This window comes from Dyella sp. 01N36 (assembly GCF_056399745.1).
Genome location: NZ_JBFTRY010000009.1, coordinates 1 through 57,671, shown reverse-complemented (window position 1 = coordinate 57,671; position 57,671 = coordinate 1). Strand labels below are relative to the sequence as shown.

The 57,671-nt window shown below is 62.7% G+C and carries 51 protein-coding genes (1 of these 51 running past the window's edge); 36 read left to right on the top strand and 15 right to left on the bottom strand.

Annotated elements, in window-relative coordinates; translation table 11 throughout:
* Positions 1 to 1,086 carry the beginning of a peptidase domain-containing ABC transporter gene (locus AC1DMG_RS04015; protein ID WP_477180027.1) on the bottom strand. Its footprint begins 1,134 nt before the window's first position, so the window shows 1,086 of its 2,220 coding nt (coding positions 1-1,086); the start codon lies at positions 1,084 to 1,086; its stop codon lies off the left edge, out of view.
* Positions 1,083 to 2,369, bottom strand: a complete 1,287-nt coding sequence (locus AC1DMG_RS04010) for an HlyD family secretion protein (protein ID WP_441605031.1) — start codon at positions 2,367 to 2,369, stop codon at positions 1,083 to 1,085. Before AC1DMG_RS04010 ends, AC1DMG_RS04015 begins: the two co-directional genes overlap by 4 nt.
* Positions 2,370 to 2,623: 254 nt before the next feature.
* Between AC1DMG_RS04010 and AC1DMG_RS04005 the strand changes: the two genes are divergently transcribed.
* Positions 2,624 to 3,109 carry a hypothetical protein gene (locus tag AC1DMG_RS04005; protein WP_441605030.1) on the top strand — a complete coding sequence of 162 codons (486 nt, stop codon included), beginning with the start codon at positions 2,624 to 2,626 and terminating at the stop codon, positions 3,107 to 3,109.
* 217 nt (positions 3,110 to 3,326) lie between these two features.
* On the opposite strand, the gene AC1DMG_RS04000 is transcribed toward AC1DMG_RS04005, so the two are convergent.
* Positions 3,327 to 3,428: a hypothetical protein gene (locus tag AC1DMG_RS04000; protein ID WP_441605029.1), complete on the bottom strand. Its 102-nt coding sequence runs from the start codon at positions 3,426 to 3,428 to the stop codon at positions 3,327 to 3,329.
* 12 nt (positions 3,429 to 3,440) lie between these two features.
* On the opposite strand from AC1DMG_RS04000, the gene AC1DMG_RS03995 reads away from it, so the two are divergent.
* Entirely contained in the window at positions 3,441 to 4,289 is an 849-nt protein-coding gene (locus tag AC1DMG_RS03995; RefSeq protein WP_441605028.1) for a YbbN family protein, read from the top strand.
* 39 nt (positions 4,290 to 4,328) lie between these two features.
* Here the strand turns inward: AC1DMG_RS03995 and AC1DMG_RS03990 are convergent, their stop codons facing one another.
* From AC1DMG_RS03990 to AC1DMG_RS03970, 5 genes are all read right to left on the bottom strand, one after another.
* Positions 4,329 to 4,613 carry a HigA family addiction module antitoxin gene (locus AC1DMG_RS03990; protein ID WP_441605027.1) on the bottom strand — a complete coding sequence of 95 codons (285 nt, stop codon included), beginning with the start codon at positions 4,611 to 4,613 and terminating at the stop codon, positions 4,329 to 4,331.
* A gap of 401 nt (positions 4,614 to 5,014) precedes the next feature.
* Positions 5,015 to 5,851 carry a hypothetical protein gene (locus AC1DMG_RS03985; protein ID WP_441605026.1) on the bottom strand — a complete coding sequence of 279 codons (837 nt, stop codon included), beginning with the start codon at positions 5,849 to 5,851 and terminating at the stop codon, positions 5,015 to 5,017.
* Between the two features lie 110 nt (positions 5,852 to 5,961).
* Entirely contained in the window at positions 5,962 to 6,789 is an 828-nt protein-coding gene (locus tag AC1DMG_RS03980; protein ID WP_441605025.1) for a restriction endonuclease, read from the bottom strand.
* A gap of 174 nt (positions 6,790 to 6,963) precedes the next feature.
* A complete protein-coding gene (locus AC1DMG_RS03975) occupies positions 6,964 to 8,280 on the bottom strand; it encodes a lysozyme inhibitor LprI family protein (RefSeq protein WP_441605024.1) in 1,317 nt (438 codons plus the stop codon).
* A 177-nt stretch (positions 8,281 to 8,457) separates the two neighbouring features.
* Positions 8,458 to 9,147, bottom strand: coding sequence for a hypothetical protein (locus AC1DMG_RS03970; RefSeq protein ID WP_441605023.1), 690 nt, complete (start codon positions 9,145 to 9,147; stop codon positions 8,458 to 8,460).
* Between the two features lie 131 nt (positions 9,148 to 9,278).
* Here AC1DMG_RS03970 and AC1DMG_RS03965 point away from each other — a divergent pair, with 131 nt between their 5' ends.
* From AC1DMG_RS03965 to AC1DMG_RS03955, 3 genes are all read left to right on the top strand, one after another.
* Positions 9,279 to 9,809, top strand: coding sequence for a DUF6630 family protein (locus tag AC1DMG_RS03965; protein ID WP_441605022.1), 531 nt, complete (start codon positions 9,279 to 9,281; stop codon positions 9,807 to 9,809).
* 569 nt (positions 9,810 to 10,378) lie between these two features.
* Positions 10,379 to 11,863, top strand: coding sequence for a hemopexin repeat-containing protein (locus AC1DMG_RS03960; protein ID WP_441605021.1), 1,485 nt, complete (start codon positions 10,379 to 10,381; stop codon positions 11,861 to 11,863).
* A 74-nt stretch (positions 11,864 to 11,937) separates the two neighbouring features.
* Positions 11,938 to 12,453 carry a hypothetical protein gene (locus tag AC1DMG_RS03955; protein ID WP_441605020.1) on the top strand — a complete coding sequence of 172 codons (516 nt, stop codon included), beginning with the start codon at positions 11,938 to 11,940 and terminating at the stop codon, positions 12,451 to 12,453.
* Here AC1DMG_RS03955 and AC1DMG_RS03950 read toward each other — a convergent pair.
* Complete coding sequence (locus AC1DMG_RS03950; RefSeq protein ID WP_441605019.1) at positions 12,440 to 13,027, bottom strand: TetR/AcrR family transcriptional regulator; 588 nt, start codon at positions 13,025 to 13,027, stop codon at positions 12,440 to 12,442. The two genes, AC1DMG_RS03955 and AC1DMG_RS03950, sit on opposite strands and share 14 nt — an antisense overlap.
* A gap of 112 nt (positions 13,028 to 13,139) precedes the next feature.
* On the opposite strand from AC1DMG_RS03950, the gene AC1DMG_RS03945 reads away from it, so the two are divergent.
* The 4 genes from AC1DMG_RS03945 to rsgA all read left to right on the top strand — a co-directional run bounded on the left by AC1DMG_RS03945 (position 13,140) and on the right by rsgA (position 16,230).
* Positions 13,140 to 13,784: a glutathione S-transferase family protein gene (locus AC1DMG_RS03945; RefSeq protein WP_441605018.1), complete on the top strand. Its 645-nt coding sequence runs from the start codon at positions 13,140 to 13,142 to the stop codon at positions 13,782 to 13,784.
* Between the two features lie 50 nt (positions 13,785 to 13,834).
* Positions 13,835 to 14,188, top strand: coding sequence for a YciI family protein (locus AC1DMG_RS03940; RefSeq protein WP_441605017.1), 354 nt, complete (start codon positions 13,835 to 13,837; stop codon positions 14,186 to 14,188).
* 84 nt (positions 14,189 to 14,272) lie between these two features.
* A complete protein-coding gene (locus AC1DMG_RS03935; protein WP_441605016.1) occupies positions 14,273 to 14,791 on the top strand; it encodes a PH domain-containing protein in 519 nt (172 codons plus the stop codon).
* A gap of 389 nt (positions 14,792 to 15,180) precedes the next feature.
* Positions 15,181 to 16,230: a ribosome small subunit-dependent GTPase A gene (rsgA, locus tag AC1DMG_RS03930; protein WP_441605015.1), complete on the top strand. Its 1,050-nt coding sequence runs from the start codon at positions 15,181 to 15,183 to the stop codon at positions 16,228 to 16,230.
* 285 nt (positions 16,231 to 16,515) lie between these two features.
* Here the strand turns inward: rsgA and AC1DMG_RS03925 are convergent, their stop codons facing one another.
* Positions 16,516 to 17,358: an endonuclease/exonuclease/phosphatase family protein gene (locus AC1DMG_RS03925; RefSeq protein ID WP_441605014.1), complete on the bottom strand. Its 843-nt coding sequence runs from the start codon at positions 17,356 to 17,358 to the stop codon at positions 16,516 to 16,518.
* 126 nt (positions 17,359 to 17,484) lie between these two features.
* Between AC1DMG_RS03925 and AC1DMG_RS03920 the strand changes: the two genes are divergently transcribed.
* From AC1DMG_RS03920 to AC1DMG_RS03905, 4 genes are all read left to right on the top strand, one after another.
* Positions 17,485 to 17,880: a GFA family protein gene (locus AC1DMG_RS03920; RefSeq protein WP_441605013.1), complete on the top strand. Its 396-nt coding sequence runs from the start codon at positions 17,485 to 17,487 to the stop codon at positions 17,878 to 17,880.
* A gap of 134 nt (positions 17,881 to 18,014) precedes the next feature.
* A complete protein-coding gene (locus tag AC1DMG_RS03915) occupies positions 18,015 to 19,670 on the top strand; it encodes a methyl-accepting chemotaxis protein (RefSeq protein ID WP_441605012.1) in 1,656 nt (551 codons plus the stop codon).
* 95 nt (positions 19,671 to 19,765) lie between these two features.
* Entirely contained in the window at positions 19,766 to 20,014 is a 249-nt protein-coding gene (locus AC1DMG_RS03910) for a hypothetical protein (RefSeq protein ID WP_441605011.1), read from the top strand.
* 250 nt (positions 20,015 to 20,264) lie between these two features.
* A complete protein-coding gene (locus tag AC1DMG_RS03905; RefSeq protein ID WP_477180191.1) occupies positions 20,265 to 20,882 on the top strand; it encodes an OmpA family protein in 618 nt (205 codons plus the stop codon).
* A gap of 88 nt (positions 20,883 to 20,970) precedes the next feature.
* Here the strand turns inward: AC1DMG_RS03905 and AC1DMG_RS03900 are convergent, their stop codons facing one another.
* Entirely contained in the window at positions 20,971 to 21,747 is a 777-nt protein-coding gene (locus tag AC1DMG_RS03900; protein ID WP_441605009.1) for a hypothetical protein, read from the bottom strand.
* Positions 21,748 to 22,212: 465 nt separating this feature from the next.
* On the opposite strand from AC1DMG_RS03900, the gene AC1DMG_RS03895 reads away from it, so the two are divergent.
* Entirely contained in the window at positions 22,213 to 22,473 is a 261-nt protein-coding gene (locus AC1DMG_RS03895; RefSeq protein WP_441605008.1) for a GlsB/YeaQ/YmgE family stress response membrane protein, read from the top strand.
* Positions 22,474 to 22,551: 78 nt separating this feature from the next.
* Here AC1DMG_RS03895 and rho read toward each other — a convergent pair whose 3' ends face one another.
* Together rho and trxA are read right to left on the bottom strand one after the other, a co-directional pair.
* On the bottom strand, positions 22,552 to 24,312 hold the full coding sequence (rho, locus tag AC1DMG_RS03890; protein ID WP_477180190.1) for a transcription termination factor Rho: 1,761 nt from the start codon (positions 24,310 to 24,312) through the stop codon (positions 22,552 to 22,554).
* A 192-nt stretch (positions 24,313 to 24,504) separates the two neighbouring features.
* Positions 24,505 to 24,855: a thioredoxin TrxA gene (gene trxA / locus AC1DMG_RS03885; protein ID WP_121883921.1), complete on the bottom strand. Its 351-nt coding sequence runs from the start codon at positions 24,853 to 24,855 to the stop codon at positions 24,505 to 24,507.
* 492 nt (positions 24,856 to 25,347) lie between these two features.
* Here trxA and AC1DMG_RS03880 point away from each other — a divergent pair, with 492 nt between their 5' ends.
* From AC1DMG_RS03880 to ssb, 14 genes are all read left to right on the top strand, one after another.
* A complete protein-coding gene (locus tag AC1DMG_RS03880) occupies positions 25,348 to 27,069 on the top strand; it encodes a DEAD/DEAH box helicase (protein WP_441605006.1) in 1,722 nt (573 codons plus the stop codon).
* A 118-nt stretch (positions 27,070 to 27,187) separates the two neighbouring features.
* The gene (ftsE, locus tag AC1DMG_RS03875) at positions 27,188 to 27,865 is read left to right on the top strand and encodes a cell division ATP-binding protein FtsE (RefSeq protein ID WP_441605005.1); all 678 of its coding nucleotides are present in this window, start codon (positions 27,188 to 27,190) and stop codon (positions 27,863 to 27,865) included.
* A complete protein-coding gene (ftsX, locus tag AC1DMG_RS03870) occupies positions 27,862 to 28,848 on the top strand; it encodes a permease-like cell division protein FtsX (protein WP_441605004.1) in 987 nt (328 codons plus the stop codon). Before ftsE ends, ftsX begins: the two co-directional genes overlap by 4 nt.
* Positions 28,849 to 28,987: 139 nt before the next feature.
* Entirely contained in the window at positions 28,988 to 29,830 is an 843-nt protein-coding gene (locus AC1DMG_RS03865) for a response regulator (protein WP_441605003.1), read from the top strand.
* On the top strand, positions 29,827 to 30,528 hold the full coding sequence (ung, locus tag AC1DMG_RS03860; protein WP_441605002.1) for a uracil-DNA glycosylase: 702 nt from the start codon (positions 29,827 to 29,829) through the stop codon (positions 30,526 to 30,528). Before AC1DMG_RS03865 ends, ung begins: the two co-directional genes overlap by 4 nt.
* A gap of 184 nt (positions 30,529 to 30,712) precedes the next feature.
* Positions 30,713 to 31,570: an RNA polymerase sigma factor RpoH gene (gene rpoH / locus AC1DMG_RS03855; protein WP_477180189.1), complete on the top strand. Its 858-nt coding sequence runs from the start codon at positions 30,713 to 30,715 to the stop codon at positions 31,568 to 31,570.
* A 111-nt stretch (positions 31,571 to 31,681) separates the two neighbouring features.
* Complete coding sequence (locus AC1DMG_RS03850; RefSeq protein WP_441605001.1) at positions 31,682 to 32,380, top strand: response regulator transcription factor; 699 nt, start codon at positions 31,682 to 31,684, stop codon at positions 32,378 to 32,380.
* Complete coding sequence (locus tag AC1DMG_RS03845) at positions 32,377 to 33,810, top strand: sensor histidine kinase (protein ID WP_441605000.1); 1,434 nt, start codon at positions 32,377 to 32,379, stop codon at positions 33,808 to 33,810. Before AC1DMG_RS03850 ends, AC1DMG_RS03845 begins: the two co-directional genes overlap by 4 nt.
* A gap of 157 nt (positions 33,811 to 33,967) precedes the next feature.
* Complete coding sequence (locus AC1DMG_RS03840; protein ID WP_477180188.1) at positions 33,968 to 37,177, top strand: efflux RND transporter permease subunit; 3,210 nt, start codon at positions 33,968 to 33,970, stop codon at positions 37,175 to 37,177.
* The gene (locus tag AC1DMG_RS03835; RefSeq protein WP_441604998.1) at positions 37,170 to 38,366 is read left to right on the top strand and encodes an efflux RND transporter periplasmic adaptor subunit; all 1,197 of its coding nucleotides are present in this window, start codon (positions 37,170 to 37,172) and stop codon (positions 38,364 to 38,366) included. Before AC1DMG_RS03840 ends, AC1DMG_RS03835 begins: the two co-directional genes overlap by 8 nt.
* Complete coding sequence (locus AC1DMG_RS03830) at positions 38,353 to 39,831, top strand: efflux transporter outer membrane subunit (RefSeq protein WP_441604997.1); 1,479 nt, start codon at positions 38,353 to 38,355, stop codon at positions 39,829 to 39,831. The genes AC1DMG_RS03835 and AC1DMG_RS03830 overlap by 14 nt, the downstream gene beginning before the upstream one ends.
* 582 nt (positions 39,832 to 40,413) lie before the next feature.
* A complete protein-coding gene (locus AC1DMG_RS03825) occupies positions 40,414 to 43,080 on the top strand; it encodes an ATP-binding protein (RefSeq protein ID WP_477176677.1) in 2,667 nt (888 codons plus the stop codon).
* Positions 43,077 to 43,769, top strand: coding sequence for a response regulator (locus AC1DMG_RS03820; protein WP_477176678.1), 693 nt, complete (start codon positions 43,077 to 43,079; stop codon positions 43,767 to 43,769). Before AC1DMG_RS03825 ends, AC1DMG_RS03820 begins: the two co-directional genes overlap by 4 nt.
* A gap of 232 nt (positions 43,770 to 44,001) precedes the next feature.
* Positions 44,002 to 44,577, top strand: a complete 576-nt coding sequence (gene ssb, locus AC1DMG_RS03815; protein ID WP_477176679.1) for a single-stranded DNA-binding protein — start codon at positions 44,002 to 44,004, stop codon at positions 44,575 to 44,577.
* 152 nt (positions 44,578 to 44,729) lie between these two features.
* On the opposite strand, the gene AC1DMG_RS03810 is transcribed toward ssb, so the two are convergent.
* Entirely contained in the window at positions 44,730 to 45,554 is an 825-nt protein-coding gene (locus tag AC1DMG_RS03810; protein ID WP_477176680.1) for a fumarylacetoacetate hydrolase family protein, read from the bottom strand.
* Between the two features lie 176 nt (positions 45,555 to 45,730).
* On the opposite strand from AC1DMG_RS03810, the gene cynR reads away from it, so the two are divergent.
* Complete coding sequence (gene cynR / locus AC1DMG_RS03805; RefSeq protein ID WP_477176681.1) at positions 45,731 to 46,618, top strand: transcriptional regulator CynR; 888 nt, start codon at positions 45,731 to 45,733, stop codon at positions 46,616 to 46,618.
* 164 nt (positions 46,619 to 46,782) lie between these two features.
* Positions 46,783 to 47,334 carry a cytochrome b gene (locus AC1DMG_RS03800; protein WP_477176682.1) on the top strand — a complete coding sequence of 184 codons (552 nt, stop codon included), beginning with the start codon at positions 46,783 to 46,785 and terminating at the stop codon, positions 47,332 to 47,334.
* Between the two features lie 362 nt (positions 47,335 to 47,696).
* Here the strand turns inward: AC1DMG_RS03800 and AC1DMG_RS03795 are convergent, their stop codons facing one another.
* Positions 47,697 to 48,221 (bottom strand): gluconokinase, encoded by a 525-nt coding sequence (locus tag AC1DMG_RS03795; RefSeq protein ID WP_477176683.1) that lies wholly within the window; start codon positions 48,219 to 48,221, stop codon positions 47,697 to 47,699.
* A gap of 195 nt (positions 48,222 to 48,416) precedes the next feature.
* On the opposite strand from AC1DMG_RS03795, the gene AC1DMG_RS03790 reads away from it, so the two are divergent.
* From AC1DMG_RS03790 to AC1DMG_RS03765, 6 genes are all read left to right on the top strand, one after another.
* The gene (locus AC1DMG_RS03790) at positions 48,417 to 48,932 is read left to right on the top strand and encodes an RNA polymerase sigma factor (RefSeq protein WP_441605266.1); all 516 of its coding nucleotides are present in this window, start codon (positions 48,417 to 48,419) and stop codon (positions 48,930 to 48,932) included.
* Positions 48,925 to 50,040 (top strand): FecR family protein, encoded by a 1,116-nt coding sequence (locus AC1DMG_RS03785; RefSeq protein WP_477176684.1) that lies wholly within the window; start codon positions 48,925 to 48,927, stop codon positions 50,038 to 50,040. Before AC1DMG_RS03790 ends, AC1DMG_RS03785 begins: the two co-directional genes overlap by 8 nt.
* Positions 50,041 to 50,169: 129 nt before the next feature.
* Entirely contained in the window at positions 50,170 to 52,968 is a 2,799-nt protein-coding gene (locus AC1DMG_RS03780) for a TonB-dependent receptor (RefSeq protein WP_477176685.1), read from the top strand.
* A gap of 73 nt (positions 52,969 to 53,041) precedes the next feature.
* Positions 53,042 to 54,571 carry a CehA/McbA family metallohydrolase gene (locus AC1DMG_RS03775; protein WP_477176686.1) on the top strand — a complete coding sequence of 510 codons (1,530 nt, stop codon included), beginning with the start codon at positions 53,042 to 53,044 and terminating at the stop codon, positions 54,569 to 54,571.
* A gap of 127 nt (positions 54,572 to 54,698) precedes the next feature.
* On the top strand, positions 54,699 to 56,135 hold the full coding sequence (locus AC1DMG_RS03770) for a DUF1254 domain-containing protein (RefSeq protein ID WP_477176687.1): 1,437 nt from the start codon (positions 54,699 to 54,701) through the stop codon (positions 56,133 to 56,135).
* 353 nt (positions 56,136 to 56,488) lie between these two features.
* On the top strand, positions 56,489 to 57,526 hold the full coding sequence (locus tag AC1DMG_RS03765; protein WP_477180187.1) for an HAD family hydrolase: 1,038 nt from the start codon (positions 56,489 to 56,491) through the stop codon (positions 57,524 to 57,526).
* The last annotated feature ends 145 nt before the right edge of the window (positions 57,527 to 57,671 follow it).

The following is a 57,671-nucleotide window of genomic DNA, read 5'->3' as shown; positions in this document are numbered from 1 at the left end:
CTGCTCGAGGTTCTTTTCGCGATAAAACCGATAAGTAAGCGCGCGAAATAGGCCGTACAACGCCAAGCCGGCAACGGTGAGCGCCGTCAACAGTGGGCTATACAGCAACAACATCACCAGCGTGAGCGACGCCATGATTCCGTCCAGCACTACCTCCACTGCGCGTGTCGTCAGAGTTTGCTGAATCACCCCGATGGCGCCAAAGCGGGACACCACATCGCCCAGATGGCGTTTCAAGAAGTACGCTTGCGGAAGGCGCAATAGATGCTGAAAAACGTTGGCTGTCCATTGAAGGTTGAATCGCGTACTCAGACACACCACTGTCCAGCTACGTACCGCCGATAGCCCGACTTGCCACACCAGAAGCACCAAGAAGCTCACGGAAAGAAACATCAAAAGGTCGTGATCACCATCGGCGATCACGTTATCCACTGTGATTTGCATGAACTGCGGTCCGAGTAAGCCGAACAGCTCCAACGCCAGTGCCAAGGCGAATACTGTCAGCAACGCGCCTTTCAATCCCGACACGCTGCCCGTCAGGGCACGTAGCGACATCTCCGTGGCCGGCGCCTTGCGCTCAAACGTAGGGCACGGAAAAAGCTCGATGGCTACACCCGTGAAATGCTTGCTCAGTTCGTCATAGCTCAGCCGGCGCTCGCCCGCCGCTGGATCATGAATCACGGCGTCGCGCGCGGTTGCTTTGTGCAACACCACAAAATGATTCAAATCCCAGTGCAAGATGCATGGCACTGACAATTGCCGCATTTCGTCTAGTTCTAGCCGCACTGGATTGCCATTCAAACCCAGCCCATGTGCTACTGCCAACAACTGCGTCAGCGTCATACCTTTGAGCGATGTAGCGAAGCGCCGCCGCAGTGTCTGCAGGCTGTGATGCTGGCCATGGTACGCCGCGATCATGGCGACACATGCGAGCCCGCATTCGGCCGCCTCGGTTTGCCGAATCATCGGCAGCCGCCGCCGCCAACTTAGTAAGGGGCCTGCTACGGCGTCGTCGACCGGTGACGCCACCGGGCTGCGCGCAGCCAGGATGACCTCCTTGTTATCGGTGGCCACTGCTCGCGTCATGCGTGACCACCCGAAGAGCGGCGACCGAGTCCATAAAGCGGCTCAAAGATCCATTCAACCATGCGGCGCTCTTCGAGCAGCAAATCTGCTTCCACCGCCATGCCGGGCCTCAAGCTTTCCGGCTGGTCGTACACGTCAATGTGTTGGGCAGGCAATGCCACATCGACGCGATAAAGCGATTCTTGCGCGGAGGCTTGACCGAGCACCGCGGCTAGTTCCGCGGGCGTCAGGGCACTACGTGAGACGGCCGTCACGGTGCCGCGCTGCGCCCCAAACTTTTGGTAAGGGTAGGCGGTGTAGCGGAGCACGACGGACGTGCCAGTATGTACAAAGCCAATTGCCTTGCTTGGCACCCACAATTGCGCCTGCAACACCGAGTCCTTCGGCACCAGCGACACTACGGCTTGGCCTGGCGTGATCGTCTGTCCCGGCTTGACCAGTACAGCAGATACGACACCGTCGGCGGGCGCGCGTAACACTGAGGTGCGCTCGGATTCGTTCTGTGCGAGCGACTGATTGACTTGCGCCAATTGGCGATGCAGGTCGTTGAGCTTGGCGGCTGTCGTGAGCGGCAGTTCGTTCAACTGGTTACGCGCGCTATCTCTTTGTTGCTGTAGCTCCACACGCTGGCGCATAAACGCCTGCGCTTGTTGTTCTGCATTGGCCTTTTGGTTGCGCTGCTGCTGCACCTCAATGACCGACACATAGCCCTTGTTGCCGAGGCCCTCGAAGCGGGACAGAAGGGCCGATAGCTCGGCTACTTGGCGCCGTTCCACCGCAATCTGTGCATTCACCTGGACCAATTGACGGTCAAAGGTGATGATCTGCTTACGCAATTCGCTGGCCTGCACGCCCGCCAGCTTCTGCGCGCCGTCGATGTCCGCTTGTAAGCGTTCCTGTTGCTGACGCAACTGCGCGCTAATGTCCGCCGCCGTATCGTCAAAGGTGGCGCTGCTGCGCTCAGTACTGATGGTGGCCAGCGCATCCCCCGCGCGTACTGTCGCGCCTTCGGTAGCATGTACCGTTGCGAGGTTACCGAGGACTCGCGCCGAGACGGTGAGGAGGCCCGCCTGGGGCGTCAGGTTGCCAACAACGCGCTCGCGCCGCGTGTAGTGTCCCACTCCAAGCCACACGCACAGACTGGCGGCAAAGCACACCCCAAGAGCGGCCCATACGCGGTGTGATAGTGGCGTGGCGAGACGAATAGCGCCGACGGTCGCGGGTGCCCGCGCCTGCAAAACCTCTCGCCGAAACAACGCGTGCTCAGCCAAATGTGGATCCATCCGTAGAAAGGTCTTGCCTTCGACGCTAAATCTATTCCGCGGGTACGATCAATGAGACCTATCTCAAAGTTGCCGCGATATCTCGCTTAAGGACGCTCCGCATAGTTGGCTTAGAATTTATTTCGGCAGCCAGGGCTTGGCTATCGGACGAGTCCTAACAAGGATCAAAACGGAGTCAGGTTCACTTCGCGCCGCTTTGGGAGTAAGCGTGACTCCATTTCCACTACTGTGACTGCGATGGAGACGACCTGCGAATGAGTTCATCAATCCTTCTTGCCGTGGCACTTGCAGCAGGATTCCCTGATGCGAGTTCGTCGCCTTCATTTCCAGCGACACCGCAGCTGACCTGCGAAATAGGCACCCGGAACTGGTGCTTCATCAGGATCGGCGCTGTCATCAGCATGAAGGACGCCGGTGCTGATCGGATTTGGACGGTGGAACAGAAAGGCGAGATGGCAGATGGGCCTCTAGTGATTGTCGAGAACAAATTGTGTTCCGAGAAATCAACCGCCAGCTTGAGGCTGCTGGGAAGCTCCACGCAAACCTATGATGGCCGTCCTTACGTATCGACAAGGTACCAGGTGACGTCTCAAGGCTGCGTGCTGGAGTTTCGCTGGCCTCAACAGTCGAAGCATCAAGGGGTCTATCGCGAGGTCATGCGATACGGGGTCTTTGTGGGCGATATGGAGGTAAACCCCGAGCGTTTGACTCAGTTGTATAAGGTTGAAGCCGTTGAGTGAGGGTGTCCGTCAAACTCGGGTCAGCTCAGGCTCACTACTCTCGCGTACAGAAATGACCCTGACTCTGAAGATCGACTTTGCCGCGGTTATCAACCTACTCACGAAGGGACCAATCGCTACATCTCAATCGGTGTTATGCGAATGGTTGGTTTAAATCCCCAGTGGTATCCCGTACGACTCCGGCGCTAGCCGTTGAGCCGCAGGCCGGAATATTTCGCTAGTGGTCTTTCCAGCATTGATCACACTGGAGATGGCAATGAAGATGCGCGCAAATTTCGTGCTCGTGTTTGTCGGTGTCCTCCTTTTCGCGAGTGGCCATGCGGGCCAGGGCTTGCCCAAGGCCGCCGCCATCGATCAGCGCTACGACCGATTCCACAACGCAGAGGCCGCGCTGGATGCATTACCGTCGGCCACCCGTCCGGCAGCCATCGTTGAACTCTATTCGACGAACATCGCGGACCAGCAGGAATCGGCAATCCTGCAGGAGCTGACCGAGGACTCGGTTGATCTGCTGTTCCGTGCCGCCTCCGACACGGCGTTCTACACGTTCGACCAGCGCTACGTTCGGGACATGCAGGCCGATCTCGATCGGCTGCGTGCGCTGCATGCTGATGGGGTGCGTCACTACCAGGACTTGTACGTGGCGCTGATAAGCGTGCGTGATTTCGACGCTGCTCATGCGGTGCTTGCCAGCTGGCCGACGGCGAGCAGCGATCCTGCTCCCACCGTCGTTGGTGCGCTGGCCGACGGCCGGGGACCATCTGCCTTGATCCTGACCGACGACGGCTTGTCGGCAAGTCTGCAGCCCATCCGGTTGAGCGGCGCAGTCGATATCGTGGTGATCGGACACCCGCAGTGCCACTTCTCCCGCGATGCGGTGGCGGCCATCGAAGCCGATCCCCGTCTGAAGGCCATTTTCGCCAGCCACGCCCGTTGGCTGATGCCCCAGGACGGCCGCATGCAACCTCGCCACGTCGCCGCCTGGAACGCCATGCATCCGCTTGCCCGCATGAACTACATCTATCGGCAAAGCGATTGGAAGGCCATCGACACGTGGTCAACGCCGACCTTCTACTTCTTCAGGGACGGGAGACAGGTGGGCAAGCTGGTCGGGTGGGGACCCGGCGACGAAAGCGAGCGGGCGTTGCGCAAGGAGCTGGAAAAGCTGGGGCTGCAGTGACCGACAAGGCGGTTTGGCCCGTGCGTGACGCCAGGGCGTTCAAGTCGTAGAAAGATGAATACGCCGAATCTTTGGGCGCTTCTTTTGGCTGGCCTTCCACAGGTCGTATCGCACCTGCATCTCCGCCCGCATCATGGCGCTGGTGCCCAGAGCATCTTCCAGGCGCAGCGCCATGTCGGCGGAAATGCCGTTGGTACCATTGAGAATGCGGGAAAGCGCGACACGGGTGACACCAAGCTTTTGTGCGGCGCTGGTGACGGTGATATCGCCCGGATACTCCCGTAGCACCTCGCCGGGATGCGCCGGGTTGTGCATGCGGTTCATCGGGTTACTCCCAATGCCAGACCCTGATTCAGCCAGAGAGGCAGCCCCAAAAAAGGAAATGGGCGGCGCAAACGCGACCGCCCATCAGTCCAGCCAGTCCCGTCGCTCGACGGGCCGTTGGTGCTCCGCCAGTAGGGCGGTCGCATGCTTGGCCGGGTTGTCCTGACAACTCGGGAGCAGGTTCAGATTAAGCGACCGATTGTTGCGCCACCATCAGAAGAGTCTTAGTAAGTCGTAAAAACACGACGCATATCGAACGAAATATCGTTTGGCGTGCACTTTCAGAAGATTCGCTGCCGGCTGCCGCGTAATCGAGTGCTTTGCGGCGGTTGAACGTACGCGGCTGTACGTTTCTTACCGCATCAAACCCGTTCGAACGTCCGCCCCGCACCCTTATCCAGTTATGCCTTGCCCGCTGGCTGGCGCGCAATCGTCGGATCGACCAGATCGATCGTCCGATTGGGTGCGAATCCAAAGACAGCCTCGAACTCCGCGCTGGTCAGCAACGCCGCCGCGCGCTGAAAGTAGGCCTGGTTGCGCGCATTCAGAGCCTCTGCCGATGGCATGACCTCTCCTTTGACAACGGCCTCCCTCTGGGCCAGCTGCTCCTTCCGCACGCTGTCACGCAATGCCAGCAGGGGTGCGAGCTTCTCCGACGCATTGAGCGACGCCAGCACCCGCTGGGCGTGGATGGCGAAGTCGTCGTTGGCGTCCATGGTGTTGACCGCACTTGGAGACGAAGGAGGAGCCGCGCAGCGCGAGATATTGGCGTTCCAGTCGTGATGCAGGATGCCGTACGCGCCATAGATAAAGCTGCTGGCACGGTAGCCCCGCGCCAACGCCACCGTCAACGGCGTCGTGCCCGTGCCACCCGTGGCCCAGAGCACCTGATTGGCTAGCTGGTGGCAGACCCCATCCAGGCCGTAGTAGTAAATCGTGCCGCAGGCGTTGGGCCGGGTTTGCGGAGGGATACTGTCCGACTCTTTGTTGGGAAGGCACAGGCACTGCGCCAACGCAAAGTCGCCGCTGGCGCTGCCGAGATAACCCTGGGGCTGTTCTGAGCTTTCGCCCTGGCAGTGAAAGTCGCCCCAGCAGTACCAGTAGTTCGCCTGAGCTTTCTCTACAGCCTTGATGCTTTTATACGGATCGATCCGGTTGTCGTAATCAGTGACAAACGTGTGGTCGACGGGCGAGTCGCTCGAGAAAGCCGGCGTGGCCCAAGCGTAAAGGGTCGTCATGGCCCGTCTCCAATTAGGTGGGAATGCGAAGCGCTGATGTGGCGCGCAACGCTAGCACCCAGTGTTGGAGGGGAACGATAGGTCCTAAGTTGTAAGTAGTCGCTGCGAGATCAGCTTTGGGAAATGACTCGCGTGCCTCGGCAACGCGGATAACTCGGGCATCCCCAAAATGCTTCGTGCGTGCGGCGATTTTCGCGGCGAATCATTTCCGATGCGCAAGTAGGGCATGTTGGAGCGACGCCGGAGGGCTTCGCCGCCGCCGTCGCGAGCGCCGGCTCCTGATGCGCGGGCGTAGCGGCCGTTTGCACGTTCTGAACCATCGCCAGGAGCTGATCACCATTGATCAATTCGATAGGCTTGCCCGTCGCGAACCGGCGGGCATCCGCGGTGTAGTCTCCCGTGGAAACGATGATCACGCTGCTTGCGTTGTGATGCGCGAGCAAGCCAAACATCTCGCGAACCACGGTGACGGGAACTTGTCTTGACCGCCACTGCTTGCACTGCACCAGCACCGTTTTTCCCTGCTTGCGCAGGAGCAAATCGATACCGCCGTCCGCGCCACCAAGACCTGTCTCTTCGACAGCATAGCCCTGTCGCCTGAAGGCCTCGCCGACCAACTGCTCGAAGGCTTGCCAGCTCATGGCGCGAACGCTTTCGAGACCGGTCTGGGATTCGAGTAGTCGTTTGCGGTATCGCTGGCGATAAAAAGATGAAACCGCACCGATCCAACACCCAAGTAGGACTACCCAGGCCATGGGTGCAAATGAACCGGCGGCACTGGCCTTCCCAATGCCAGCTAAGACTGGGTTATTGCTGGATGAAACCATCCACCCGATACTGTACCGGACGACCACGAATCCAATCACACCAAGCACAATTCCCACTTGCCATGGCATGAATGAAATAGTTTCAATCCCGCTTCCCCTGCGCTTAGCCACGGCTCTCCCCTTTGTGCCGCAATTCTCTGCAACATACAGGGGGTCAGGCCGCGAGCAAAAGTGGCCGATTGGCGCAGCGTTCTTGGGATGAATGGGGCGGGTAAGTTAAATTGGCCCGTTGTTAGACAGCCTTCGGCTTTGCCAGACCTTTGCCTAGCAGTCTGGATGTTATTTCTAGGGCACAATCGCAGAGTGCAAATAACCCGTTCGCACGACGGGCACACGCACGCCCACGATCGGTTCCAACGATTGCCCCGACAATCGCCAGAGACCGATTAGCCAGTTGTCTCCAACGCGCCAACCTAGGCTCGCCCGGCTGATCCTTCCCAGTAGCACTTCGCCGTGCCAGCGCAAGGGAAAGGTAATCGCGCCATCGCCGAAAGCGCTGTAGCCATCGTTGATTGTCTGGCCAAACGTGGGGAGCACTCCGCCCTGATCGTCCATGGATGCCTGCATGGTGGCATAGCTGGCCGCCTCCTCATCAGACAGCGCAGTGGCAGACAGCAGTTCTGGTATCCGGCTGCGGTCATAACGAGCGACATAGGTGTTCGCCAGTGCGATCAGGTCGCTGCAGCGCGGATTGTCCTCGGCGCAGAAACCCTGTGGGCTTTGCAATTCATAGTCGTAACGCACTTCCAACCGGTTCGGCGCGATCCACTTGCCACCGGTCAGCGCCTGCGTCCGGATGGTGGAGTCTGTCAGAGCGATTCCGAGCGACAGGGCGTGTGTCGCTCCCTGAAATGAGACAATGGTTCCTTGGGTCGTCCAGCAGTTCTGTTGCAGAACATGCGGTGTCATAAGAGCTTGTAATGTGCGGCCGCGCCAAGTGAAAAGCGCCCAGTTCGCGCAATGCAGCGTGCCAGCCACCGTGTACATGCCGCCTATGCCGAGATCGGGAAGCATTGCCAGCGTGATCCTCGTCGTGTCGCCGTTGTCGACGAGCTCGTTGATCAAATCCGTTAGCGGCTTGCCAGGATCAACAGGGATCTTGGAGCCGACATCTTTCGCATCGGCCCCCTCCTCCTGAGGTGCAAGGAAGATGGAGCCGTCGCCGCCAAGTGAATTCCAAGGGTCTTTGGGATAGCCACGGTCCTCGTCTTTGGAAAGCTTGCTTGCGATAGCGGTCAGTAGTGGCGAAGCATCCTTTCTGTCGCGAAACACGTGGCTCAAATACGCGATGCGATCCTGATAGAAGCGAGCCAGCGGCTTCTCCAGTCGGTCCTCTTTCGTGGTCAAGGGCTTCTCGCCAATCAGCCCATGGATCAGCTCGTTGCGCTCTGCCAGCCAGTGTCGCTGGTCGCGCAGCAGCTTCTCTTGCTCGCCGCGTGCCCGTTGTGCCGCTTCCGCATAGGCCTGGCCCATCTGTTCATCAAGGGCCGAGATCCTGTGGCTTTGACAGATCGCCTGATCAATCGAGTTCGAGGCCTTGTCGCAACTAATACCCGCCGCTGCGGCGAGTCCGCTGAGACTGCAAAGAACCAAAGCCGTCATTCGCCTAAGCCACATGGTGCTCATCCCTGGGGGCCGATTCGTAAGTCTCACATTTTTTTGAGGCCATATCGAAGCCCTCATTGAGGCAACTTGGAGGCACCAGAGGGAGATGGTTGTGAGGAAAGGCACAGAGGCGCGTGCCGCAACTTGCACTACCTTGGCGTGCTCGAAATATTGCTAAGAAAGGACCGAGGTCGCGGAGGCTGACTCTTGGTTGAGATCGTCCGCCGATTCCATCGCTCGCGTCAAAAGCGTTACGAACAGCTGCGCGCGAAAGCGGACGCTGGCAACTAACAGGCTGGCCCAGTAGAGCGAAACCAAAGCGAATCCGAGAATGAGTTCCGGCCACGTGGGGTGAGGCGGCCAGTGAAGGTCTTTGAACTGCAGATAGAGCGCCGCTACGACAGGTAGCGCGCCTAGCTTTTCCAGGCCACCCGAAAGCAGCGGGTACTTGTCTTTCAGCAGTTCGTGACGACGTGACGCATACTCCCCCATGGCTTCAATACGAGCCCTTGGAAAGGCACGGATCCACGCGACGAGGCGATCGTAGTGGTGTTGATCGAAATCCAGCTGCTCAGCGAATTGGCGCCGCTCCTTGGCAAAACCGGGAATGCGCCACGGTCGACGCGGTATGAGCGCAACGGCCAGCGCCACGACTTCGATCGTCAACATGGTCGCAGTGAAGACGACAGTCCAGGTCGAGTCTGGCATCGCCTTTCCAGCAATGAGACCGATAAAGCCAGCGCTGAACCCGAGAATGAAACCCCACCTTTGGCGCCTCGTCGGTGCTATCGCGAGGCTCTCATGGTCAGGCAGGGCGTCGATGCGCTCGTTCAAGGCAGAAAAAGTAAGTGTCGCCGAATCCATAGCTCCCCCTATTGGTTCATGCCAAGCATATGGCCTCTCGCGTGCCTATGGCCACGCGAACCCAGGCAGGCTGCGGTTCTCGGCGGCCCGTTTGAGTGAGATGATGCCTCCCTAACCCTGGACGCCCCGCCATGAACTCCTCCGACGACGATTTCGACACCACCCAGCCCTTCGACGATGACGACGACTCGCTCGACGCGCGCGTCTGGCAGTTTCTGCTGTTGATCAATCCCGGCGATGACGACGCGGCGTTTCAGCAGTTCGCGGGGTATCGCGAGGCGGTGGCGGAGTTGGCGGAGGATGAGATCGATGTTGCGCAGGTGGTGGGGCAGGTGGCGGATTGGCGGGCCACGTTCCATGTGGATGCCGGCGACACGCGGGCGCTGGTGCAGGCGATTGATGAGCTTGCCGCTCGCTGGAACCTGACCATCGATTGGGATGGCGATACGGACGAGGATGAATACCACGCCGATATCGACACCGCGGATCTGCTTGGCGTCGCTTACGACAATCTCGCGCCGCACGGTTACACGCTATGGGTGCGCGATACGGACGATGACAGCGTGGCGGGTTGGATGTCGTTGAGCCGGGATATCGAGCCGATGCGGGAGCTGGCGCCGGAGTTGGGGATTCATCTGCATCGCGGTAACGAGATCGGTTGAGCGCGGAATGCATGTGCGGTGTTCTCGTTTGAGTAACAGCCCTGGGTTGTGCTGTGGCCGGTGTGGGGCGTGATTTGAATCGAGCGGCGTGATGAAGAGCGTCGCGCACAGGGTGCGCTCCCACAGGGGAGGCGCTCCCACATCGACATGTCGCCGACAACGAAACACCACCCACCATGAAACACCACTCACCAAGAAAAGCCTTTGTGGGAGCGCACCCTGTGCGCGACTGACGTGCCTCACCCTTTCAACGGCCACCGATACCGAGATACGCGCTTTCGTTGAGATACGTATAGCCAGGCATCGCAGTTGCATCGCATGTTCTTGCTGATGCCGAGGCCATTTCGCGGCGCATGGCCTCGCGGGGTTTTCGCCGATCAAACGGTCTAAGTAAAACGCCTGACTACAGCGCTTATGCGCTATGGAGCATGCGCGGCGCCGGCGCTAATCTCCGCCGTGATTCGAACAGGGCGTTTGCGTGCTCGACGCTCTTCCTCCGCAGCATGCGGACCGTGGGTCAACGGAATATCTGCTCGCAAGAGGCCGCGCGCCTCTGCTGGAGAGCTGCCGTGTACGACTATTTCTTTTCAGGCAACCAATACATCCGCGTCGTGCGTGACGACACCGGTCCGGGCACGGTGGATGCCGGATATCCGCGCGGCATTTCGCCGAACTGGGGCTGGGGGTCGTTCGGTGCCAACGGCATCGACGCCGCGCTCTACAGTGGTTCGAAGTGCTATTTCTTTGCGGGTAGCCAATATATTCGCACCACGCGTGGCGTGACGGGGCCCGGTACGATCGACCCGGGTTATCCGCGGGCGATTGCGCCGAACTGGGGCTGGGGTGCGTTCGGGGCCAATGGCATCGATGCGGCGCTATACAGCAATTCGAAGTGCTATTTCTTCTCAGGCAAGCAATACATACGAGTGACCCGCGGCGAAACCGGGCCCGGCACGGTGGACGCGGGTTATCCGCGACCCATCTCGGTGTGGAACTGGGGATCGTTCGGCGAGAACGGCATCGACGCGGCGTTGTACAGCGGCTCGCGTTGCTACTTCTTTGCGGGCGATCAGTACATACGCGTCACGCGCGCCGATGAAGGTGCGGGTACGGTGGATGCGGGTTATCCGAAACCCATTTCGCCGAACTGGGGTTGGGGCAATTTCGGACGCAACGGCATCAGCGCGGCGCTCAACAGCGCAGGCCCATATGCAGCCATTCCACAGGCGGGCCTGGGCAGCAATTCGAATTACTTCCTGTATAGCCCGGGGCCGCGGGTTTCGGCGAGTGAGGCGGTCAAGCAGAGGATACGCGCGATACCCGATTTTCCCTGGTTTGTCTCGTGCAATCATTTGCGCGGGCTCTCGGTGCACATCATCGTGGACACCGACATCACGGGCAGCAATGGCTTCGGCTTTCAACTGAACGCGTACTCGGCCAGCGGCGCATACGACGGCGCGCAGCAGTATTGCGTGCTGCTGATTCCCGACAATACGTCGCCAGGCATGTTGTGCATCGTGGACAACTGGCACAACAAGCAGCAACAGGTGATCAATATCCTGCAGCGGCTGGCCAATCTGCCGAGCAATACCTTGCCTGCCGGCTATCAGATCATCATCAGCCTGTCGAATGATGCCGCGGACAACATCAACGGTGTCACCTTCACTCTGATCGACAATCACGGCCACACCATAGGCAACAAGACCGTATCGCTGAGCGGTCAGCCTGCACAGAATCTCGCGCCCATCGTGGCGTTTCAGGTCAACTTCGTGGGCGACATCAACGGCGCCACCACCATGCTTTCCTCAGGCGCGGGCACTATGACCTACTCGGCCGCCAATCTGATGTCGATCTTGAACACCGAGCCGCAGTGCGTGGACTGGACGTACAAGACCGTGGAGGCGGCCAATAGCGCCTATAGCTTTCTGCCCGATACGCCTAGCCACAACTTCACCCAGTCGTTCCGACTCAGTGCCGGCGGCAAGGTGATCCATCGTGTCGGCAAGATCGAGCACAAGCTGGTGTTGCCCAAGGGGGCGCAGCACAAGCTGTGAATCGATGACAGTCGGCTTGCTTGACCTGCCTGCGCGGCGATATCAGGCGTTTCCTTAAAAGAGAGCCGCTTGCGATGGATGAAGCCATACGACCGGCTTCATCGCAGTTCGTGGCGCAAGCGCGTATCGTGCGAGGCCATCTGCATCCGGCCATCGCCATGATTACGACCGCACCCTTCCCCTATGCCGCTTTTCTCGCAGCCTTGCAGGGAGCCGAGGCTCCCGCTGCGCTCGCACGCGTGCTGCCGGGGCAGGGCGAAGCTGACGCCCGCACGGAGACTCTGATGGCACTCCTGCAGGCTCGCAGGGCCACGCTGCAGGCGGCGTTCGATACCACCTTGGCCGCCGACGAATTGCGCCGCTATCAGAAGTACGCCAAGCCCGGGAAACCCTCGGCGCATATCGTGCAGTTGCGCCAGAAGCAGGCCGCTGCGCGTCAGGCCAGCAGCCTTTCGCGCCAGTCGCTGATCAAGGCGGCGTCCGCGTTCGTGCGCGAGGCAGGCATCGAGGTTCCCGAGCGGGTGGCGCTCGATGAGTTCATCATCCACTGGATCGACGCGAATGTGCCCAGGGACGCTATTCCGTCTTGAGCAACGCCAGYGCCTGATGCCGCGCCGAGGCACGCAACGATGTGCGCAACTGCGGATCATTGGTGGTGCGTGCCAGCACCATGCCGCCCACGCATAGCGAGACCATGGCGTCGGCGCGCCGGTCCGCATCGCGCATGCCGTCGAGCGCCACGCGATAGATGTGCCGCATGCCGCGGATCAGATCGGTATAGGCCTGCTGCGGTTCCAGCCCGGCACGCGCCACGTCCGAAGGCAGTGCGTAGAGCGGGCAATGCATGTCGATGTTCTCCAGCACTTCATCGCTGAGGTAGAGATCGATCAACATCCGCGCCATCTGTTTGGGATCGTCGATGGCCGGCGCCGATTGCGCCGATTTCACGGCGAACGGATTGCAGGTGGTGAAGCTGGCGACGGCGGCGGCGTAGAGTTCGTCTTTGCTGTCGAAGTGGTGATAGAAGGCGCCGCGGGTGAGCCCGGCGGAGGCCATCACCTGGTCGATGGTGACCTGTTCGAAGCCGTGGCGATTGAACAGGCGCCGCGCGGATTCGACCACGCGTGCCCGCGTCTGCACCTTGTGTTCGGGACTGTAAGGCATGGCTGCAACCTCCGTGGGACAGGTATAGCAGGCTCTCAAATTATGTTCTTTAACATATTTTGCGGCGGGGTAAGGTGGGCGCCGGCAACCCAACCAAGCAGCGGAGGAAGGCATGAAGATCTACTGGATCAAGGCCCAGGCGCCGCGCCGTGTGCTGGCGCTGGTCAAGCATCTGGGCATCGAGGCGCAGTGCATCGAGCTCGACCTGATGGGCGGCGGTCTGAAGACGCCGGCTTATACGGCGCTCAATCCCAATCGAAAGGTGCCCACCCTGGTCGATGGCGATACGGTGCTGTGGGAGTCGTCCGCAATCATGGCGTATCTGTGCATCAAGCAGGGTTCGGATATGTGGCCCGCGCACGAGCCCGCCGAACAGGTGGAAGTGCTGCGTTGGCTGTCATGGAACGACCAGCATTGGGCGAGTGCGGTGGCGCCGTTCTATTTCGAGCATGTGGTGAAGGCCACTTTCCATATCGGCGAGCCTGACGAGGCGGAGATCGCGGCAGTGATTCCCGAGCTGAAGAGGTTTGCCAGCGTGTTGGACCAGCACCTGGAGGGCCGAGACTTTGTCGCTTGCAGCCGCCTCACCATCGCCGATTTCCAGCTCGCTTCGATGGCGTGCGAGTGGCGGCATTCGCGCATGCCGCTTGGTGATTATCCGAACGTGGTGCGCTGGCTCGATGGGCTGATGCGCTTGCCGGCCTGGGCCGATCCCTGGCCAGCCATAACCGCGAAGAAAGCCGACGCACTGGCGTAGTACTGCAACGCGACCCTGGCACCATCCGTCCATCCACCCTGGAGGCAATCATGAAACAGTTTCTCGCGGTCTATATCGGCTCGGAAGCGACCCATAAGGCATCGGGCTGGGATGAGCTCAGCGACGCGGAGCGGCAGGCGCGCACGCAGCAGGGCATCCAGGCCTGGGGCGCCTGGGTGCAGTCGCACAAGGACGCCATCGTCGACGTCGGAGCGCCGCTCGGCAAAACGCTGCGCGCATCCAAGAGCGGCATCGAAGGCATCCGCAATCAGATGACGGGCTACACCGTGGTGCGGGCCGAATCGCAGGAGGCGGCGGCCAAGCTGTTCGAGGGCCACCCGCATTTTTCGATCTTCCCGGGCGATTCGGTGGAAATCATGGAGTGCCTGCCGTTGCCAGGGTAAGTCGGGGCGGGGTTATTCGTTCGCTCAGCCAGTTTGTCGCCGCAGGCCGCATAATCCCCACGGGACTAACCAGTGGGGTGTGAGATGGACGAGCAGCGTAAGCCGTGTCCGGCCTGTGGCGAGATGATCATGGCCACGGCGCACAAGTGCCGGTTCTGCGGTACGGATATCGATGCCTATGTGGCGGCGCGTGAGGCCACGACGGAACGGACTCTGTTCGAGGGACATCCGGCGGTGGTGTATTCGGCGGGACAGTACGTGCTGATCGTGATCACCCTCGGCATCGCCTTGCTGGTCTATTGGATACGCAGCCTCTCCACGCGTTTCACCATCACCACGCAACGCGTGCGCATCGAGCGCGGGCTCTTTTCCAAGATGCAGGACAACCTGGAATTGTTCCGTGTTGACCACATCGACCTGCACAAGCCGCTGGGGCAGCGCATGCTGGGCTATAGCACGGTGCACCTGCATTCGTCGGATGCGGGCATGACGTCCGTTTACTTGTATGGCATCCCGGATCTGGAGGCGATGGCCGATACGCTGCGCGATTGTTCACTGCGCGAGCGCTCGCGTCGTCGCGTGCTTCCGGTAGAGCAGATGTAGCGCATGGCGTCACGAGGTGCTGTCACAGCACCGATACAGAAGGCCGGCCGATGAGCCGGCCTTCTGCGTTTTCGGGCGTGCGTTCTTGAAAACCCAGGGTCGGCACGTGTGTTGCAATACCGGGGTGGACGCTCTTTTATGCGTAACGTCTAACGAAAATAAGTACTTGCAACGGCCGCTGTGCGTGGCTACTCTGCGCGTCCCGTCAACCCAGCCTTAGGAGGAAAGAACAATGATTGTTGTAGCTGCAGCCTCTGCCGGGTCGACGCGCTTCTGATGTTTCTGCCAGCCCTCGGCTGGCTGGCGCTTCATTCCTCGTTTCGCACCCCGGCACTTCGTTCGGCCGCTCTTGCGTGGCCGTCGTTTTCCTTGTTTCCAGGGTGTTTCCCATGTCTTTAGAGACGTTTTCGCTGCACCAGCTCGGCTGGCGCGCTGAGTACGCACAATCCTTGACCTTGGCCGATTTCGAGGCCGGTTATCCCGCGCGTGTGCTGGCGGTGCATCGCAGCGGGCTGACGGTGTTGTCCTCGCGCGGGCAGGCGTCGGTGGTGCTGCCGCATCATCTCGTTGCCGGCGTGGCGGTGGGTGATTGGGTATGGCTCGCGGACGATGCGGATCGCGTGCTGCGCGTGCTGGATCGCCAGTCGCTGATCGAGCGTATCGCCGCGGGTGGCGATCATCAGCGCCAGTTGATCGCGGCCAATCTGGATGTGCTGTTTGTGGTGTCCTCGTGCAATGACGACTTCAACCCGTCGCGCCTGGAGCGCTATCTCACGCTGGCGCTCAATGCGGGCGTGACGCCGGTGATCGTGCTGACCAAGGCGGATCTCGGCGAAGGGGTGTCGGGCTATGTGACCGAGGCGGAGCAGTTGATGCCTGGCGTGGCCGTTGTTGCGGTGAACGCGCTGGACGATGCCTCAGTGTCGCAGCTATCGCCGTGGCTGGCGCCGGGCAAGACGGTGGCTTTCGTCGGCTCGTCCGGCGTAGGCAAATCCACGCTCACCAACCGGGTGATCGGCGAGGCTTCGCAGCGGACCTCGGGAATACGCGAAGACGATGCTCGCGGGCGTCACACCACTACGGCGAGGGAGATGTTTCCCACCGCTTCCGCGGCATGGGTGATCGATACGCCAGGCATGCGTGAGCTGCGTCTTGCCACCGCGCATCCGGAACTGGATGCGGTGTTCGAGGACATCGCGGCGCTTGCCTCGCAATGTCGTTTTGGTGATTGCCATCACCACGGCGATGCTGGATGTGCGGTGGAAGCAGCGCTGGCTGAGGGCACGCTCGATGCACGACGCGTCGACAACTATCGCAAGCTGCAGCGCGAAGCGATGCGCACCAGGCAGACCTTGCGCGAGCAGCGTGAGCAAAGTCGTCAGTTTGGTGCGATGGCAAAGCAGGTGATGAAGGCGAAGCGGGAGAGGCTGGGGCGGTGATGGATCGCGCCATGGCGTTCAGAGATTCCTTTTGTAGGAGCGCACTTGTGCGCGACAGGTAACACCGCAACGCATCGTGGTCGCGCACAAGTGCGCTCCTACAAAGGAGAGGGGCTCTGCTATCTCCAGTTCAAAAGTTTGACGTGATGGCGAAGCTGGGGCGGTGCTGGATCGCGCCCCGGCCGGCTGTGATTCTTTATTGTAGGAGCGCACTTGTGCGCGACAGGCCACGCCGTGATGCATCCCGGTCGCGCACAAGTGCGCTTCTACACGGGATCTAACGCACTATTTCCAGCTGAGGTCGGCCACCACCGGAAAATGATCCGAAGGATACCGCCCATCCTTCTGCGTGGTCAGCGTCGCAAAATGCGTCGGCTTGAAGCCCCGCTCAAGAATGAAATCGATCCGCTCCGTCGGATTGCCGGTGAAGTTATGAAATGTCTTCTCAGGCCCTTCAACCTTGGAAGCAACGGCTCGCGTATCAACCAACTCCTTGGTCAGCAGAGCATACGTCGGACTACTGGCATCGGTATTCAGATCGCCGGTCAGGATGAAGGGCGCGTTCGCCGGTAACTTGGCAAGACGGCCAAGCATTTCCTTGGCACCTTTGACCCGCGCCGGTTCGTCCTGCTCCTGATAGGGCAGGTGGGTGTTGTAGTAGTAGAAGGAGCGGTGCGTGGTTTTGTCTTCGAACAAAGCCCAGGTCACCATGCGCGGATAGGGATGTCCCCAGGTGATGCTGCCCGGTACTTCGGGAGTATCCGACAGCCAGAAATTGCCGGAGTCCTTCAGGGTCAATCGGTCACTGCGATAGAACACGCCCATGTGCTCGTCGCTGTGGCCGCCGTGGCGGTCGATGCCGAACCAGGTGTATTCGGGCAGCTTGGAGACGATGTAGTCGCCCTGTTCCTGATGCAGCTCCTGCGTGCCGAGCACATCAGGGTGTTGTTCGCGGATGGTGCTTACCATCAGGTCGCGTCGTGCCTCCCATCGATTGGGGCCATCGGCCGCCACGGGTACCCGCACGTTGAAGCTCATCACGCGCAGGCTCTGCGCGGCGACGGGCAGGCTGGCGATGGTGGACAGGATGGCAAAGGTGGCGACTAGCCAGGCACGGGACGGGGACATGGAAGGGCTCCGCGGGTAGTGCGCCGACCGTAGCATGAGCGTTCGTTGGCGGGGCAGCCCGGACGCACAGGGCCGCGTATAGTGCGCGCGTCGATCCGCATCTTCGCCGCCCTCAAAGAGCCCGCCATGCCACAGCGCGTTGCCACCTGCAGTTGCCGCCAGCTGATGCTCCGGGCCACCGAAGAGCCCCTGCGCGTCTCCATCTGCCACTGCAACGCCTGCCAGCGGCGCACCGGCAGCGTGTTCGGCGTGCAGGCGCGCTTTCACGAAAGCGCCGTGGTGATACGCGGTAACTCGACGGCCTATGTGCGGCATGGCGAAACCGGCGGCTCGGCCACGTTCTACTTCTGCCCGCAGTGCGGTGCCACAGTGTACTACCAGCTGGACTCGGTCGAGGGTCTGGTGGGCGTGCCGGTGGGTGCGTTCTCCAATCCCGATTTTCCCGCGCCGAGCATTTCGGTGTACGAGGAGTGCATGCATCCGTGGGTCACGTTGCCGGATGGCATCGAACACATGGCGTGATGCGTTAGCTTAAAATCCGCGGGAGCTGCGTCGGCAAATGCCTACCGCGTAGCGCATCAAAGCTCCCATCAAGGATGCCCCTTGCTCCGCCGATCTCCCCTACAGGGTGAGTCATCCATCGGGGAGTCGGCAGCATGCGTGTCACCATTCGTTTGAAAATTATCGCGACCATGGGCCTTGCTCTGGTGCTCTCGCTCGTCGTCGGCGTGGTTGGCCTGGCTGGTGTGCGCAAGACGCATGTCATGGTCGACGACATGTATCAGAACAACGTGATGGCGATCATCACGGTCAGTGCCATGCGTGCGGCGATCGTGGATGATCGCCAGGCGCTCAATCAATCGCTGATCGATCCCTCTCGGCGGGATGCGTCGGCGCGAATCAAGCTCGGTCACGAGCGCCTGGCGGCAGCTTGGAGAACGTACTACCCAGCCATGGTTTCGAGCCCGGAGGAGTGCACCGTAGCCAAAGAGTTGGCCAGCTTGATGGCGGACGTCGGGCCTGAGGTGAGCCGCGAAGCCGAGATGCTCGATACCGGCAAGACCGATCAGGCACGCCAGCTGCATCTGGCCAAGGTGGCTGACGCCATGGGTCGAGCCACGGCACTGATCGATCGCCTGAGGATGATCAACGCGAAGCAGGCCGCCGACTCCAGGCAAGCCGCCGCGGCCAGCTTCACTCAGACCTGGCAGCTGGCGCTGGCCGTGCTGGCGATCGCTCTGGGTTTACTGGTTACTGCGGCCATCGCGCTGATACGCGCCATCTCGCGTCCACTCGAGCAAGCCCGCAAGCTGGCCAATGCGATCCAGCAAGGCAGGCTCAATAACGCGACGGTGATCGCAGGCAACGATGAATTCAGCGACACGCTGCGATCGCTTGACGCCATGGATCGCCAGCTCGCCAGCATCGTGACGCAAGTGCGCGACGTCGCCGAACAGGTGACGTCCGCCGCACGCGACCTGTCGCAAGGCAACGATGATCTGTCGCAGCGCACGCAGGAGCAGGCAAGCTCGCTGGAAGAAACGGCCGCATCGATGGAAGAACTGTCCAGCACGGTCAGGCAGAACGCCGAAGGCGCGAGCCAGGCGCGTGGCATGGCCATGCGCATGCGCCAGCGCGCGGACGAAGGTCGCGACGTCGCGAATTCCGCCGTCGATGCGATGGCCGCCATCACGCAAGTCAGCAAGCAAGTGGGCGAGATCGTGGTGCTGATCGATGAGATCGCCTTCCAGACCAATCTGCTGGCGCTCAATGCCGCGGTGGAAGCGGCCCGTGCCGGCGAGCAGGGCCGCGGTTTTGCCGTGGTCGCCTCGGAAGTGCGGGTGCTCGCACAGCGCAGCGGTGCCGCGGCCAAGAACATCAAGTGGCTGATCCAGGACGTCGCCGACAAGGTCGCCCAGGGCGCCACACTGGTGCAGCGCACGGGCAGCGCGTTGAGCGACATCGCGGACGAAGTGCGCGAGGTGAGCACCATCGTCGAGGTGATCGCCGCGGCCTCGGAAGAACAGTCGGCGGGCATCGGGCAGGTAAACAACGCCGTGCTCTCGCTGGACGAAGTCACCCAGCAGAACGCCGCCCTGGTGGAAGAGGCCAGTGCCGCCAGCCGCAACACGCTGGACTTGTCCCAGGTGCTGATCCATCAGGTGGCCTATTTCAGCCTGCAGGTCGCGGCGCCATGCGAGCCGGCGGCGCGACCCTCTGGCGCAAGGGCAGCCGGGACAACGATGTCCTTCAGGTCACGGAGCGCAGCGCCGGGCCTGGCTGCAGCTGATCAGGTGTGGACCGAGTTCTGAGTTCTGAACGAATCCGATGACCGCATTCAACCCATGGGTCGCTCGCGCGTTTCAAGCATCGTTCTACTTTCAGAGCGAGGCTTACGGGGGCACGCATGCAGACCAGGGAATTCGATCGTTGGGCCAGGATCCGCGCGCAGGGACGGTTGCGGTATGTGCTGTTGAATGGGGTGCTGCTCTATGGCCTCCCCATGTTCCTGATCATGACGTACGTGATCCCGCATCCGCGCCTGACCGTTGCGCAGTCCGCCCTGCTGTGGGGCGCGCTGGCGGGCGCCGGCTATGGCCTGGGCATGTGGATCGTGCAGGAGCGTCGTTTCCGCAAGGTGGCGGGGCGGTCGTGAGCCCCGTAGGTGCCCATTCTGCCGCCCGTATTCATGCGGTGTTTTGGATTTTTGGCGCATGGTGAGATGGACTGCGGCCATGAAAGACCTGGCTGCGGTCTTCGCGTGACCCGGTTTTGTGAATAGACGTCCAAACCCGTAATTTTACGCATTGGCGCCAGCTTGACGCCTGCCGTGCATACTCCTTGAGCGAATGCGCTCGCCGTGAATGCGGCGAGTGTTTGCGCACCGCTAACGAGAGGAGAACCCCATGGCAAGTACCAGCGCTCGTATCGGTCGTGGCCTGGTCGGACTGYTCGTGGTCGCGCTCTGCGGCTGCACCGGCTACGTCAAGAAAACCGACTTTGATGCCACTGTGGCAGAACTGCGCAGCAACGATCAGAAGCAACAGCAAGAGATCGATGCGATCACGCAGGAGATGCACACCAAGTTTGCGCAATACGACACCCAGATCACGGCCATGGCGGGCCGCATCAGCGTGGACACCATTGCGCACTTCGATACCAATCAGAGCACGTTGCGTGATGAGGACAAGCAACGGCTCGACGACTTTGCGAAGGTGATGCGCGATCACCACTCCAACGCGGTGATCACCGCCGAAGGCTTCGCCGACCCCGCTGGATCTGCCGGCTACAACCAGCAGCTGGCGCTCAAGCGCGCGCAAGCCGTGCGCGACTACCTCGTACAGACCGGCGGCCTCAATGCCGACCAGGTGCGTGCGGTGAGCTACGGCAAGGCGAAAAACCGCCAGGTGGTGAAGGGCGCGACAGGCGACCAGGGCATGCCCAATCGCCGTGTCTCGCTGGTGACGGACTTTGCGGGGAGCGCAGGGACCACGGCGAGTACAGCGGGCACAGGAAGCAGCTAAGCCACGCGCTTTCGCGTATCTCGCATGCCAACACAACAAAGGCCGCCCGTGGGCGGCCTTTGCTTTTACCGGTCGGACCACAGGCTGGTTATTTGCCGGATGCCTTGTAGGTAAGGTCGGTGTTGTAGCTGTCCACATGCGAATTCTGTTCTTGCACGGCATCGTTGAGCGACTTGCGCATGCTCTGTGCCTCGGGCTTGCCATAGACGCTCTCGACCATGGCCCACAACGGCGTGGCCGGTTCCTTGCCTATTTCCTCCCATGACTTGGCAGGAATCAGCACTTGGAAGTCGGGTGCATCGCCGCCCGCGTCGCGTATTTCGCCCGTGGCGTAGTAGTTCGGCCACTTCGATTTCTCTGCCGCTGCGGTGATCTTTTTCACCACGTCGATGAAGGCTTCGCGCGCTTCGTGTCCCTGTTTCAACTTGAAGCTGATCACTTCGAGATAAGGCTGGTTGATGGTCTGTCCGTTCGCCATGTGGCTAAGTTCCGGATGCACCTCCATGAAGGCGCTGATCTCGCTCTTCAGATGAGGATTGACGCCCGTGCGGATGGCGCCGTCGCAAGCCTTGCCTGCCGTGCGCATCGCATCGAACGCGGACCACGGCACCGGGTCGGTGACGTAGGAGTAGGAATACGTGTCGCCCGTTTCATGGACCCAGGCGCCCCAGTTGTATTTGAAGCCGTGCTGCGCGAGGCACTGGTTGTACGCCTTGATGCCCGCCTCATAGGCTTGCTGGTCGGCCGGCGCCACCGTGTCGGTGTAGTCGCGCACGACCATGGTCTTTGTGTTGTCGGCAGCGAGTGCCGCCGTGGTGCATGAAAACAGCAGCGTGAGTGCCAGCCCGAGCGTGGTGTGTTTCATCGCGTGCTCCTGTGGGGAAATCCCCGGTGGGTGTTGGATCGATCAGTCGGTAATTGGCACGGCCATGCATCGGCGCCATGGCGATGCGCGCGCAGGACATCGATGGGGAAGGGGAGTGACGCGAGCGAGCGGGTGACGAGCCACGCGAGCCTTGCAACAGGCTGCCGCTGACAACGGACGAGAACACATCGGTGGCCGGCTCCGCACAGTGTCCCAGCAGATTCGGACATCGCGTGCTGCGGCGGGTGCCGGCTCAACATCACGATGCATCTGCTTGGGTAACGCCGGGCGGCCGGCTCATGGTGGCGCGTCTGCGCGGCGCGGAAATAGGTCAAACAGCCTAGGCCGCCGCTTGGCTTCCCGCCGGAAAGCCTCGAGGGGTGCAACCTCGGCACGCAGCAAGGTCACCCACTGGTGTGGCGCTTACATCGCTGCGCTGGTTTGACGTATCAGAGAGGCCGGGCCGTGGCGGAATACAGTCTGCTTTTATGGATCATCCTCGGTGCCTTGGCTGGCTGCCTCGCGAGCGTGCTGGTGAAGAGCGATGGCTACGGTTTGTTTATCGACATCCTGATCGGTGTGCTGGGCGCATGCCTTGGCGGCGGGCTCGCCCATCTCGCCGGCATCAGCGTGGGCGATGGGTACATCGCATCGGTGGTGACGGCCATCCTGGGCGCCATCGCCTTGCTCTTGATGCTGCGCGTTTTCAAACAGTGGATGCGTTGAGGGCGTCGTAGCGTGTCGCGCCCATAAACAACAAAGGCCGCCCTGGGGCGGCCTTTGCGTAGAACTATCGACGGGCGATCAGCGCTTCATCGAATTGAAGAACTCGTCGTTGGACTTGGTGTTCTTCATCTTGTCGAGCATGAACTCCATCGCGGCCAGCTCGTCCATCGGATGCAGCAGCTTGCGCAGGATCCAGATCTTGGAAAGCATGTCCGGTTCGATCAGCAGATCCTCGCGGCGGGTGCCGGAGCGGTTGATGTCGATGGCCGGATACACGCGCTTCTCGGAGATGCGGCGGCTCAGGTGCACTTCCATGTTGCCGGTGCCCTTGAACTCTTCGTAGATCACCTCGTCCATCTTGCTGCCGGTGTCGGTCAGCGCGGTGGCGATGATGGTCAGGCTGCCGCCTTCTTCCACGTTGCGCGCGGCGCCGAAGAAGCGCTTGGGACGCTGCAGGGCGTTGGCGTCGACACCACCGGTGAGCACCTTGCCGGAGCTGGGCACCACGGTGTTGTAGGCACGGGCCAGGCGGGTGATCGAGTCGAGCAGGATCACCACGTCCTTCTTGTGCTCGACCAGGCGCTTGGCGCGCTCGATCACCATTTCGGCCACCTGCACGTGGCGCACGGCCGGCTCGTCGAAGGTGGAGGAGATCACTTCGGCACGCACGGTGCGGGCGATTTCCGTCACTTCTTCCGGACGCTCGTCGATCAACAGCATGATCAGGTGCGCGTCGGGGTGGTTGTACGTGATGGCCTGCGCGATGTTCTGCAGCATCATCGTCTTGCCGGACTTGGGCTGCGAGACGATCAGGCCACGCTGGCCGCGGCCGATCGGGGCGACCAGGTCCAGGATGCGGCCGGTGATGTCCTCACTGGAACCGTTGCCGCGCTCAAGCTTGAAAGCCTTGCGCGGGAACAGCGGGGTGAGGTTCTCGAACAGCATCTTGTTCTTCGACGCCTCCGGCGGATCGCCGTTGATGTCGTCGACCTTGAGCATGGCGAAGTAACGCTCGCCTTCCTTGGGGTGACGCACGCGACCGGTGATGTAGTCGCCGGTGCGCAGGTTGAAGCGGCGGATCTGGCTGGGCGACACATAGATGTCGTCCGGACCGGCGAGGTAAGACTCATCGGCCGAGCGCAGGAAGCCGAAGCCGTCCKGCAGGAYTTCCAGCACACCCTCGGCCCAGATGCCGCCGCCGGAGCGGGCATGAGCCTTGAGGATGTTGAACACCACGTCCTGCTTGCGGGCACGCGCCACGCCTTCCTGCACGCCGAGGGACTCGGCGAATTCGAGCAGCTGCAGCGCATTCTTGCGCTTGAGCTCGGTCAGGTTGATCAGGCGATCGTTGCTGCCGGCATCGGCGTACTCGTCGTCCACCGGCAGGCCGTTGTTGTTGCGCGCGTGCGGCTGGCCGCCACCACCACCACCACCACCACCGGGGCCGCGAGGCTGGTTGCGCTCGTGCCGGCGGCGACGGCCACGACCATCACGGTCGTTGCGGTCGTTGCGGTTGTTGAAATTCGGGTTGCCGCCTTGCTGCTGACCACCTTGCTGCTGGCCGCCCTCGCGGGCCTCCTGCGGCTGGCGCTGGTTGCCGTCGCCAGGTGCCGAATCGGCAGCGGGTGCGGGAGCCGGCGGGGCATAGGCTTCGACGGCTGGCGGTGCGGCTCGTTCGATCGGCGGCAGCGGCGGCATGTCCAGCTGGGCCTGCTTCTCGGCCTTTTGGGCAGCAGCGGCGGCAGCGGACTTGCGCGGTGCGCGCGGACGGGGTTCGGCCACAGGCTTGGCGTCGGCGCTCTTGGCGTCGTTGGAATCTTTGCTTTCGATATCGGACACGGGCAAACCTCTGCGGGGCGCCGTTGAAAAAAGGAGGGAGGGTTGCGTCGCGCGGATGGCGCGGGGGACAGGACAGTCCCGACGAACGTGGATCGAATCTAGCACCCGGTCCGCGGCGGCGTAAAGCGCCGCGGCCGGTAAAGTTCAGAAAAGTTTTCTGAGTTGGCCTTATTGGCCTTGGACAAACAGGCCTTAGACGGCCTTGGCAGTCGGGGCCACGATGGCCTTGTCGATCAGCTGGGTCAGCGCGCCCTTGCTGACGGCGCCGATCTGGGTGGCTTCGACCTTGCCGTTCTTGAACACCATCAGGGTCGGGATGCCGCGGACGCCGTAGTTGCGGGGCGTCTTCTGGTTGTGGTCGATGTTGATCTTGGCGATGCGCAGCTTGCCTTCGTACTGCTTGGCCAGCTCATCCAGGATCGGCGCGATCGCCTTGCAGGGGCCGCACCATTCCGCCCAGAAGTCGAGCAGAACCGGGGTGTCGGAATTGAGCACTTCCTGCTCGAAGGCATCATCGCTTACATGGGTAATCAGGTCGCTCACCGGGGTCTCCGAAGGCTGCGGGTAGGGGCTTCACGACCGCGCGCCCAGCATCGGCTACACTGGGGTGCCCATGAAGCGCGGGGTCGTGCCGTAAGGAAGTCTGGTGCCGTTGCGGCAGGCCTCCATTCCAACGTAACTCGGGGCACGATTCAAGCGATTCAAGGGAGTCTGTAGGCCTGTTCGGTATGCTGAACGGGCTGTCCCCTCGCGGTGGACATGGATGGCTCCGTTGACATAGGTGAGAGAGATTCCTATGGCTGCCAGTGGTTTAGGCCGCCCATCCCTCTGACCTATGGCAGCGGAGCCGTCGAATACCATCGCTCCCGACGGTGTCCAGCCAGGGATACGTGTCGCCGGCACGCGCCATCCAAAAGGGATTGCGCCTGTCGCCACGTCCCGGTCGCGCCGACTATCCACCTTMCTTGTTGCGTCTCACCGGCAAGGATCCAGGCGGCTGCCCCAGGGCGCTGCCTCACTCGAGCTCCCTTTACGATGTCCCAAACTGTACTCACCGATACCTTTTTCACCAATTTCGATCTCCATCCGCTGCTCCAGCAAGGCCTCGACGAGGCGGGCTTCACCCGCTGCACGCCGATCCAGGCGCTGACCCTCCCGGTCGCGCTGACGGGTCGCGACGTCGCCGGCCAGGCCCAGACGGGCACCGGCAAGACCTGCGCGTTCCTGGTGGCGATGATGAATCGCCTGCTGACCACGCCGGCCGTGGCCGAGCGCAAGGACAGCGATCCGCGTGCCCTGGTGATCGCCCCCACCCGCGAACTCGCCATCCAGATCGAGAAAGACGCCAAGTCGATCGGCCGTTACACCGGCCTGCGCACCGCGCTGATCTACGGCGGCGTGGATTACGACAAGCAGCGCCAGCAGCTCAAAGACGGCTGCGACATCATCATCGCCACGCCGGGCCGTCTGCTGGACTACTTCAAGCAGCACGTGTTCAGCCTCGACGCCGTCGAAGTGATGGTGATCGACGAGGCGGACCGCATGTTCGACCTTGGCTTCATCAAGGACGTGCGCTTCATCTTCCGCCGCCTGCCGGCGCGCGAGCAGCGCCAGGTGCTGCTGTTCTCCGCCACGCTCAGCCATCGCGTGCTGGAGCTGGCCTACGAGCACATGCACAACGCCGAAAAGCTGGAAGTGGAGACGGAAAACGTCACCGCCGACCGCGTGCGCCAGCTGGTCTACTTCCCCGCCAAGGAAGAGAAGATGCCGCTGCTGCTCAACCTGCTCGAGCGCACCAAGGCCGAGCGCAGCATCATCTTCGTCAACACCAAGGCCGCGGCCGAGAAGATCACCGATCGTCTCAAGCGCTATGGCTACCGCGTCGGCGCGCTGTCGGGCGATGTGCCCCAGCTCAAGCGCCAGAAGCTGCTGCAGCGTTTCCAGGAAGGCCAGCTCGACATCCTGGTATGTACCGACGTTGCCGCGCGCGGCCTGCATATCCCGGCGGTCAGCCACGTCTTCAATTACGACCTGCCGCAGGACGCGGAAGACTACGTGCACCGCATCGGCCGTACCGCGCGCCTTGGCGCCGAGGGCGATGCGATCAGCTTCGCCTGCGATCTGTACGCGATGAGCCTGCCCGATATCGAAACCTATATCGGCCAGCGCATCCCGGTGGCGAACATCGAGGCAGAGCTGCTGGTGATGCCCAAGCCGCGTGAGCAGGACGCGCAGTACATGGCCGAAGTCGCTGCCGACAGCGCCGCCTTTGGCGACAAGGTCGAGCAGCGCGAGAAGGACGGCTCGCCCCGCAAGGGTCCGCGCAGCGGCGGTGGCCGTGGTGGCGATCGCCCGCGTGGCGACCGGCCGCCGCGTGAGCCGCGCAAGCCGCGCGTCGAGACTGCTGCTGGCGAAAGCACCGAAGTCGTGGTGACCAAGCCGGCCGCGCCGGCCCCCGCCGTGGCGGAAACCGGTGAGGCTGCCGAGCGCAAGCGTCGCCGTCGTCGTGGCGGTCGCAACCGTCGTCGCGAAGGCGATGCGGTGGCTGTCGAGGGCGGCACCAACGCGGCCGCCGAAGGCACGCGCGCACCGCGTGGCGAGCGTCGTCCGCCGCGTGAGCGCAGCAACGGCGACAACAACCACTCGCGTCCGTCGCGCCACGTGGCCATCACGCCGAGCAAGGTGGGTGACGCGCAGGACGCGCCGAAGAAGCAGGGCTTCTTCCGCCGCCTGAGCCGCTTCTTCATCGGCCACTGATCGACTCGCTTGCCAAAGGCTGTCGCGGGCTGAACCCGCGACAGCATGGCGATACAAAGCGACTGACCTTCACGCGTGCATCCCTTATCCTTGCCGCATTCGGGATTGGGGACACGCGGTGATCCGCTTCGACCAAGTCAGCAAACGCTATGAAGGCGGCCACGAGGCCTTGTCGCAGCTCTCCTTCGAGGTGGCGACAGGCGAGATGGCCTTTATCACCGGCCATTCCGGCGCCGGCAAAAGCACCTTGCTCAAATTGCTCGGCCTGATCGAGCGGCCTTCGCACGGCGTGGTCACCCTCGATGGGCAGAACCTGGCCAAGGTCGGTCGCGCGGGCATTCCCAAGTTGCGCCGTCGCCTGGGCATGGTGTTCCAGGACCATCGCCTGCTGATGGATCGCACGGTGTTTGCCAATGTCGAGCTGCCGCTGATGATCGGCGGCATGGCGCCCCACGAACGCGGCAAGCGCGTGCGCGCCGCGCTGGAGAAGGTCGGCCTGCTCGCCTACGAACGGCAGCTGCCGGCCACGCTTTCGGCGGGCGAGCAACAGCGCGTGGGCATTGCCCGCGCCATCGTCGCCAAGCCCACCCTGCTGATCGCGGACGAACCCACCGGCAACCTCGATCCCACCCTGGCGGTGGAGATCATGGGGTTGTTCGCCGAATTCCAGAATGTTGGCACCACCGTCGTGATCGCCAGCCATGATCTGCCGCTGATCAAGCGCATGAAAAAGCGCGTGGTCGTGCTCGATCACGGTCGCCTGGTGGCCGATGTGGCCGCGCAGGAGGTGCTATGAGCAACCAGTCCGAATTTCCGATGGAAAGCCCGCTGCTTTCCGACCAGAGCCGCGGCATCCGCACCAAGGCGCGCCCGGTGGCGAGCTGGCGCGAACACCACGGCTGGAGTGCGGCGGCCAGCCTGCGTCGACTGATGTCGCGCCCGGTTGGCACCTTGCTCACCGTTGCCGTGATGGCCATTGCGCTGGCGCTGCCGCTCACCTTCTATTTGTTGCTGGGTAACCTGCAGAAGATGGGCGATGCGCTGGGCCAGAACCAGACCATCAGCGTATTCCTGCAGCCGGGGCAGAGCGTCTCCTCCGCCGACATGATGGCCAAGAAGCTGCGCGAGCGCAGCGAAGTCGCCGGCGTGAAGCTGAAGTCGCCCGACCAGGGCATGGACGAGCTGGCCAAGATGCAGGGCTTCTCCGGCGCGTTGCATACGCTGGACGTCAACCCGCTGCCGTTCGTGCTGGAAGTGCAGCCCAAGGCGGGCGCGAGTGCCGACAGCGTGGATCGCCTCGTCGCCGACATGCGCGGCATGTCGGGCGTGGATCAGGTGCAGGACGGTGGCACCTGGCGGCAGCGCCTCGAGGCGCTGCTCGGCGTCGGCGAACGCATCGTGATGATTCTTGCCGGACTGCTGGCCGTGGCCGTGCTGCTGGTGGTGGGTAATACCGTGCGCGTGGATATCGCCAGCCGGCACGAGGAAATCGGCGTGTTGATGCTGGTGGGGGCGAGCCGCGCCTTCGTGCGTCGTCCGTATTTGTATGCGGGCATCTGGTACGGGCTGTTCGCCGGCGTGCTGGCGGTGGGCTTCGCCGTGCTGGTCGAGCTGGCGCTGGCCGAGCCGGTGCAGCGCCTGGGTCAGGTGTATGCCGGCAAGCTGCAGGTCGATGTGCTGCCGATATGGTTGCTGGCTGCCGTCCCGGTGGCTGCGGCCGTGCTCGGCTGGCTGGGCGCCCGCCTGGTCAGCGCCTGGCAATTGCGCAAGGCGGCATGAAGCGTGCGCCGGCTCACGCCCGGAGCAATGTTGTCATGCAAGCTTGGTGGGGATGGTGCAGCATGCCCGCTCGGGGTGACCGGGGAAGCACCGGCATGACGTCGGCGGGTACAGCTGGACACTACGTGGGTGATTGGGGATGAGCGGAAGTTTCAGCAGTCGAGTGGTGGGAACAGCGCCTAGGGTGCTGGTGGTGGATGGCTCCAAAGTCGTGCGCCAGCTGATCTCCCGCGTGCTCAAGAGCGAACTGCCCGACAGCGACGTGGTGGGTGCCGGCAGCGGCGCCGAAGCCAAGGAGCTGCTGGAGGCCGGTGCGTTCGACTTCATCACCATCGCGCTGCGCCTGCCCGACATGGACGGGCTGGAACTCGCCCGCCATGTGCGCGAATCCGCCGCCCAGGCTTATGTGCCCATCGTGGTCGTCTCGGGCGATGTCGACGGTCGCCTGCACAGTCGCACGCTGGGGGAGCACGTCACCGATTATTTCGACAAGTCGCTGGGGTTCCAGGCGCTGGCGGAGTTCATCCGCGGCTACGTGAAGCCCGTCGATTCGGCCGAGGGCGAAGTGCTCTACGTGGAAGACAGCCGCGTGGTCGCGCTGGCGACCCGCCGCATCCTCGAAAAGCACGGCCTGACCGTCTATCACGTGGTCAGCGTCGAGGACGCCCTGGTGCTGCTGGACAAGGCCAAGGAACAGGACAAGGTCGGCGCGGACATCGTGCTCACCGACGTCAGCCTCAAGGGCGAACTGACCGGCGGCGACCTGCTCGAGCGCATCCGCCGCGAATACCTCTACAGCAAGGGCAGGCTGCCCGTGCTGGTGATGACGGGCGATGAGAACCCGGCCAACCAGGCTGCGCTGCTGCGCGCCGGCGCCAACGATCTGGTCGAAAAGCCGATCGAGGAAAAATTGCTGATGACCAAGCTGCTCTTCCAGCTGCGTGTATCCCAGCACCTGCGCGAGCGGGGCGAGGCGGCGTGACGGAACATCCGGTAAGGCTGGAGCCGTCCTGGAAGGACCGCATCGGCGAGTATCTGGCGCGCCCGGACATGCGCGCGCTGTCCGACTTCCTGCGCAGCGAAAAGCAGGCCGGCAAGGTGATTTATCCGCCGGGTCCGGAGATTTTCGCCGCCTTCGACCACACACCATTTGATGCCACGCGCGTGGTGATCCTGGGCCAGGATCCGTACCACGGTCCGAACCAGGCGCATGGCCTGTGTTTCTCGGTACGGCCGGGCGTGGCCACGCCGCCGTCGCTGCTGAACATCTTCAAGGAGATCCAGCGCGACCTGGGTTTCCGGGCCCCGGACCACGGCTGCCTGACCCCTTGGGCCGACCGCGGTGTGCTGCTGCTCAATGCCACGCTCACCGTCCAGCAGGCCACCGCCGGCTCGCATCAGGGCAAAGGCTGGGAAGGCTTTACCGATGCGGCGATCGACGCACTCAACCGCGAGCGGGAAGGGCTGGTCTTCCTGCTGTGGGGCTCGTATGCCCAGAAGAAGGGCCAGCTGATCGACGGCAGCCGCCATTGCATTTTGCGCTCCGTGCACCCATCTCCCTTATCAGCGCATCGCGGTTTCATCGGCTGCGGGCACTTCTCGGCGGCCAACCAGTACCTGGAAAGCCGCGGCGAGCCGCCTATCGACTGGTCTTTGCCGATGCGGGCCGAACTAGCCTGAAACAGGCATTTCACGGCTGCTGAACCGCCCGATACGCATAGTGGAGCCTCCCCGGGGTGCCTGCTGGACAGGTGCCTCAAATTCCTGTACTATTGAGTACATCAAAGGTCCCGGAACCTTTCGGGGCCTTTAGCACTCGTAATACCCGAGTGCTAAGCTGATTCCCTCACAGGAGGTTCCGTCCATGTCTCAAGCTTTGGTGACCGCCAACCTGCCGGTGCCGAGTGTCGTCGGCAGCCTGGATGCCTATATCTCGGCGGTCCATCGGATTCCGGTACTCAGCCAGGACGAGGAGCAGGCGCTGTCGCGCCGCTACAACGAACAGGAAGACCTTGAATCCGCCCGCAAACTGGTCATGTCCCACCTGCGCTTCGTGGTGCACGTGGCGCGTGGCTACAGCGGCTATGGTCTGCAGATCGCCGACCTGATCCAGGAAGGCAATATCGGCYTGATGAAGGCYGTGAAGCGMTTCGACCCGGAYCAGGGCGTGCGCCTGGTGAGCTTTGCCGTGCACTGGATCCGTGCCGAAATGCACGAGTTCATCCTGCGCAACTGGCGCATSGTCAAGGTSGCYACSACCAAGGCSCAGCGCAAGCTGTTCTTCAACYTGCGCAAGAGCAAGAAGCGCCTGGGCTGGATGAACGCCGAAGAAGTGCGCACGGTGGCCAAGGATCTGGGCGTGCCCGAAGCGACGGTGCGCGAGATGGAATCGCGTCTGTCGGGCCGTGACATTGGCTTCGAAGCCCCGGCGGATGCCGAGGACGATGCCAAGCCGGCACCGGAAGCGTTCCTGATCGACGATGGCGCCGACCCGTACGACAACGTGGCCGATGCCGACCAGGCCGACAACCAGCTCGACACCTTGTCGGCGGCGTTGAAGAACCTGGACGAGCGCTCGCGCGACATCATCCAGCGCCGCTGGTTGAACGAAGACAAGGCCACGCTGCAGGATCTTGCGGACGAGTACGGCGTTTCCGCCGAACGTATCCGCCAGGTCGAGGCCAACGCCATGAAGAAGATGCGCGGCCTGTTCGCGGCCTGATCTTCTCTGTCGGCGTAAGATGACAAGCGGCCCCTCCAGGGGCCGTTTGCCTTTGCGAGGACACGGCTGTCCCCGCGTTCTCACCACCGGATCCCCGTTTGTAGTGCCGTCATGCCCCGAGTGCTGGTCATCGAAGACGACGAAACCACCGCGCGAGAAATCGTCGCGGAGTTGAGCGCGCACGGCATGTTCGCGGAATGGGTGGCCAACGGCCGCGATGGCCTGGCGCATGCGCTGCAAGGCGGCTACGACCTGATCACGCTGGACCGCATGCTGCCCGGCATGGACGGCATCGACGTGGTGGCCGAATTGCGCCGCGCAGGCAGCGACGCGCCGGTGCTGATGATCAGCGCCTTGAGCGATGTCGACGAGCGCGTGCGCGGCTTGCGCGCGGGCGGCGACGACTACCTCACCAAGCCCTTCGCACCTGATGAAATGTCGGCGCGCGCGGAAGTGCTGCTGCGCCGTCGCCAGCCGCAGTCGGTCCAGCGCCTGCGCGTGGCCGACCTGGAGCTGGATCTGGTCAGCCACGTGGCGTATCGCGGTGGCCAGCCGCTGACCCTGCTGCCCACCGAATACCGCCTGCTCGAATTCCTGATGCGCAATTCCGGGCAGGTGCTTACCCGCACGATGATTTTCGAGACGGTGTGGGGTTTCCATTTCGATCCCGGCACCAATGTGATCGACGTGCATATCGCGCGTTTGCGGCGCAAGATCGACGGCGCCGGCCAACCGGCGTTGATCCACACTGTGCGCGGCACCGGTTATATGCTCGCGGCCGCCAATGAAACTGCCCCGGTGGTGTCATGAAAGCACGTCCCAACAGCTGGCATTCGACCACCTCGAGGTTGATCCTCATCTACGGCGCCTTGTTCGTCGTATGGGGCGCGGTGCTGGTCGGCGCGATCCAGTGGGAAACCACGCGCTATCTCAACAGCGTCATCGACCAGATGCTGCAGCAACGTATGCATTACATCGCCTCGACCGATCCCGCCCGCCTCGCCACCACGGTGGATGCCGCCGCCGCGATCGATCCGCACGGCATCATGTCGGTGGGCTTGTTCGACAAGGACCATCAGCCGGTGGCAGGCAATATCGACCATCTGCCCACGTCGCTGCTGCGCGATGGCCAGGTGCACCTGCTCAAGCATGGCCTGCCGCGCTCCGACCGCGATGCGGAGCGCGTGCGCGCACGCGGCCTGGCTTCGACGCTGCCCAATGGCGACATCCTCGTCATTGCCAAGGACATCAGCACCATCGACGGCATCGGTGCGATCGTTCGTCGCGCGCTGCTTTGGGGCATCTCGCTGACCATCATTCCTGGCCTGCTCGGCGGTTTCCTGTTGCGCCGCGGTCCGGAGAAGCGCATCCGTGCGCTGCAGGATGCGACCGATCCTATCCGCCAAGGCGATCTTTCCAAGCGCCTGCCGATCAGTCGGCGCGGCGACGAGCTCGACCAGCTGGCAGGCATCGTCAACACGATGCTGGGCGAGATCGAGCGCTTGATGAATGAAGTGAAGGGCGTCTGCGACAACATCGCGCACGACCTGCGCACGCCGCTGACGCGCTTGCGCGCACGCCTGTATCGCACGCAGCAGCAACTTGATGGCGAGCCCGAATCGGCGCTGGTGGAATCGTGCATCGTCGATATCGACGAAGTGCTGACGCGTTTCCGCGCGCTGCTGCGTGTGTCCGAACTCGAAGACCGTCATCGCGCCGCTTGCTTCGACGAAGTGGACGTGGGGCAGGTGCTGCGTCAGGTGCACGAGTTCTACGCGCCTGTCGCCGAGGATCGTGGCCAGACCTTCGAGGTCGACATCCAGTCGCTGCAGCCCGTGCGCGCCGATGCGCATCTGCTGTTCGAAGCGCTGGCGAACCTGGTCGGCAATGCCATCAAGTTCACCCCGGCGGGCGGCAAGGTGAGCCTGCGCGCCAGCATGGACAAGCGTGGCCCGCGCGTGGACGTGATCGACAGCGGCCCGGGTATTCCGGCCGACGAGCGCGACGCGGTGACGCGTCGCTTCTACCGCGGCGACAACAGTCGCACTACCGGCGGCTCGGGCCTGGGGCTCAGCATCGTCAGCGCCATCGTGCGTCTGCACGGCTATGCGCTCGACATCGGCGATGCCAGCAGCAACGGTGCGCGACTGACTTTGTATTGCTACGCACTCGCGCCGGACGAAAAAGTCGGCACCTGCCTGTCCCGCTCCGTGCCGGAAGTCACGCCGATGACGGCCTGAGGGCCGATCGGCCAGATGAAGATAGTTTCATCTGCGTGCGCAATGCAGGCGCCACGTAGAACATGAAATTATCTTCATCCTCCAAGCTCTATTGAGAGTTTTCGCTGCATGCGAAAATTTGCCGCGACGCATCATTTCGCGCACGGAAATCCCCCGCATGCTTGGCATCGTCCGGATCGCGCTCACGCGGCCCTACACATTCATCGTTTTCGCCCTGACCATCCTCATCTTTGGTGTGATGTCGGCGGCACGAACGCCCACCGACATCTTTCCGGAAATCAATATTCCGGTGATCGCCGTGTCCTGGCAGTTCACCGGCATGACGCCCGACCAGATGTCCGGCCGCATGAACACGCCGTTCGAGCGCGTGCTCACCACGACCGTCAACGACATCGAGCACATCGAGTCGGAGTCGATCAATGGCATGGGCATCACCAAGATCTTCTTTCAGCCGGGCGTGAACATCGCCACGGCCAATGCGCAGGTGACGGCCATTGCGCAGACGATCCTGAAGCAGATGCCCGCCGGCGCCACGCCGCCGCTGATCGTCAATTACAACGCGTCCACGGTGCCGATCCTGCAGGTGGCGCTGTCCGGCAAGGGCCTGTCCGAGCAGCAGCTGGGCGACCTTGGCTTGAACCAGTTGCGTCCGCAGCTGGTGACGGTGCCGGGCGCGGCGATTCCCTATCCGTTCGGCGGCAAGACGCGCCAGGTGCAGCTGGACGTGGATCCGGCGGCGCTGCAGGCGCGCGGCCTGTCCACCCAGGACGTGGCGAACGCGCTGGCCAACCAGCAGCAGATCAGCCCGATCGGCACGCAGAAGATCGGCAAGTACGAATACGTGATGGAGCTGAACAACGCCGCCACTCACGTGGACGAGCTGGAAGACCTGCCGGTCAAGATGGTCAACGGCACCACGATCTATGTGCGCGACGTGGCCCATGTGCGCGACGGAGCCCCGCCGCAGACGAACATCGTGCACGTGGATGGCGTGCGCTCGACGATGCTGTCGATCCTGAAGAACGGCTCCACCTCCACCCTCGCCATCGTGGCGGGCGCGCGCCAGAAGCTGGTGGAGATGAAGGATTCGCTGCCGGACAACCTGACCATCAAGCCGATCGGCGATCAGTCGGTGTTCGTGCGCGCCTCCATCGATGGCGTGGTCCGCGAAGGCATCATTGCCGCGGCGCTGACCAGCTTGATGATCCTGTTGTTCCTGGGCAGCTGGCGCKCGACSCTGATCATCACCACGTCGATTCCGCTGGCGGTGCTGGGCTCGGTGTTCACGCTGTCGGCGATCGGCCAGACGCTCAACATCATGACGCTGGGCGGCCTGGCGCTGGCGGTGGGCATCCTGGTGGACRAAGCCACGGTGACCATCGAGAACATCAACTGGCACCTGGAGCAGGGCAAGGACGTCATCACCGCGATCGTGGATGGTTCGGCGCAGATCATCGTGCCGGCATTCGTGTCGCTGTGCTGCATCTGCATCGTGTTCGTGCCGATGTTCTTCCTGCCGGGCGTGGCGCGCTACCTGTTCGTGCCGATGGCGGAGGCGGTGATCTTCGCGATGATCTTCTCCTTCATCCTGTCGCGTACGCTCGTGCTGACCATGGCGAAATACCTGTTGCAGGCGCATCCGGCGACGGTGGACGAACATGGCCAGCATATCGAGCAGCCGGCGCCGAAGACGATGCTCGGCCGCTTCCAGCAGGGCTTCGTCAATCGCTTTGAGAAATTCCGTGCCGGTTATAGCGGCGTGCTGCATCTGGCGCTGGAAAACCGCAAGGTGTTCGTGATCGGCTTCCTCGCCTTTGTGCTGCTGTCGTTCGCGCTGTTGCCGGGACTGGGCAGCAACTTCTTCCCTGATGTCGACGGCGGCCAGATCCTTGTGCACGCACGCGTTCCCGTAGGCACGCGTGTGGAGACCACCGCGGCGGAATTTGCAGACATCCAGAAGGCCATCCGTCAGGTGATACCGCCGGACGAACTCGATGCCATGATCGACAACATCGGCCAGTATTCGAGCTCGATCAACACGATCTACAACAATACCGGCGAAGTGGGCGAGTCCGACGGCGATATCCAGATTTCGCTGAAGGAAGGTCATCACCCGAGCGCGGAATACGTGAAGGTCCTGCGCGAAAGGCTGCCGCGGTTGTTCCCGGGCACCACGTTCTCGTTCCCGCCGGCGGACATCGTCAGCCAGATCCTGAACTTCGGTTCGCCCGCGCCGATCGATCTGCAGATCCGCGGCAGGAGCCTGGAGAAGGACTTCGCGTACGCCAACATCCTGCTCAACAAGCTGCGCCAGATTCCCGGCGTGGTCGATGCACGCCTGCAGCAGTCGCAGGCGCAGCCGGCGTTCCGCATCGACGTGGACCGCACGCGTGCACAGTTGCTGGGCCTGACCGAAGGCGACGTGACCAACAGCCTGATCGCCGACCTTTCCGGTACGGCGCAGGTGGCGCCGACGTATTGGTTGAATCCGGACAACAACGTCACCTATCCGATCTCCGCCCAGGTGCCGCAGTACCAGCTGGACTCGCTGGCGCAGCTGAGCAATCTGCCGATCACCGCCAAGAGTGGCGGCAATCCGCAGGTGCTGGGCGCACTGGCCGACATCACGCGCACGCATCGCAACACCATCGTGAGCCAGTACAACATCCAGTCGATGGTGGAGATCTATACGGCCATTCAGGGCCGTGATCTTGGCGCGGTAGCCGGTGATATCCAGAAGGTGCTGGACGACACCAAGAAAGACCTGCCCAAGGGCGCGAACGTGGCGCTGCTGGGCCAGGTGCAGACCATGCACGACGCCTATTTCGGCCTGTTGTTTGGCCTGCTGGGTTCGGCGGTGCTGGTGTATCTGCTGATCGTGGTGAACTTCCAGTCCTGGACCGATCCGTTCGTGATCATCACTGCCTTGCCTGCGGCGCTCGCCGGCATCGTATGGATGCTGTTCGTCACGCACACCACGTTGTCGGTGCCGGCACTCACGGGCGCCATCATGTGCATGGGTGTGGCGACCGCCAACTCGGTGCTGGTGGTGAGTTTCTGCCGCGAGCGCCTGGCCATCCACGGCGACGCCACGCTGGCGGCGCGCGAGGCAGGCTTCGTGCGCTTCCGTCCGGTGCTGATGACCGCGCTGGCCATGATCATCGGCATGGTGCCGATGGCGCTTGGCCTGGGCGACGGCGGTGAGCAGAACGCACCGCTGGGTCGCGCCGTGATCGGTGGCCTGCTGTTTGCGACCACCGCCACGCTGATCTTCGTTCCCGTCGTTTTCTCCATTGTGCATGCGCGTTACAAGCACGCGCCTGACGCTGATTCGGCTGACCATGCCGGAGTACCCGCCCATGTCTGAACATACCCAGCTTCCTGAGGTCCACTTGTCGCCGCGTCGTCTGCGACTGGCCGCCGTGATCGCTGCCGTCGTCTTCGGCTCGATCGTGGTGATCGGCGTGACCACCCGCATCGTGCAGGCGCGCAACCTGCACCAGTGGACCGACGAACAGGCCATCCCCACCGTCGTCATCTCCGAACCCGAATCCGCCAACGGCTCCTCGCCGCTGGAACTGCCCGCGCAGATGGATGCGTTCACCAACGCTCCGATCTTCGCGCGCACCAGCGGTTACCTGAAGTCGTGGGACAAGGACATCGGCGCGCAGGTGAAGGCGGGCGATGTGCTCGGGGTCATCGATACGCCCGATCTTGACCAGCAACTGCTGCAGGGTCTGGCCGACCTGGCCAGTGCCAAGGCCAATGCCGCGCTCGCTGGCACCACGGCGAAACGCTGGCAGGTACTGCGCCAGACCGATCCCGATTCGGTCTCGCAGCAGTCGGTCGACCAGTTCAACGGCGATCTCGCCGCCAAGCAGGCACTGGCCAATTCGGCGCAGGCCAACGTCGATCGACTGAAGGCGCTGAAGTCGTACGCCAGGCTGGTAGCTCCGTTTGATGGCCGCGTGACCGCCCGCAACACCGACGTGGGCGCGCTGATCACCGCTGACACCAGCGGTACCGGCACGCCGCTGTTCACCGTCTCCGACACCAGCAAGCTGCGCGTGTATGTGCGCGTGCCGCAGGTGTATGCACCGGCCATCCATCGCGGCGACGAAGCCACGCTCAGCGTGCCTGAGTATCCGGGCAAGTCGTTCACCGCCAAGGTGGAAGCGGACGCCCGCTCGATCACGCCGACCTCGGGCACCACCCTGGTGCAGCTGCTGGTCGACAACCCCGACGGCAAGCTGCTGCCGAGCAGCTACGCGAGCGTGAGCTTCAAGATCGGTTCGGGCGCACTGGGTCTGCGCGTGCCGGCCGAAGCGCTGATCTTCGACGACAAGGGTCTGCATGTCGCCACGCTGGACGCGAGCGATCACGTGCACTTCAAGAAGGTCACCATCCGCCGCGACTACGGCAAGACCATCGAAGTGGGCTCGGGCCTGGTCGGCAATGACCGCGTGATCATCAACCCGCCGGACGGCCTGGCCGATGGCGACGAAGTGCGCATTGCGAAGAACCCGCAGGCGGGCAAGCCTCATGACAAAGCGTAAGTACATCGCCACGAAACTCGCCGTGACGGTGGCGGCTACGTTGGTGCTGGGCGCCTGTTCGATGGCGCCGACGTACAAGACACCGGACGCACCGGTGGCCGATCAGTATCAGCAGCAAAACGGTCCGTGGACGCCGGCACAGCCGGCCGACCAGTTGCCGCGCGAAGACTGGTGGAAGCTGTACGGTGACGATCGCCTCAACGGGCTCGAGGACCAGCTGATCGCGCACAATGCCGATCTCGCCGCGGCGCTGGCCAGTTATCGGCAGTCGCGCGACGTGCTGGCCCAGGTGCGTGCTGACTTGTTTCCGCAGATTTCCGCGGGCGCGGGTGCGACCCGCAATCGCCAGTCGCTCAACTCGCCGCTGCACGGCACGACGTCGCCCGAGTACTACAACCTGAATTCGGTCCAGCTGCAGGCCTCGTACGAAGTGGACCTGTGGGGCCGCGTACGCGACAACGTGGCAGCCGGACGCGCAGAGGTGCAGGCATCGGCAGCCGATCTCGCCTCGACTCGCCTCAGCCTGGAAGCGACGCTGGCCGATACCTATCTGCAGCTGTTGGGCGCCGATCGCCAGATCGACCTGTTGCAGAGTACGGTGGACGCCTATCAACGCGCGCTGCAGCTAACGACCACGCTGCACGCTGGCGGCGCGGTCTCCGGACTCGACGTGGATCGCGCGCAGACGCAGCTGTCGTCCACCAAATCCGCGCTCTCGCAGGCCAAGGCGCAGCGTGAGGTGTTGCAGCACGCGATTGCCGTGTTGGTAGGTCAGTCGGCATCCACCTTTGCGATCGATGCGAAGACCGATCTGCCGGCTCTGCCAACGGTCCCGGTCGGCATACCGTCGACGCTGTTGCAGCGTCGTCCGGACATCGCCGCGGCCGAACGCCGTACGGCGGAGGCGAACTCGCAGATCGGCGTGGCGCGTTCGGCGTTCTTCCCGTCGCTGACCTTGAGCGCGGCCGGCGGCTATTCCAGCGGCGCCTGGGGCAACCTGCTCAATGCGCCGAGCCAGATGTGGGCGTTGGGTCCGAACCTGTTGCTGAGCGTGTTCGATGGTGGCCTACGTCGCGCCAAGGTGGCGCAGGCGCACGCGGCGTTTGACGAAGCCAGTGCGCAGTATCGCGGTACCGTGCTCAGCGCCTTCCAGCAGGTGGAAGACAACCAGTCGTTGATCAATAACTTCGGCAATGCCTTGGTGGATCAGAACGACGCCACCAATGCGGCCGACAAGACGCTGAAGCTTTCCACTGCGTTGTACAAGCAGGGGGCCAATAGTTATCTCGACGTGGTGACGGCGCAGGTGGATGCGCTCAATGCGCATCTGAGTTTGTTGTCGCTGCAGACGAATCAGCTGCGGGCGAGCGTGCAGTTGGTGCGGGCGTTGGGTGGTGGGTGGACGAGTGATGATATTGCGACGGATCACTTGGCGGCAGACGCTAAGGCGCAGGGCCTCAAGTGATTTCTCTGGCGTGATTTGGATTGCCGGCGTTTGATCGTCATCCCGGCGCAGGCCGGGGTCTAGAGCCTCGGTGTTTGGTTGTCGCCTCGAGGCCAGGGTGCCGCCTACGCGGCGGGCGTTTCGAWCGGCTGCCGCCGCTCGAGTCACTTTTCTTTTGCTGGCCCACGCACGCGCAGGAGCGCGTGCGAACGGCGAAGCCGGCCCGAAGGGCGGAGGGCAGGATGCCCGGAGTAAAAGAAAAGTAACCCAAAGAAAATGGCCTGATAACGCCCGCAGCATCGTGCTGGGATAAGCCCGAACGCTCGAGGYGCGTCGTGATCGGACAACCTCCGAGGGTACACAGGGGATACTCCAAAGCGCTGCGCAACGCGCCCTAATCCCTGAGGACTTAAAGCGGAGGCTCGCTTCGCATTGCCCTTTGTTTGCCAGGTTTCGCGGTGCATTGCACTTCTCCCTCTCCCCTGTGGGGCGAGGGTTGGGGTAAGGGGCGGGTGCTCGCGGTAACGTTGCTATCTGCTTGAAGCACTATCCGCACCGAACCCCAAGTCCTACCCTTATCCCATCACATCCCCAACGACACCCATGTCCGAACCCACTCGCGAAGCACGTGCCGATGCCCTGCTGGATGCCATGCAGGAAGAGCGCACGCGCCGCTTGAAGATTTTCCTTGGCGCAGCGCCGGGTGTGGGCAAGACCTACGCCATGTTGTCTGCGGCGCGGGAGCTAAAGCGCCAGGGCATCGATGTGGTGATTGGTCTGGTGGAGACGCATGGGCGGCAGGAAACGGCTGCGCTTCTCGAGGGGCTTGAGCAGCTGCCGCGCCGCAAGGTGAATTACAAGGGGCGCGACTTCACCGAGTTCGATCTTGATGCGGCGCTCGCGCGACGCCCCGACATCATCCTGGTCGACGAACTGGCGCATACCAACTTGCCGGGCGGTCGCCATGAGCGTCGATGGCAGGATATTGCCGAGCTGCTCGAAGCGGGCATCGAGGTGTATTCCGCGCTCAATGTGCAGCATCTGGAAAGTCTCAACGATCAGGTGCGTCGGATCACCAACGTCACCGTGCGCGAAACGGTGCCCGATGCTTTCCTTGATCGTGCACGCGACATCGTGCTGGTCGACCTGCCGCCGCGCGAGCTGATCCAGCGCTTGAAGCAAGGCAAGGTCTATGTGCCCGAGACGGCGGCGGCGGCGCTCGATGCGTTCTTCTCGCCGACCAACCTGGTCGCCTTGCGCGAGCTGGCGGTGGATACCGTTGCCGGTCATGTGGACAGCGATCTGCGCGAACATATGCTCGCGCGCGGCGGCGCGATGCCGGTGCGCCGGCGCGTGCTGGCCGCCATCGATGGTCACTCGCAGAGCGAGTATCTTGTACGTATCGCTCGCCGCATTGCCGAACGGCGTGGCGCACCGTGGAGCGTAGCCTTCGTCGATACGGGCGCCGCTTTGGACAAGGCGCGCAGCGAGCGACTGGATGCGGCCATGGGTCTCGCGCGTCGGCTCGGTGGCGATACGGTGATATTGCGCGGTCACGCCATCGCGGATGAACTCATCGCCCATGCCGATCGCGAAGGCATCGGCCAGATCATCCTTGGCCGTACGCGCGAACGTCCGCTGGCACGCATGCTCGGCCGTTCGCTGACCCAGCTGCTGTTGCGTCGTGGCGCGCATCTGGAACTCACCATCATCGCTACGCCGGCCGAGCGGGCAAAGTCGCGGCTGCGCCTGCGTATGCCGGGAGGGTCCGGACGTCGCGGCGAATACATCTATGCGACGCTCGCCACGCTGGTGGCATTCGGGTTGTCGTTCATCGCCGACCGTTACCTGTCCGTCGCCAACCTCTCACTGATCTTTCTCACCGCCGTGCTGGTGGTGGCCGTGAGGACGCGCATGGCGGTGGCCGTCTATACGGCGTTGTTGTGCTTCATCGGCTACAACTTCTTCTTTGCGCCGCCACGCTACACCTTGATGATCGCCAACTTCGACGATGTGCTGGCGGTCAGCCTGTTCCTCGTCGCCGCCCTGGTGGCGAGCCGCCTGGCTACCAAGCTGGCCAGTCAGGTCGAGTCCCTGCGCACCGCCCATGCGCAGGCGCGCGCCCTGCTCGCGCTCGGGCAGCGGCTTTCCACCAGCACCGATGCCGAAGGTATCCGACGCGTGGGCGCTTCGGCGCTGGCGCATGTCATGCGCTGTGAGGTGGCGGTGTTGGCGCGCGACGCGAGCCAGGTGTTGCGCGTGGTGGCGTCGTCGCCGCGTGATTTCGATCTGACCTCGCAGGATCTGGGTGCGGCCGAGTGGAGCGAAAAGCACTCGGAGCAGGCGGGCCGCTTTACCGACACGCTCAACGCGGCGCCTTGCTGGGTGTTGCCGCTGGGCAGCGACGACAATCATCTGGGCGTCGCCGCACTGCGCCTACCCGCGGGGCAGGGCGAACCGTCCACCGACGAGCGCAGCCTGGCACTGACCATGGTGCAGGACATCGGCCAGGCGCTGCAGCGCGCACGCTTGGCCGAGGAACTGGAGGGCGCGCGCGTGCAGGGCGAGACCGAGCGTTTGCGCAATGCGCTGCTTTCCTCGGTGTCGCACGACCTGCGTTCGCCGCTGGCCTCGATGATTGGTTCTGCCGGCACGTTGTCCAGCTATGGCGACCAATTGCCGCCCAGTGAACGCCAGGAATTGCTGGAAGCCATTCTTGGCGAAGGGCAGCGGTTGGACCGTTACATCCAGAACCTGCTCGACATGACCAAGCTCGGTCACGGCACGCTCAAGCTCAATCGCGACTGGACCGATGCCGCCGAAATCGTCGCCGCGGCCACCACTCGTTTGCGCAAGCTGTTTCCCGACCTCAAGGTCGACATTGAGCTGCCGCCGCAGACCTTGCTGCTCTACGTGCATCCGGCCCTGATCGAGCAGGCCTTGTTCAACATCCTGGAGAATGCCGCGCGCTTCTCGCCGCCGGGCCAGGCCGTGCGCGTGGTCGTGCGTCCCAAGGGCGAGCAGATACAGATCGATGTGGTCGATCGTGGGCCGGGCATCCCGGAAGACGAACGCGCCCGCATCTTCGACATGTTCTACTCCGTATCGCGCGGCGATCGCGCGCCGCAGGGCACCGGCCTTGGCCTGGCGATCTGCCGCGGCATGATCGGCGCGCATGGCGGCAGCGTGGAGGCCTTGCCGGGCGACGGCATTGGCACCACCATTCGCATCACCTTGCCGCTGCCGGCGCCGCCGACCAACCACGCATGACCTCCGCCGCACGTGTCCTGGTCATCGACGACGAGGCACAGATCCGCAAGTTCCTCGACATCGGCCTGCGCGCCGAGGGCTACGAGGTATTGCTCGCGGCCAATGCAGCGGAAGGCCTGGCCCTGGCCGCGACGCGTTCGCCCGATCTGGTGATACTCGACATCGGCTTGCCGGACCGCGAAGGGCATGAAGTGCTCGCCGAGTTGCGCCAGTGGACGCACGTGCCCGTCATCATGCTTTCCGTTCGCGATTCGGAAAGCGAAAAGGTAAAGGCGCTCGACGCCGGCGCCAACGACTATGTGACCAAGCCTTTCGGCATCCAGGAGCTGATGGCACGCCTGCGCGCACTGCTGCGTACCCGTCAGGGTGAGCCCGAAGCGATGCAGCGCTATGACGACGGCAGGCTCGTCATCGACCTTGGTCGGCGCGAAGTGTGGCTCGAGGGCGCGCAGCTCTCGTTGACGCGCAAGGAGTACGCCGTGCTCGCGCTGCTGCTGCGCCACGCCGGTCGCGTGGTGACCCAGCAGCAGCTGCTGCGCGAGATCTGGGGCGCCACCCATACCCACGACAGCCACTATCTGCGCATCGTGGTGGGCAAGTTGCGCCAGAAGCTGGGCGACGACCCGACCACCCCCCGCTGGCTCAAGACCGAGCCGGGGGTGGGCTACCGGTTTATCAGCGGGGTCTGAGCCGCCTGCTCGGGTGTCGCAGCCCCTGAGAGCGCTTAGTGATCTGATTCCCGGACGTTTTTTCGTCCACCCCGCACGTTGGGGCAGGGCGAAGGCTGGCTCGATTCACGGTTCCCCGGCGCAGGTCAATCCTGTCTTCCGCGCCCGGGGCACGGTTATGATGGCCGCCGGACCAACATCCCGGTGCTGACTGCCCAAGAACGCAGCGCCGGCTCACAGAGGAAACCCATCCATGGCACGTGGCATCAACAAAGTCATCATCGTCGGCAACCTCGGCGCCGATCCGGAAACCCGCTACACCGGCAATGGCACGGCCATTACCAGCATCCGCATCGCGACTTCCGAGAACTGGACCGACAAGCAGAGCGGCGAGAAGCAGGAACGCACCGAGTGGCACCGCGTGAAGCTGTTCGGCCGCCTCGCTGAAATCGCCGGCGAATACCTGAAGAAGGGTCGCCAGGTGTATATCGAAGGCTCTCTGCGCACCGACAAGTACACCGACAAGGACGGCGTCGAGCGCTTCAGCACTGACATCATCGCGGCCGAAATGCAGATGCTCGGCGGCGGTACGGAAGGCGGCGCGGCCGGCAGCGGCGGCGGCAACTTCCAGCGCGCCCAGGGTGGCGGTGGTGGTGGTGGTGGCGGCCAGCAGCGCCAAGGCGGCGGCAACTACGGTGGCGGCCAGGCCCGCGGCGGCGACAATTTCGGCGGCGGCTCGCGTGGTGGCGACAACCAGGGCAACCAGCAGCGCCAGTCGGCTCCGCCGGCACAGAACAACAGCTTTGATGACGACGATATCCCGTTCTAGGGCATACCCTGGAACGGCCAGACGGTCTTGAAGCATGAACCCCCGATTTTTCGGGGGTTTTGCTTTTTTGCGACTGGCGTTTTCTGCGCCGGTGGCGATGCGTTCGTCTCGCCTGGCGACGGAGCGCCGTCAAGATCCATGATCGCGAACGCTCAGCGGCGGATCTCGTGCCGCTGCGCACCCAGATGCGTGATGCCGCATTCAAGAACATCGCCCACCTGCATGAAGCGATTCTTGCCGAAGCCGACGCCAGGGGGCGTGCCTGTTGCAATCAGGTCGCCCGGCAGCAGCGTCATGTGGGTCGAGAAATAGGCCAGCATGTCGTTGATGGAGAAAAGCATGTCGCCGGTGTTGCCCTGTTGCTCATAGTTGCCGTTGAGTTTGGTCCACACATCGAGCGTCATGCCGTCGATACCGGTGGTCAGGTACGGGCCCACGGGGGAATAGCCGGGGCGCGACTTGGCGCGTACCAGATGCTGCTGGCCTTGCTTGTCGACCTGGGTATCGCGATCGGAAACGTCGTTGATGCACACGAAACCGAAGATATGGCCAGGTGCATCCCCGGCCGTGATATCGGTCGCTTCGCGCCCGATCACGATCGCCAGTTCCACCTCCCAGTCAAGTTTCACATTGGGATTGGGGCCGCGCGAGATCGGGTCATTCGGGCCTGACAACGAACTGGTGGCTTTCATGAAGACTTCCGGCTCGGTCGGCGGCGTCATCTTGAACTCTTCGATGTGCTTGCGGTAATTGAAGCCGGTAGCGGCAACCTGGCGAATATCCGCGATGGGCGAGAGGAAGCTGAAGTCGCCATCGACAGGAGAGAGGACGGTCGTATCGACCGCGTTCAAAATGCCGCTGCCAATGGCATCCGCGGTGATGTCAGGCAGGATCGGACGAAGATCCAGGTGCTTGCCATCCTTCAGGATGACCGGGACGACGCCGTTGCTGGTGAGGACTCGCGCAAACTGTTGCATGGTCAAATCTCCACTGATCGATGGCTACGTTCCGCATGGCGGACGTGAGCGAGGCTAAGCATGGCTCTGGATAGGCAGACGATGCACCCAGTGCTCGCCTGGTGAAAAAGTTACGGCGTCGAGCTATAACTGTCCAAGACCGATTTCTTAGCGTAGCCATAATCTGGGGGTTATAGGTGACCGTCCTGCGCCATGTCCGCTATCTCAAGGCGGTTGTCGAGCATGGGAGCTTTACCCGCGCGGCCCAGGCGCTGCATGTTTCGCAGCCAGCGCTGTCACAACAGATCAAGGAGCTGGAAGAGCGCGTGGGCGCGCAACTGCTCGACCGTTCCGGCCGCAAGGTCCGCGCTACGGATCTGGGAGCAATCTACCTTCAACATGCGGCGCGCGCCTTGGAGGAGTTGGATCAGGCGACGCGTGCGGTCCGCGATGTCGAGGATCTTTCCACGGGAACATTGCGACTGGGCGTGACACCCAGCGTCGCCAGCTATTTCATCGGGCCGGTGCTTCAGCGCTTCCGCAAGCGCTACCCCGGCATAACGCTGACGGTCCGCGTTTCATCGCAGGAAGTCATCGAGCCGGCACTGCGTGACGATGCGCTGGATCTGGGCATAGGCTTTGGAGACCTTCCCGCGGAAGACATCGAGGCGACGCCGTTGCACGAAGAGCGTCCCATGTTGATCGTCGGCAAGGGGCATAGGGACGCGCATAAAGCGATGGTAACGGCCAAGGAGTTGGCACAGATGCCCTTGGCCATACTCGATACATCGTTCTCCACGCGCAGGCTGGCTGACCAGTATTTCCATGGGAAGAATCTTCGGCCGACCATCATCGTCGAAGCAAACTCGATCGAGGCTCTGATGGAGATCGTGCGCCACAATGACCTGGCAACGCTCCTGCCAGCCAATGTCGTACGGCCGGGGCTCGTGTCGATAAAACTGCAGCCCGCACTGGGGGCGCGTCGCGCTGCTCTGCTGCGCCGCCGTAGTGCCTATTGCTCTGGAGCGACGCGTGCCTTCATTGCCATCGCGCAGGATGTCGCCGAAGGATTTGTCGGGAAGTAGGGCGGCTCAAGGACGGGTGGCCTCGGGCACCCGATCCTCTCAGGGACGCGCGCTCAGCCGCGCTTGCGCTTGCTGGAATAAATCGGACCGCGGCCCGGTTATGTGGATAGCGCCTGGCATCGAAGGGCTTGGCGCTCAGTCCATTCGACAAGGTCCCTATCCCCATGCTGGTTCCCGTATCTGCCGCCCCAAGCTACACACGCACCGCCAAAGTTCTGCATTGGCTGGTGGCTCTGTTCATACTGACTAACCTGGTCATCGGGCTGCGGATGGAGCGATTCCCTGGCTACTCTCACAAGTCGCCGGAGTGGAACAGCATCTTGTTCTGGCACGGCTCGATCGGAGCAGTCGTGCTATGGCTGGCGGTAGCGCGGATCATCTGGCGTCTGGGCCACCGACCGCCGCCGCTGCCGGGCAGTATCCCGTCCTGGCAGGTGGGGATAGCGCACAGCGTCCATGGCTTGCTTTATCTGGCCATGCTGGTGCTACCGCTTGCCGGCTACGCGCATCGCGTCGCCGGTGATCACCCGGTCAGTTTTTTTGGTCTATGGAATTGGCCAGATCTTTTCGCCCCCAGCGAGTCGCTGCGCGTTCTGTTCGGGACCATCCACGTCGATCTCGCTCTGGCGCTCGGCGGCCTTCTCATCCTTCATCTCGGCGCAGTCCTGAAGCATCTGCTGATCAATCGCGATGGCGTAGCCAAACGGATGTTGTGATTGGCTGCAAGTGACGTTCGCCTGCTGCCGCATTAGATCGCACGAAATTGAAGGGAGGGTCGAGGCATGCGCTACCGAAACAGTCTGGGATTGCGTGACATCGCCTCACTCAAGGCGTTCTACAGCGACATCCAGCCGATGCGCACGCATGGGGCGAAGCCACTGGCGAGCGTACTAGCTAGATCCGGTGTCGACGTCTTCTTGGTGATAGCTGGATTCATCATCTACCACGTCACGGGGCGATCGGCAGCACAGGTCGCCATCGCGAGCCACGCATGGGCGTTCCATCAGTTCGCAAAAAGGCGGATCGGCTTACTCAGGTGCCACTTGCTGAAGGGAGCATCGGCGCGCTGCAGATAGCGTCAGCGATCGCGTGGGGTCAACGCATTGCCTGCGTTCCACCAGCGCTGGGCTAGATCGATGATGACGTGTAGTGGATCGGTGCCACTCACGCTCAATACCCGCGGCTCCGCCGTTGGAGATTCGAGATCACGGAACTGGCTCTCAACCAACGTAGCGGGCATGAAATGACCGGAGCGAAGGCTGACGCGCTCGGCGGCGGCTTCGGGTGATACTTCAAGATAGACAAAGCCGAGCTCCGCCACGCCGGCGCGCAGCGTATCGCGATAGCGGCGCTTGAGTGCCGAGCAGGCGAGGACGGCGACCTGGCCGGTGGCCGTGACACTGGCGAGCTCCGCGGCCAACTGCTCCAGCCAGCCCTGGCGGTCGGCATCTGTCAGCGCGATGCCGGCCTTCATCTTTTGCACGTTGTGTTCGGGATGGTAGGCGTCGCCTTCGATCATGCGTGCGCCGATGCGTTCGCTCAGGGCGGCGGCAACGCTGGTCTTGCCGCAGCCGGAGACGCCCATGACGACGATTGCGCGCATCGGGTTTTGCATGCATGACATCCCGTGACTGAGTGGTGGCCCGCGTCGCGCCGAGCTCCCCGAGGATACTGTGACCAACACCACCATTGTCATGCACAGGCCATCGAAGTCACGAAGCCGTCATAACACCCCCCTAGGCTCCGTGCCGTCTGAGTGCCGTAGCCTTCCTCGGCGAACACGGTCGAAGGAGGAGCGGTGCGGGAAAAGCATGGGGCGTGGTCGGCGTTGTTCGCGGAGAAGGGCGCGACGCTGAGCAAGTACTTCCTGCGCCGCGTGGCGCATCGCTGGGATGCGCAAGACCTCGTGCAGGAGGTTTATCTGCGCCTGTTGCGGATCGAGCCGGCGGATGCGGCCAATATCCGCAGCCCGGAGGCCTATCTGTTCACGGTGGCCGCGAACCTGGTGAAGGAGCATGCCGTGCTCCGCCAGCAGGCGCCGCTGGGCAGCGATGAGCTGGAGCAGGTGGTGGAGCAGCTGGCTGCACCCACCAATCTCGAAGCGGACATGGACAGCGACCTTCGCAAGCAGCGCCTCGGCGTGCTGATCGATCGCCTGTCGCCCAAGTGCAAGGCTGTGCTGATCATGCATTACCGCGACGAGATGTCGTATCGCGAAATCGCCGATCGCATGAGCATCTCGACCAGCATGGTGAAGAAATACGTCGTGAAGGGCCTGGCGGCGTGCCGGCAAAGGATGGCCGACTATGAATAATTCCTCGCAATTTGACGCCGCCCGGCAGGCGCGTCGCATCACCGAGCAGGCGGTGTCCTGGTATATCGAGCAACAGGAGCCGTTGACGGAACGCCAACGCGTGGCCTTCCTCGGCTGGCTGCGCGCTTCGCCGCGCCACGTGGCGGAGTATTTCGCGGTGGTGCAGATGCACGGCGACTTCAAGGCCGCGGCCGCGCTGAAGACGCTCACGGTCGAGCAGCTGGTGGATCAGGCTGGCCGCGATAATCCGGTGGTGATGTTTCCCCTGGTGGGCAGCGCCATTCGCAAGGAAGACGTGGCGCGGCCCGGACGGGCCCGTCGGGCGGCGATGCGTGTGGCCGCACTGGTGGCGGCGGTAGTGACGGCATGGTTTGGCGTCGGTTACTGGCGCGATGCCAACGGCCTGGTGGAGCGGAGCTTCAAGGGCGACGTGGCGGCGGTACGTGCCGTCACCTTGCCCGACGGCACCCTGGTGCAGCTGGATCGAAACAGCGTGATCGACGTGCATTTCGATGGACGCTTCAGGCGCATCGAGGTGATCAAGGGCAACGCGTTGTTCGACGTGGGCAAGGATGCGCGTCGACCCATGCTGGTCAACGTGGGCGGCCATGTGTTGCAGGACATCGGCACCGTCTTCGATGTGAAGCGCGATGCCAGCGGCGACACGCTCACCGTGATCAGCGGTCGCGTGCGCGTGCTCAATGCCGCCGATGAATCGAAGCAGGGCGGGCTCGCGGCGCTGTTGAACGCCGATCCGGTGGCGGATCTCACCACGGGGCAGCAGATTTCGCTGAATGTCTCGGGCGCGATCATCAAGCAGCCTGCGCAGGTGGCCAAGGTCACTGCGTGGCTGCCATCGGAGATTCGCTTCCAGCACGAAACCATCGGCAACGTGGCGAGGCGCTTCAATGCCTACACGAGCAAACCCCTGGTGATCGAGAACGCAAGCATCGCCGATGAACGTATCAGCGGCATCTTCCACGCCAACAATCCGCAGGCGTTCGCGGCCTACCTTGCCACGCTGCCGGATGTGCGCGTCGTGGAAGAGAGCAACCGCGTGCGCATCGTCGCCTCGAATCAAACTGACACGAAAGCCGGGCGCCTGTAAGAAAAGATTCATGCAATCGGAGGTGCCCGGTTGCGCAAAACGAGGCTCTTGAAAGGTATAGGCCGAAAAAAACGCAGCAAGCGTCACAGACCGGCCAGTCATCTACCTCACTCAAGGTTGTTACTCCTCATGCGCAATCGATTGGCATTACAAATCGCCCTCGTGCTCGGCGTCACTCTTCCGCTGGCCACGTTCGCCCAAGCCAACGCCACGGTGCACACCAGCGCCATCGCAGCGATGCCGCTGTCCAAGGCGCTGGAGAATTTCTCGCACGAAGCGGGCATGCAGGTGGTCTATGGTTCGGAGATCTCCGACACCATCCGCAGTCCCGGTGCCGACGCCGGTCTGCCGCCGGAGCAGCAGTTGCGTCAATTGCTGGCAGGCACGGGCCTGAGCTACCGCCTGGTCACGCCGAACACGGTGACGATCGTCCCGGGAAACGTGGCAGCCAATGCGGGCAATCCGGCCTCCGCTGCGGTGACGACGGCCGGTAGTGCAGGCGTTGCAGCGGCGAGTGATGCGACGGTCGCGTCCGGCAATGGCAAGACGACCAAGGATCTGGATCAAGTCGTGGTGACGGCGCGCTCCGGCGTGGATGAGCGCACCAAGGCCCAGACCAGCTACTCGATCACCACCATCGACGAAGATCGCCTGCGCATGCAGAACCCCACCAGCGTCACCGAGGCGCTGAAGTCGGTGCCGGGTTTCTGGGTGGAAGCGTCGGGCGGCGAAGCGAGCGGCAATATCCGCGCCCGCGGTATTCCGGTGGACGGCTTTGGCTCGGTGAACCTGCTCGAAGACGGTATTCCGGTGCAGCACGATCCGGCGCTTGGTTATCTCAATGCGGATCAGGCGTTCCGCCTGGATGAAACCATCGATCGCATCGAAGTGGTGCGCGGTGGTCCGTCGTCGATCTTCTATTCGAATGCGCCGGCCGGCGCGATCAACTTCATCCCGCGCCAGGTGGGTGAATCCGCCGAGGGCCTGGTGAAGTACACCTTGGGCAACTACGGRCTCAACCGCCTGGACTTCTGGTATGGCACGCCGATCGGCGATGGCTGGAAGCTGAGCACCGGTGGTTTCTATCGCCAGGACAACGGCATCCGCAGCCCGGGCTTTACCAACGACCAGGGTGGCCAGCTGCGCGCCACGCTGTCCAAGCAGTTCGAGAACGGCAGCCTCAGTTTCGATATCAAGCGCCTGGACGACAAGGTCGCGCTGGACCTTGGCATCCCGATGTATCGCAATGCCAGTGGCGACCTGCAGGCCGTGCCGGGCTTCAACGGCAACTACGGCACGCTGGCCGGCCCGGAGACCGAACACATCCAGATGATCCAGGGCAACGGCAGCCTGTACAACTTCGACAACAGCCTGGGCACGCAGGTCAAGCGCACGCAGTTCACGGTGAAGTTCGACTACAACCTGGGCGACGGCTGGAAAATTGCCGAAGACCTGCGTTACAGCGATACGGATACCGTGCGCAACGGCGTCTATCCGAATGCGGTGCAGACCACGGGCGATTTCTTCACCACCGCACAAAAGCAGCTCACCAAGTACTACCCGAACGCCGCCGGCATGCAGCTGCAGTATGTGGACAATGGGCAGGCTTACAATGCCAGCCCGAACAACGGCCTGGTCGTGACCGGTGGTCTGCGCGGCATCACCATGCCGATGAACGAGTTCACCAGCGACACGCGCCTGCTGCGCAAGTTCGAATTCGGCGACCAGACGCACGATGTGACGTTTGGCTACTACTACGCGCACTTCAACCAGAGTTTCGACCGCTATTCGTCTACCGCCATCCTCACGGCGACCGACAATGCGCGCCTGCTCGACGTGGTCGCCGTGGATGCCAACGGTAACGCACTGGGCAAGCTGACCAACAACGGCATCTATGGCTACGGCTACGAGTGGGCGCATGCCAGCGGCACATCCAGCACCAATGCGTTCTACGCGTCCGACGAATGGCAGATCAACGACCAGCTGCGCATCGACGGTGGTGCGCGCTGGGAGCGCGTGAACACCACCGGCTGGACGGAGCTGTCGCAGAACGTGAATCTTGGCACGCCGCCGACCAACAATATCCTCACCGGCACCGGCCAGTTCGTGGATTACGACCACAGCTTCAGCAAGCTGGGCTGGACCTTGGGTGCGAACTATCAGTTCAGCGAGCACCAGGGCGTGTTCGCGCGTTACACCTCAACCTTCCGCCTGCCCAACCTCAGCTCGTACATCACCACGCCGACCGCCACGCCGATCACGCAGACGATGATCTTGCCGGAGATGGGCTACAAGTACAGCAACCGTTACATGGATGCGTACGCCACGCTGTTCTACACCAAGTACAACAACGTCAGCTTCAGCAACTACGTGTTCGATCCGAACAGCGGCGTGTCGACCCCGCAGACGGGTTACGCCAACACCGAAACCTACGGTGTGGAACTGGAAGGCACGTTCTATCCGTCCAAGTATTTCGACGTGCAGTACACCGCGACCGTGCAGGATCCCAAGTACAAGGGGCTGACCTATACCACGGTGACGGCGGGCGCGCCGGTGCTGCTGGACTATGACGACAACCAGCTGATCCGTGTGCCAAAGAACAGCTTCCGCGTGGTGCCGGGCGTGAACCTGTTCGACGACAAGCTGCGCCTGCAGATGTCGTACGAGTATGAAGGACGGCGCTATGTGGATACGGCCAACTCGGTGGTGCTGCCGCAGTACCACACCATCGGTTTGAGCGCGCGCTACCAGATGACGCCGGAGTTGTCGTTCTTCCTGTACGCCGACAACCTCAACAACTCGCTCGGCCTCACCGAAGGCAACCCGCGTGCCGGCGAACTGGCGAGCAGCGATGCGACCAAGAGCGTGTTCATCGCACGACCGCTGCTCGGTCGATCGTTCCGCGCCTCGGTCATGTACCGGTTCTGATCTCGTTTGACGTCCTGCGCGTCGCTCCGCATGGCGGCGCGCGGGACGGTTGTCCTGTTTCGGGAAGCAAGCAATGAATGAGAGTACGCGTGGCCGTCTTGGGTATCTGGCGTTGGTGGCGCTGTGGCTGGCCTTGCTGGGCGTGGCGTGTGCCACGGAGAGCGCGCCGGACGTGGTGTTGCACGGCGAGTTGATCGGCAGCGACAACCATAGTTACCGCGAGGTGCCGTTCCAGGTGCCGGCGGGCGTCAATCGCATCACCGTGCAGTTCGAGTCTACAGGGCGCGCCGAGCACACCACGATCGACCTGGGGCTTGAAGATCCCGATGGTTTTCACAGCCAGCAAGGACTGCGCGGCTGGACGGGCGGTAGCAAGCAGCTGTTCACCGTGGGCGCGGTCGATGCGACGCCGTCATTCGCACCGGGTCCAACCCAGCCGGGACGCTGGGCGCTACTGCTCGGTATCCCCAATATCCGTCCCGCGTCGAAGGCTCAGTACACGGCCAAGATCTGGTTTGGCCATCCGGGAGATCCGGCGTGGTTGCCTGCCGTGCTCAATCCACCGCTGCGCAAGGAGGCCGGCTGGTATCGTGGCGACTTGCACATGCATGGCGCGCATAGCGATGGCAGTTGTCCCACGCAGAGCGGCGACGGGCGTGCACCGTGCCCGCTGGTCTTCACCGTGGAAGATGCCGCCAGGCGCGGACTCGACTTTATCGCGCTGAGCGATCACAACACGGTGTCGCAGGCCAACGACATCCGCGAACTGCAGCCGTACTTCGACCATCTGTTGCTGATACCTGCGCGCGAGGTGACCACCTTCCAGGGGCACGCGAACCTGTTCGGCACCACCGAGCCGCTGGATTTTCGCCTGGGCAGCAAGTCCGTGCCTGACTGGAATGCCTTGCTGACGCAGGCTGAAGCTTTGCACGGCGTGTTTTCCATCAACCATCCCATCCGTCCCAACGACGAAACCTGCATGGGTTGCGGCTGGACGCCGGAAAAGCCGGTCGATATGCATCTGGTGCAGGCCATCGAGGCGGTCAACGGCATCGACGCCAGGAGCCCGCAGCACACCGGCATTCCGTTTTGGGAGGAGCAGCTTAACCACGGCTACCACCTGACCGGGATCGGCGGCAGCGACAACCACAATGCGAAGGTGGCCTTGCCGTTTCCCGGCGGCAGCATGGCGATCGGTCTGCCGACCACGGTGGTTCACGCAAGCGAGTTGTCGATGAAGGCCATCCTTGATGGCATTCGCGCCGGGCATGTTTTCATTGATGTGCAAGGCACCCGCGACCGGGCGATCGATGTCGTGGCGACCGTGGGTGAGCATTCCGCGGAAATGGGCGATGCGTTGAGCGCGCCGGCCGGAAGCACCGTTCGCATCACGATGCATGCCGACGCGTTGGATCAGGCGCATGCGGAGATCATCGTGGATGGAAAGCCCTTCCAGCCAAAGGAAGATCTGGCCATTCGTGAAGCGAAGCAGAGCTTGTCGTTCGATTGGAGCAGCGATGGAAGGCGACACTGGTTGCGCGTCAATGTGCGTGGCGCCGATGGCAGCCTGTTGATCGTCGGCAATCCGATCTACCTCAATTGATGGCGCGCATGGCCGCAGTCAATCGCTTCCTCCCGGCCCTGATTAGGTAGAACTACGGAGGCATGATCCGGGCGGCTTGTCTCAAACTGGTGCAAGCACCACTCGTTGGATGACGAGGATTGAGGCCATGAAAGCGCTCCTGCTGTCGACCGCGATGGTGACCAGTCTGGCTCTTGCGTCGGCGGCGACGTGGAGCACTGCTCTCGCGGCACAAGCGTCAAGCCCCAAGGATATCCAGCAACGCACGATTGCCCGGCGGGCGGCTGAGGCGGTGATCTGGGGCATGCCGGCAGTCAACTATCAGTTGATGCAGGATGCGTTCGAGAAGCTGCAGGGCGGTGGGAACCAGGTCGCCTATTGGTCGCGGCCGGTCAACTGGAAAGACCAGACGCTCACGCCCAATCCCGACACTATTTATTTCATGCCGTTCTACGACACCAGGAACGGCCCTGTCGTGATGGAGATCCCTCCGGCCGAGGAGGGCGCAACCATTACGGGTAGCGTGGACGACAGTTGGCAAAACGCGCTGGAAGATGTGGGCCCGGCCGGTGTCGACAAAGGCAAAGGCGGCAAGTATCTGATCCTTCCGCCGGGGTACAAGGACAAGGTACCGGCGGGCTATATTCCGATGCCGTCCGACACCTATCGCGGTTTTGCCATCCTGCGCTCCAACCTCAAGAGCGGCAGCGACGCCGATATCGACAAGGCTGTGACGTACGGCAGGCGCGTCAAGTTCTATCCGCTGTCGACGGCCAACAAGGCTGGCGGCGCCGAGACCAGGTTCGTGGATGTGTACGACAAACCGTTCGATGCCACCATCCCTTATGACAGTCGATTCTTCGAGGCATTGAATCGCTTCGTGCAGGCCGAGCCCTGGATCACACGCGACAAGGCGATGATCGACATGCTCAAGTCGCTGGGCATCGAGAAGGGCAAGTCGTTCAACCCTTCCACCGAGACCAGGCAGGCCTTCGATGCAGCTGCGCTGGAGGCGAAGGCGGCGATCGATCTGGGATACGAGCAGGCGTTCGTCCCGCCGTTCTTCGACAACACCCATTGGGCGTTGCCCGCCGCGCAGGACACGCTGGCAGGGATGATGACCACCTTCAGCAACCCCGATAGCTATCCGATCGATGGCCGCGCCGTGATTTACTCCATGGCGTATTTCAGCACCAAACATCTGGGCGCCGGGCAGTTCTATCTGCTGGCGATCAAGGATGCCCAGGGCAAACGCATGGAAGGCGGGAAAAACTACCGCCTGCATGTGCCGGCCAAGGTGCCTGTCAAACTCTATTGGTCGGTGACGGCGTACGACGGCGAAAAGCACGCACTTATCCGCAATATGCGCTGGGCCAGCCGCGGTTCGAATACGCCGGGCCTGCAAACCAATGCCGATGGATCGGTCGATATCTATTTCGGCCCCAGGGCGCCGGGCGGGAAGGAGGCCAACTGGGTTCCTACCGATCCCGCGCGTCCCTTCGAATTGCTGTTTCGCTTCTACGGGCCGGAGAAGGCGTTCTTCGACAAGCTCTGGAAGTTGCCGGACGTCGAGCCTCAGGCGTAAGGGCCTGCGACACCGACGCAGACAAGAGCGGCGACCTGGACAGCACGGGTCAGCCCAGGACTTATTCGTCGCGGGTCGGCGCGACCTCGCGAGCATCTTCTTGCGTCCCGAGTCTCCTCGACAGCGAACGCCGCGCGATACAGCACAAGGGACGTGCCGAGTAATTTTACGTACACCACGTACGTAGTCTCTCGGATTGTCAGACCCCTCCAAATTCGCGACCGTGATGGCTGGCGCGCTGCCTCTGCGCCGGGGCGCCCAGCCTAGGCTGCGCCCATCACGGATCTCAGCTGCCAGCTTGCACGGCGGCCGCTTGATACAGCGAAGGATCGGATATGTCGGGAGTAATTCGAATGCACGATCTAGTCCGCGCCGGCGGGACGCCGGCACGCAGGACGCTTGCCTGTCGCTGGGCGGCACTCTGTCTGCTCGTCGCCATGGCTTGGACCAACGCCTGCATGGCCGCGCAGGATCCCTTGCCTTCGTGGAACGATGGCGCGACCAGGCAGCAGATCGAGAGCTTCGTCAAGAAAGTCACCACCGACGGTACGCCCGATTTCGTGGAGCCGGCAAAACGCATCGCGGTGTTCGACAACGACGGCACCTTGTGGGCGGAGCAACCGGCCTACTTTGAATTCTTCTTTGCGCTGGACCAGGTCAAGGCTCTGTCGCCGCAACACCCGGAATGGAAGACCACCGAGCCATTCAAGTCCGCGCTCGCGGGCGACATGAAGGGTCTCGCGGCATCGGGTGAGAAGGGCATACTCGAACTGGTGGCGGCCACGCATTCGGGCATGACCACCGATGAGTTCGCGCGCAACGTGAACCAATGGGTGTCCACGGCCCGGCATCGGAAGACGCATAGGGTGTTCACCGAGATGGTGTACCAGCCGATGCTCGAGTTGCTGCACTACCTGCGCGACAACGGCTTCAAGACGTACATCGTGTCCGGCGGCGGACAGGATTTCATGCGCGCCTGGGTTCCGGCGGTGTACGGCATTCCGCCGGAACAGATCATCGGCAGCCAGGGCGAACTGAAGTACGAGATGCAGAACGGCAAGCCTGTGCTGATCAAGCTGCCCAAGGTGGCGCTGATCGACGACGGCCCCGGCAAACCTGTCGGCATCCAGCGCTCGCTCGGCGTCAAACCCATCTTCGCCTTCGGCAACTCCGACGGCGACCAGCAGATGCTCGAGTGGACGGCCTCGGGCGATGGTGCGCGCTTTGCGGGCCTGGTCCATCACACCGATGCGGCGCGCGAGTGGTCGTACGACCGCCAGTCGAAGATCGGCAAGCTCGACAAAGCACTGGATGAAGCCACGGCCAGGCACTGGACCGTGGTGGACATGAAGAACGATTGGAAAGTTATCTACCCCGCTGAAAAGCAGTAGCGCAAGAGACGGCGCAGGGCATTGGGCGCCGTTGCGGCATGAACGATGTGTCACCGTTGGCTGCCTTGCGCAGTCGTGAAGCACATGAGGAGGTTCCCATGTTTCGCCCGTGGCAGCGCAGCAGATTGTTGACATCGATCACCAC

What these genes read in the sequence shown, in the direction of transcription:
- AC1DMG_RS04010 (WP_441605031.1), bottom strand. Translation starts at nt 2,369, where the DNA reads ATGGATCCACATTTGGCTGAGCACGCGTTGTTTCGGCGAGAGGTTTTG.
- AC1DMG_RS04005 (WP_441605030.1), top strand. Translation starts at nt 2,624, where the DNA reads ATGAGTTCATCAATCCTTCTTGCCGTGGCACTTGCAGCAGGATTCCCT.
- AC1DMG_RS04000 (WP_441605029.1), bottom strand. Translation starts at nt 3,428, where the DNA reads ATGGCCACTCGCGAAAAGGAGGACACCGACAAACACGAGCACGAAATT.
- AC1DMG_RS03990 (WP_441605027.1), bottom strand. Translation starts at nt 4,613, where the DNA reads ATGAACCGCATGCACAACCCGGCGCATCCCGGCGAGGTGCTACGGGAG.
- AC1DMG_RS03985 (WP_441605026.1), bottom strand. Translation starts at nt 5,851, where the DNA reads ATGACGACCCTTTACGCTTGGGCCACGCCGGCTTTCTCGAGCGACTCG.
- AC1DMG_RS03975 (WP_441605024.1), bottom strand. Translation starts at nt 8,280, where the DNA reads ATGACGGCTTTGGTTCTTTGCAGTCTCAGCGGACTCGCCGCAGCGGCG.
- AC1DMG_RS03970 (WP_441605023.1), bottom strand. Translation starts at nt 9,147, where the DNA reads ATGGATTCGGCGACACTTACTTTTTCTGCCTTGAACGAGCGCATCGAC.
- AC1DMG_RS03965 (WP_441605022.1), top strand. Translation starts at nt 9,279, where the DNA reads ATGAACTCCTCCGACGACGATTTCGACACCACCCAGCCCTTCGACGAT.
- AC1DMG_RS03955 (WP_441605020.1), top strand. Translation starts at nt 11,938, where the DNA reads ATGGATGAAGCCATACGACCGGCTTCATCGCAGTTCGTGGCGCAAGCG.
- AC1DMG_RS03945 (WP_441605018.1), top strand. Translation starts at nt 13,140, where the DNA reads ATGAAGATCTACTGGATCAAGGCCCAGGCGCCGCGCCGTGTGCTGGCG.
- AC1DMG_RS03940 (WP_441605017.1), top strand. Translation starts at nt 13,835, where the DNA reads ATGAAACAGTTTCTCGCGGTCTATATCGGCTCGGAAGCGACCCATAAG.
- AC1DMG_RS03935 (WP_441605016.1), top strand. Translation starts at nt 14,273, where the DNA reads ATGGACGAGCAGCGTAAGCCGTGTCCGGCCTGTGGCGAGATGATCATG.
- rsgA (WP_441605015.1), top strand. Translation starts at nt 15,181, where the DNA reads ATGTCTTTAGAGACGTTTTCGCTGCACCAGCTCGGCTGGCGCGCTGAG.
- AC1DMG_RS03925 (WP_441605014.1), bottom strand. Translation starts at nt 17,358, where the DNA reads ATGTCCCCGTCCCGTGCCTGGCTAGTCGCCACCTTTGCCATCCTGTCC.
- AC1DMG_RS03920 (WP_441605013.1), top strand. Translation starts at nt 17,485, where the DNA reads ATGCCACAGCGCGTTGCCACCTGCAGTTGCCGCCAGCTGATGCTCCGG.
- AC1DMG_RS03915 (WP_441605012.1), top strand. Translation starts at nt 18,015, where the DNA reads ATGCGTGTCACCATTCGTTTGAAAATTATCGCGACCATGGGCCTTGCT.
- AC1DMG_RS03910 (WP_441605011.1), top strand. Translation starts at nt 19,766, where the DNA reads ATGCAGACCAGGGAATTCGATCGTTGGGCCAGGATCCGCGCGCAGGGA.
- AC1DMG_RS03900 (WP_441605009.1), bottom strand. Translation starts at nt 21,747, where the DNA reads ATGAAACACACCACGCTCGGGCTGGCACTCACGCTGCTGTTTTCATGC.
- AC1DMG_RS03880 (WP_441605006.1), top strand. Translation starts at nt 25,348, where the DNA reads ATGTCCCAAACTGTACTCACCGATACCTTTTTCACCAATTTCGATCTC.
- ftsX (WP_441605004.1), top strand. Translation starts at nt 27,862, where the DNA reads ATGAGCAACCAGTCCGAATTTCCGATGGAAAGCCCGCTGCTTTCCGAC.
- AC1DMG_RS03865 (WP_441605003.1), top strand. Translation starts at nt 28,988, where the DNA reads ATGAGCGGAAGTTTCAGCAGTCGAGTGGTGGGAACAGCGCCTAGGGTG.
- AC1DMG_RS03850 (WP_441605001.1), top strand. Translation starts at nt 31,682, where the DNA reads ATGCCCCGAGTGCTGGTCATCGAAGACGACGAAACCACCGCGCGAGAA.
- AC1DMG_RS03845 (WP_441605000.1), top strand. Translation starts at nt 32,377, where the DNA reads ATGAAAGCACGTCCCAACAGCTGGCATTCGACCACCTCGAGGTTGATC.
- AC1DMG_RS03835 (WP_441604998.1), top strand. Translation starts at nt 37,170, where the DNA reads ATGTCTGAACATACCCAGCTTCCTGAGGTCCACTTGTCGCCGCGTCGT.
- AC1DMG_RS03830 (WP_441604997.1), top strand. Translation starts at nt 38,353, where the DNA reads ATGACAAAGCGTAAGTACATCGCCACGAAACTCGCCGTGACGGTGGCG.
- AC1DMG_RS03825 (WP_477176677.1), top strand. Translation starts at nt 40,414, where the DNA reads ATGTCCGAACCCACTCGCGAAGCACGTGCCGATGCCCTGCTGGATGCC.
- AC1DMG_RS03820 (WP_477176678.1), top strand. Translation starts at nt 43,077, where the DNA reads ATGACCTCCGCCGCACGTGTCCTGGTCATCGACGACGAGGCACAGATC.
- ssb (WP_477176679.1), top strand. Translation starts at nt 44,002, where the DNA reads ATGGCACGTGGCATCAACAAAGTCATCATCGTCGGCAACCTCGGCGCC.
- AC1DMG_RS03810 (WP_477176680.1), bottom strand. Translation starts at nt 45,554, where the DNA reads ATGCAACAGTTTGCGCGAGTCCTCACCAGCAACGGCGTCGTCCCGGTC.
- AC1DMG_RS03800 (WP_477176682.1), top strand. Translation starts at nt 46,783, where the DNA reads ATGCTGGTTCCCGTATCTGCCGCCCCAAGCTACACACGCACCGCCAAA.
- AC1DMG_RS03795 (WP_477176683.1), bottom strand. Translation starts at nt 48,221, where the DNA reads ATGCGCGCAATCGTCGTCATGGGCGTCTCCGGCTGCGGCAAGACCAGC.
- AC1DMG_RS03785 (WP_477176684.1), top strand. Translation starts at nt 48,925, where the DNA reads ATGAATAATTCCTCGCAATTTGACGCCGCCCGGCAGGCGCGTCGCATC.
- AC1DMG_RS03775 (WP_477176686.1), top strand. Translation starts at nt 53,042, where the DNA reads ATGAATGAGAGTACGCGTGGCCGTCTTGGGTATCTGGCGTTGGTGGCG.
- AC1DMG_RS03770 (WP_477176687.1), top strand. Translation starts at nt 54,699, where the DNA reads ATGAAAGCGCTCCTGCTGTCGACCGCGATGGTGACCAGTCTGGCTCTT.
- AC1DMG_RS03765 (WP_477180187.1), top strand. Translation starts at nt 56,489, where the DNA reads ATGCACGATCTAGTCCGCGCCGGCGGGACGCCGGCACGCAGGACGCTT.